Source organism: Pseudomonas sp. stari2 (assembly GCF_040760005.1).
Lineage (GTDB): Bacteria > Pseudomonadota > Gammaproteobacteria > Pseudomonadales > Pseudomonadaceae > Aquipseudomonas.
Map to the genome: position 1 here is coordinate 5013014 of NZ_CP099760.1, position 57671 is coordinate 5070684.

Here is a 57671-nt window from a genome sequence, read left to right on the forward strand (position 1 = left end):
AGGCTTTCGCAAGGCGTTGCAGAAGGCCGGCCGCTACGATCCGGATCTGGAAGTGCTGACCCCGCGTTCATCCTCCGTGGGCCTGGGCGGCGAGTTGTTCCTGCAACTGCTGGCGGCGCATCCGGACGTCGATGCGATCTTTTTCGGCAACGACGACCTGGCTCAGGGCGCCCTGCTCGAAGCCCTGCGCAACGACATCAGGATCCCCGAGCAAGTGGCGATCCTCGGCTTCAACGACCTGCCGATGTCGGAGCACATGGTGCCGCGCCTGAGCAGCATCAACACCCCGCGCGAGGCCATCGGCCGGCGTGCGGCGGAGCAGATGCTGACGCTGATGGCCGGCAACAGTGTGGCGCGCCCGGTCGAGGACATGGGCTTCGAACTGAAAATCCGCGAGAGCACCTGACTCAACCGCCCAGCAACTCCACAAGAGCCAGCGCCCCCTTCTGCAACGGCTGGCTCTTGAGCCACACCGCGTGTACCGGCAGCACCAGGCCGTTTTCGATGTTACGGAAATTCAGCCGTTTCAATCGTCCGCTATCAAGCCAAGGTTGCACCACCGACAGTGGAAAATTGCCCCAGCCCAACCCTGCCTCGACCATCTCCAGCGCCGTCTCCAGATTGTCGGTGCGCCAGTGGGATTCAGCCACCAGCGGCCGGGTTTCGCTGATCGGCAAGTCGCGGCTGCCGACCACAATCTGCCGCACGTGTACCAGATCCTCGAGAAACAGATCCTGCCCCTGCAACAGCGGACTGTCCGCTGCCAGCGTGGCGATCATCCGTTCACTGCCGACAAACTGAAAACGCTCCAGCACGTTCACGCTCAACCCGGCGAACGCCAGGCACACGCTGACCCGGCCACTGTGAAGCATCGCCAGCACATCGTCCTGCGGCGCGGTCAACACTTCGATATCGAGCAGCGGATGACGTTCGCTGATCTCCTTGATGGCCGCCAGCAACCGTCGACGATCGATATCCGCCGCCACGCCAATCGACAATTTGCTCTCCAGCCCCAGCGACAACTGCACCGCGTGCACCTGCAATTGCTTGAGCTGATCGGCGATCAATCGCGCATGGGGCACCAGCGAAAGCGCCATGGCCGTGGGTTGCGGTTCGCGATGACTGCGATCAAACAAGGGATAGCCGAGTTCGGCCTCCAGATTGCCGACGGCCATGCTTACTGCCGACGGGACTTTGCCCAACGCCCTGGCAGCGGCGGAAAACGAGCCGCGTTCGATTACGGCGAGAAACAGCTCGATGCTTTCGCTGTTGAAATTCACTTCATGTACCTATCAATAAAAATGAAAGCTTCTGACTTTTTCTGTCATTGCCATTGAAGCTATCTTTCATCGCCTTCGCCAGCCCCGTTGGCCACAAGTCGCAAGAAAGAGGCAAATCCCCATGCAAGGCGTCAAACGCAAACTGGTCTACGTGTCGCTCTATGAAGTGATCGGCATGACCTTCTCGGCCTTCGGCCTGGCCTTGTTGTCCGGCACCTCGCCCGGCAGCACCGGTCCGCTGGCGGTGATCATCACCACGATCGCCGTGACCTGGAACTTCATCTACACCTCGCTGTTCGAGCGCTGGGAAAGCCGTCAGGTCTCGCGCACCCGCACGGTCAAACGCCGCATCGCCCACGCCGTCGGCTTCCAGCTGACACTGATCGTGTTCCTGATTCCGCTGATCGCCTGGTGGATGAACATCAGCCTGGTGCAGGCGTTTCTGCTGGATCTGGCGCTGATCGTGTTCATCCCCTGCTACACCTTCGCCTTCAACTGGCTGTTCGATAAGGTGTTCGGTTTGCCGGCCTCGGCGCTGCCGGATCCGACACTCGCAGCATGAATCGCTGATTGGTAAGCGGATATTGCAAGAAATCGGCAGTTTTCCTGCTTAAGCCGCCGATATAAGCAATCCTTGATTTCCGATAGCAGGCTAAGCTTTTCCATCATAAAAAAATGGATCGGCCCATGACTGCACACGCCCCCGCCGCCGCGCAACGCGACGGCATCGACCCGATACGCGCCGCACAGATTTCCGCCCGCATCGACCGCCTGCCGGCTGTCGCCACGATCTGGCGGCTGGTGGCGCTGCTGTCGATCGGTGGTTTCTTCGAACTCTACGACCTGTTCCAGACCGCCTACATCAGTCCCGGTCTGATCCGCGACGGCATTTTCGCCACCGGCAATCAGGGCGTGTTCGGTTTCTCCGATCAGGCCGCGTTCGCCTCGGCGACGTTCCTCGGCCTGTTTCTCGGTGCCAGCCTGCTCAGCCCCATGGCGGATCGTTTCGGGCGGCGGGCGATTTTCACCTTCGCGCTGGTCTGGTACACCGTGGCCACGGTGCTGATGGGCGTGCAGAGTTCGGCGCTGGGAATCATCTGCATGCGTTTTCTGGTGGGCATCGGCCTCGGCATCGAACTGGTGACCATCGACGCCTACCTCTCGGAACTGGTGCCCAAACGCATGCGCAGTTCGGCGTTCGCCTTCGCGTTTTTCGTGCAGTTCCTGTCGGTGCCGGCGGTGGCATTGATGTCGTGGTGGCTGGTGCCGCAGACGCCGTTCGGAGTGTCCGGCTGGCGCTGGGTGGTGTTGGCGAGTGCAGTGTTTGCGCTGTTCATCTGGTGGTTGCGCAAGCGCCTGCCGGAGTCGCCGCGCTGGCTGGCTCAGCATGGCCGTTTCGATGAAGCGAACCGGATTCTCGACGGTATCGAGGCACGCTGCGAGAAGGATCATCACCAGCCACTGGACGCGCCGGAAGCAGTGGCGGTGGATGTCGAAGGCAAGGGCCGTTTCGCCGACATCTGGCAACCGCCGTATCGCCGCCGGGCGTTGATGTTGATCGTCTTCCACATCTTCCAGGCCATCGGTTTCTTCGGCTTCGGCAACTGGCTGCCGGCATTGCTTTCCGGCCAGGGCGTCAGTGTCACTCACAGCCTGATGTACGCGTTCATCATCACCCTCGCTTACCCGCTCGGGCCGTTGCTGTTCGTGAAATTCGCCAACCGCTTCGAGAACAAATGGCAGATCGTCGGCTCGGCCCTCGGCGCCATGACCTTCGGCACCTTGTTCGCGTTGCAGACCAGCGCCTTCGGCCTGATCTTCTGCGGTGTGATGATCACCTTCTGCAACGCCTGGCTGAGCTTCAGTTATCACTCCTATCAGAGCGAACTGTTCCCCACCAACATCCGCGCCCGGGCGGTAGGGTTCTGCTATTCGTTCAGCCGGTTGTCGACGGTGTTCAGCAGCCTGTTGATCGGTCTGTTTCTCGATCACTTCGGCACACCGGGCGTGTTGGCGTTCATCGTCGCCAGCATGCTGATCGTGATGTTGACCATCGGTTATTTCGGCCCCCGCACCCGCAACCTTGCGCTGGAAAACATTGCCCATCGCTGACAGACAACGGTCATCCTCTGCCGCCTAACGGCAACGGATGACCGCTTCGCTTGGTTATGTTTGAACCCAAGTCACTGAAATCAAAGAACATGTTCGCAAGGCACGGTATTTGCTCCCATCAGACCGACAGCCATTACCCACAGGTCTATCCATCATGTTGGTCAGTGCAAAACAACAGCAAATCATCCATCTGCCCAAGCACCTGAATGATGATGCAACCACCACCGCCGCTGCCGGCCTGCAAGGCGGGTTGCATGGCGCAATGCTGCAAACCCTGCAAGCGCAGACACAGGCGCAAACCGCTGAAGCCACCGCCAAGGTGCAAGAGTCGGCCACCCAGCTCACCACTCAGCAAGTCAGCGAAGCCACGCGCATCAGCGACAACGTCGACGAGGCATTCGCCAAGACCCGCGTCGCCCTGCAAACCTCTGATGCTTCGCCGACCAAGTCCTCAGGTTCATCGGCGCTGGACGAGTTCAAAGACTACATGAGCAAAACGCCGGAACAGCGTCTGCGCGACAGTATCCTGAAAGAAATGGGCCTGACCGAGGACGACATCAAAGCCATGCCGCCGGAGAAACAACTGGCCATCGGCAAAGAGATCGCCGAGCGCCTGCAAGACAAGATGAAGCTGGCCGAAGCCGAGAAGCAGAACAAGCAAGACGCCAACTCGGCGAAGATCAGCGACCAGTCGGCCGACAAGTTCCTCGCTTCGCTCTAACGAACGGCGCAATGAAAAAAGGATCCCTGCGGGGATCCTTTTTTTCAGCCGTGAAGCCGTCAGTTCAACTGCAACGTCTCGTTGAACTGGCTGATCGCATCCACCACATGCCGCGAGCCCTGCTGAATCTCGCGGATCGCGTCCCCCGCCTCGTTCGCCAGTTCCACCCCGAGCCCGGTGCGGCTCAGGCTCGACTGCATGCTCGACACTGCACTCAATGACAGCTCATGGTTCTTGCGTACCACATCGACGATCTCCAGGGTCGCCTGACTGGTCCGCGCCGCGAGGCTGCGCACTTCGTCCGCCACCACCGCAAAACCGCGCCCGTGTTCACCCGCCCGCGCCGCTTCGATGGCCGCGTTGAGCGCCAGCAGGTTGGTCTGGTCGGCGATCCCGCGAATGGTCTGAACGATGGTGCCGATGATGTCCGATTGCTTGCTCACCGCATCGATGCTCAGCGCCGCTTCGTTGAGGTCGCGGGAAATATCCTGAATGATCTGCACCGTTTGCTGCACGACCTGTGAGCCTTTTTGCGCACAGGCGTCGTTTTGTACCGAGGTGCTGTGGGCCGATTCCGCAGCGGTCTGCAACGTGGTCATCTGATGGGTGATGTCACTGGCAAACTTCACCACTTTGTACAACCGGCCCTTGGCGTCGAACAGCGGATTGTAAGAGGCTTCGAGATAAACGGTCTGTCCGGACTTGTTCTTGCGCTCGAAGCGGTGCGAGTGATATTCGCCGCGATTGAGCGAGGCCCAGAACGCCTTGTATTGCGCCGACTCGGCTTCGGCACGGTGACAGAACAGACTGTGGTGATGACCAACGATTTCGTTGAGCGAGTACTGCATGGTCTTGAGGAAGTTGTCGTTGGCCGTGATCACATTGCCTTCCGGGGTGAACTCGATCACGGCCATCGAACGACTGATAGCGGCGAGCATGCTTTCCTCTTCTTTTTCCTTGTTCACTCGCGCCGTAATGTCCGAGGCCACTTTGATCACACTGCGGACTTGTTTGTCCGGGCCATACACCGGCATGTAACTGGCTTCGAGCCAGATCTCCCGGCCGCTCTTGTTCAAGCGCAGAAAAGTACCGCTAATGGGTTCGCCCCGGGCCAGGTCACGCCACAACTTGGCGTATTCCTCGCTGCGATAGAACTCTTCTTCACAAAAGATCCGGTGATGTTTGCCACGCACCTCTTCGGCGCTGTAGCCCATGGTCTTGCAGAAGTTGTCATTGGCATCCAGAACGATGCCGTCGGGGCTGAACTCGATCATCGCCATCGAACGGCTGATCGCCGCCAACTTCGCATTGGCTTCAGTCAATGCACAGCTGAAACGCTCGATTTCCTGCAGGTCAGCCTTGTGATGTAGGTTGAACATGTCTCTATCACCTTTCGCGCGGTTCTTTGATTTGTTGAAAGTTCAGGTCTTTCAGAATCCACCACCACGTTCCACAGAACAGGCACACGCATTCCTCCACGGGAGGAAGTTGTCAGGTGATAAACGATGATTAATCAAAGAGTCCATGCAGCGACGCTCTAATCAAGACATCCTTCTCTTGATAGCCCGCAGGCGGGCCATTCCTAACGTATAGAAGAACTTCCATTTAAAAACAGCTCCTTGTCGGTCAAGTGTCGGTGCCTTGAATTGCGCACTCTGGCAGCTTTGTTCGTGGCTAACCGGTTGCCGTCGGAGCACATTGAAGGGCATTCGACATAGTTAGTTCTGAATGAGCATAGACAGCACAAGGCCTTGCGCAAGGCCACTAGTCGGCCAGCACTGAGGGAATTCGGACAGGAAACGAACGAGAAACGGTTCAGCGCAAAAAGGTTTTGTCTGGTCGAACGCCATCGCGGGCTTGCCCGCGATGGCGTCGGTGTAGCACTACAGAAATATCGGAAAAGAACTACAGACTCCCGCTCACCTTGTTTGCCACTTCACCCGGCACCCAAGGTTTCCACACTTGCGGTTGATCGCGCAGAAACGCTTCGGCCACCTGACGTGGTTGCTGACGCTTCTCGCTCATCCCGGCCAGGGTCTGGTTCAGCAGATCAATCGGCAAATCGACTTTCTCAAAGAACGTCACCAGTTCCGGGTACTGCGCCTTGAACGGTGCCGACACGCCAATCGCCAGGCTTGCCGGCATCGAGCGGGTACCTTTCGGGTTGGGGTTGTTGGCATCGGCCAGGGTTTTCCAGGCTTCGGCGTCGAACGGCGGTTCTTCCAGCTTCACCAGTTTGAAACGGCCGAGCAACGGTGTTGGCGACCAGTAGTAGAACAGCACCGGCTTGCCGCGCTTGATCGACGACGCCACCTCGGCATCCAGTGCCGCGCCGGAACCAGTGCGGAAGTTGACGAAGCTGTCGTTCAGCGCATAGGCCTTGAGCTTCTGGCTGTTGACGATTTCCGAGGTCCAGCCGGTCGGGCTGTTGAGGAAGCGACCACGGCTCGGGTCTTCCGGATCCTTGAACACATCCTTGTAGCGCGGCAGGTCGGCCACGGACTTCAGTTCCGGCGCCAGCGGTTTGATCCCGCGCTCCGGGTCGCCCTTGATCACGTATTCCGGCACCCACCAGCCTTCGGTGGCGCCCTTCACGGTGTCACCGAGGCCGAACACCTTGCCCTCGGCGGCAGCCTTGACCCACGCCGGACTGCGCCCGGCCCACTCTTCGCCGATCACTTGAATGTCGTTTTTCGCCAGCGCCGCTTCGAGGCTGACGGTGCTGCCAGGCAGCGTGTCGGTCGGGTAGCCGTAGCCTTTCTCGACGATCAGGCGCAGCACTTCGGTGATGAAACTGCCGCTTTCCCAGGTGATGTCGCCGAAGTGGATCGGCGCTTTTGTTTCCGAGGCGACAACGTGCCCGGCAGTCAAGGTCAGGGCCAGCAGCGAACTGCCGAGCAGGGTTTTGATCGATCTCATGCGGACCTCTTGTTCTGGGAGGAAATCAGGGTTTGGTTGGCGCTGTGGCGATTGCACAGGGCTTGGGAACGGGTCATGTACATGCTTACTGAACGCTGGGAGATGCCCAGTTCGGCAGCGATTTGCGGGTAGGTCAGGCCGTCGATGCGGGCCAGCAGAAAGGTCGAGCGCACCTTGCCCGGCAGGCGCTGGAGCGTCCGGTCCAGTTGCTTGAGGCTCTGCGACAGGTCGGCGAGCTCTTCGGGAGACGGCGCGTGATCGAGGTCGCGTTGTTGCAGTTGTTGCAAATGCCGACGCTCCAGATCGCCCCGCCGCCAGCGCTCGTACAGCAGGCGCTGGGCGATGGTGGTGAGCAAGGCGCGGGGTTCGCGGATGGCGGTCAGGCCCGGGGCTTCGAGCAGTTGCGCGAAGGTTTCGGCGGCGATGTCTTCGGCGCTGGCTGCATCGTTCGATTGCCGACGCAGGCGTGCACACAACCATGGGTAATGGTCGCGAAACAACGTGTTCACATGATTGCGATGGGATGCGTCGGCGCCGGACATGGGGGCTCCTTGGTCAAGGGTCGCTGAATGTCCGGTCGTCCGGTGGCGCGATCCTAGCAAGGTGCCTTATGCGTTAAAAATACTTAAAAAGAATTTTTATATTCCATTAAAGAATTATTCCAGACCGCTAGCGCAAGCGGCCGTAACCCAGTTCTTCGGCCTCACGCTGATAATCCAGCAAGACGAGGTAATCGCTATCGCTGGCAGGCAGGATTTCGGGCAAACCGAGGATACGAGCCACGTCCGGCAAGTCTTGCAGACTGCGGTTCATCGCCCGGCGCAACTGCTCGATCTGCGTGTCCGAAGCACTGGAGACGGTGATAAAGGGCAAGGTCGGGCTGAACGCACTGCGCGCTACCACCCGCAATCCGCTCACTTCTTCGGCGGCGTGCTGCTTCAGGTAGGCAAACGTCACGCTGTCGATGGCCGCCAGATCGGCGCGATCTTCACGCAACCAGCGCAGGCTCTCGCGGTGACCGCCACTGAGGCCGACAGAAGCGAAAAAACGCCCGTCCCGCTGCAACGGTGCCAGGCGCTGACGCAACAGGTTCATGCCGCTGTTGGAGTCTTCGCTGTTGATCACCCCGCGACTGTCGAAGAACTCCGCCAGACTGCGGCGCGGATCATCGGCGCGGGCAAGGATCAGGCTGCAATGATTGCCGGCCGTGGCGTCCGGCAATTCGTAGCGCGGACGGCCGACAAGCCTGACCTGGCCACGCAACGCGGTCATCAGCGGATAACCGCAGGTCTGGGTCAGCAACAATTGCGGCGACCGCCAGAGTTCGGGCAGCGACAAGCCTTCGGCCTTGAGTCGCGAGCGGCCCAAGTGATCGAGAATCCGCGCCAGCCACTGCTCGTTCGCCGCGCGGATCGGCTCGGGGGCGATGTACATCAACAGCTCTGCGTAACCTGACGTCATGGTGGCCTCAAATAAACGGATGCTGCGGGCTGTCGATCGGTTTGAAGCCGTTCCGGCGCCACAGTTGCCCATAACCTTGCACCAGAAATCCGCCACTGCGTTCGACCCATTGCTCCCGCCGCATGCGGTAGGCCTTGGGTAAGTCGTACCACGAAAGCTTCGGCAAATCGTGATGCACCAGATGGAAATTCAGGTTCAGGAACAGCCAGCGCCAAGGCCATCCGGCTTCGTTGAGCACCGTGCGCTGTTCCGGTTGTGTGTGCGGCCGGTGTTCATAGTAAGAGCGAACCATCGCAATCGACAGCGCCGGCACGCTGATCAAAAACAGGTAATGCCAGACCGGCAATGCGCTGTAGCGGGCGATGAAAAACAGCATCAGAACGGTCAGAGTTCCGTGGGTCAGCCACATCAGCCAGGCCTGGCGTTCGCCTTTTTTCAGACGTTGCAACTCTTCACCGGCCAGCGCCAGCAACGCCAACGGTGCGCCGAGGATGAATCGGCCGAGCACGGTCTTGTTCATCCAGTGCAGGCTGCGTTCGAACAACGAACTGCCCTGCCAGCGGTCGGCGCTCAGGTAGCGGCTTTCAGGGTCGAGACCGGGAATCGTCAGGTCTTCATCACGATGGTGCTGCAGATGGCTGTCGCGATAGAGCGTGTACGGATACCACACCGCGAATGGCGCATAACCGAGGACTTTGTTGATGAGGTTCCAGCGCGTCGGATGCCCATGAAGCAGTTCGTGCTGCACCGACAGCCACAGCACCAGCAACGGAATCAGCAGCAACGTGCTCCACCAGACGCCCAACCGTTCGCTGCCCAGCACAATCGCGGACCAGCCGCCGTACACGCCGATCAGCAACAGCCAGGTCGGCCAGTCGGTACGGGCGGTGAAGCGCTGGCGCAGGGTTTCGATTTGCTGACGATGCTGATCGTCAAAGTAATGGGCCATGGCGTTGCTCGGAAAAGGAGTCCATTCCTTCTGTGCAACGACAACGGAGATTCTTGCAGTTTATTTTCAAAGAGGCAGCGGGAGCCCGGATCCGGGCTCCCGAACGGCGTGATCAATGGCCAAAAATGTCGACTTTCTTCGCCCTTTTCTCATGGCGTTTCTCGATCGCGGTCTTGGCCGGTTTCTTCTTCGCAGCTTTCTTCGCATCCATACCTTTGGACATGACGCGTACTCCTCTGAAGGGGATGTGAGATCAGGTATACACCTATCCCGGCGAGTACGTTGTTTTATAATCCGCGACTTTTGCACCGGCAGTCCGATTCATGACCGACACCCGTTACAGCCAGCTCGACGACCTGTCCTGGCCTTTGATGAACAAGTTCTACCGCCAGCATCAATCGTCGATGAAAGCGGTGCGCGAGGCGCAATTGTGGGTGGCGCGGCGCGAGGAAATCGTTGCTGCGCTGTGCCTGCGGCCGGTATTCGGCGGGCATTGGCTGACCGGGTTGTTCGTTGATCCGGCCTGTCGCGAACAAGGCATTGCCGCGCAGTTGATCAGCGAAGCGGTGAAGGACGTCGAGGCGCCGGTGTGGCTGTTCTGCCACCCTGACCTGCGCGGGTTCTATGAGCGGTGCGGCTTCACCTTCGACCCCGCCTTGCCCCAGGCGATGGCCGAGCGCCTGAGCCGTTATGCGCGGAGCAAGCCTATGATTGCCATGGAACTGGCGCCGCGCACTGGCTGATCAATCGTCAGCGTTGGGATCGAGATCCGGAAACATCACTTCGGTAAAGCCGAACTTGCTGAAATCGGTGATGCGCGACGGGTACAGCCGCCCGATCAGGTGATCGCATTCATGCTGTACCACCCGCGCGTGGAACCCCGAGGCCACGCGCACAATCGGCTCGCCCTTGGGGTCGACGCCTTCGTAACGGATCTGCTGGTAACGATCCACCGCGCCACGCAGGCCGGGCACCGACAGGCAGCCTTCGAAACCCTCCTCCATCAGCGGACTGAGCGGCGTGATCAGCGGATTGATCAGGATCGTCTGCGGCACGGCTTCGGCGTCCGGGTAACGCTCGCTGTGCTCGAAGCCGAAGATCACCAGTTGCAGGTCGACGCCGATCTGCGGCGCAGCCAGACCGACACCGCCGACGCTTTCCATGGTCTGGAACATGTCGTCGATCAGTTGCCACAACTCCGGGCTGTCGAGCATCTCGGCGGGTACCGGTGGGGCAATGCGCAGCAGGCGCTCGTCGCCCATCTTCAGGATTTCACGGATCATGGTCAGGCTTCGTCAGTGTTCGGCTTGAGCGATTGATCGCGCCCCAGGCCGGAAACGTGTTGTTTGGGATGTTCATCGAGTTCGCCGGGGACTTTCTCGCCCGGGTCCTTGCCCTCGCTGGACATGTGTTCGATCACCGCATTCATCTCCGCGCCCAGCAACAGCACGGCGGCGGAAATGTAGAAATACAGCAACAGCACGATGATCGCACCGATGCTGCCATACATGGCGTTGTAGTTGGCGAACGTCTTGACGTAGAACGCGAACCCCAGGGACGCGACGATCCACACCACCACCGCCAGCACCGAGCCCGGGGTGATGAAACGGAACTCCTGTTTGACGTCGGGCATCACGTAGTAGATCAACGCGACGGCCACCATCATCAGGATCACGATCACCGGCCAGCGGGCGATGGTCCACACCGTGACGATGAAATCTTCCAGCCCGACCTGCGCGGCGATCCAACCCATCACCTGCGGGCCGAGCACCATCAGCGCTGCGGCCACCAGCAACATGCCGGCGATGCCGACGGTGTAGAAAATCGACAGCGGGAAACGCTTCCAGATCGGCCGGCCTTCGACCACGTCGTAGGCGGCGTTCATCGCGCTCATCATCAGGCGCACACCGGCGGACGCGGTGTACAGGGCGATGACGATACCCACGGAAAGCAGGCCGCCCTTGGATTGCTGCAACTGGTCGATCACCGGGTTGACCTGCTCCAGCGCCTGGGGCGGCAACACCAGCTCCGATTGCAGGCGCAGCCAGGAGAAGAAGTCCGGCAGGTGCAGGAAACCGATCAGGGCAATCAGGAACAGAATGAACGGGAACAGCGAGAACAGCATCTGGTAGGCCAGTGCCGAGGCATAGGTCGACATTTCGTCATCCATGAACTCGGTGACGGTGCGCACAATGACCCGGTGCAGGGGCAGGCCTTTCATGTCGGGGAAAATCATTCGCGTCTCCTTTCGCCGCAAAACAGGTTGAAGTCGTGGCGACTCAGGGGCCGTTTTTCTCTCATCAAAGTAGCTCACTTGGCGACTTTGAAACACTGTGATCCATGACCGCATGTGAACGGGATACAAAAACGGCCATCCTTGGATGGCCGCTTCGTTGTTTCGTTCAAGGCTCGATCAAGCCTTGTCGACGCCTTTCTTGACCGCGTCCTTGACTTTGCCCACCGCTTGCTGGGCCTCGCCTTGCTTCTCTTGCAGTTTGCCTTCGGCCTGCAGCCTGGTGTTGTCGGTGGCTTTACCGACGCCTTGCTTGATGTTGCCGACCGCTTCGTTGGCCATGCCTTTTACTTTATCGCCTGTGCTACTCATGGTGTTTCTCCTTGGTGCATTAACGAGGAAAGTCAGTACGTAAAGATTGACTGGCCCGGTTTGCGCCAAGTTTCATTTATTTTCAGGGCTTCATTTCGTCGCGGCATGCAGGTTGGGCTTTATGTTTGCGAGCGTAGCCCCGAGAATGCCCACCATAAGGGCGCCAGGCGCCACAGAACCGATCCCGCAGGAATGTTATGAAACTCGATAAAAAGCAGGCCATCGCCCGTCGCAACCAGGAACTGGGCGGTGCCGTGCTCGGCACCAACAACTGCCACTTCGCCGAACTGAACCGCAACCGCAACATCTGGTGGTTCGATCTGCCGGTGTCGCGCCTGGCCATCGGTCAGTACGAGTGGATTCACCTGTTGATGCACACCCCGGCCACCGACGAACTGCTGCACCTGAAAGTGCCGACCGTGTTTCTGCGCGAGAAGCTCGAAGGCCTGGTGATCCGCAACGAAGGCAAGCGCAAGGCAGCCCTGAGCCTGGAACTGAGCGCCGACAAGGACTCGTACCTGCAGGACATGCGCCCGGCCGGCACCAACGTTAACTTCGCGCCGTTCCGCCAGTAAGCGATTCCTGCACCAACAAAAAGCCCCGCATCTGCGGGGCTTTTTTTTACGCGGCGTTCTTCGCCTTGATCTTCTTCAGCTCTTCGTCGCGCAACTCGCGGCGCAGGATCTTGCCGACGTTGGTAGTGGGCAGCGCATCACGGAACTCCACCGAGCGCGGCACCTTGTAGCCGGTGACGTTGGCGCGCATGTGCTCCATCACCGTTTCCTTGGTCAACGTAACGCCCGGCTTGGCGACGATGAAGATCTTGATCGCCTCGCCCGACTTCTCGTCCGGAATGCCGATGGCCGCGCACTGCAACACGCCCGGCAGGGTCGCCAGCACGTCTTCCAGTTCGTTCGGATACACGTTGAAACCCGAGACCAGGATCATGTCTTTCTTGCGATCGACGATGCGCATGTAGCCGTCCGGCTGGATCACCGCGATGTCGCCGGTTTTCAGCCAGCCTTCGCTGTCGAGCATCTCGTCGGTCGCTTCCTGACGCTGCCAGTAGCCTTTCATCACTTGCGGGCCCTTGACGCACAGCTCGCCGATTTCGCCCAGCGGCTGCTCGACACCGGCGTCGTCGACGACTTTGCACAGGGTCGACGGCACCGGAATGCCAATGGTGCCGATCTGGATGTTCTGGATCGGATTGACCGTGGCCACCGGACTGGTTTCGGTCATGCCGTAGCCTTCGCAGATCGGGCAACCGGTGACCGCTTTCCAGCGCTCGGCGGCGGCCAGTTGCAACGCCATGCCACCGGACAGGGTGACTTTCAGCGCCGAGAAATCCAGCTTGCGGAAAGCTTCGTTGTTGCACAGGGCCACAAACAGCGTATTGAGGCCGACGAAACCGCTGAACTTCCACTTCGACAGTTCCTTGACCATCGCCGGCAGGTCGCGCGGGTTGCTGATCAGGATATTGTGGTTGCCGATCAGCATCATCGCCATGCAATGAAAGGTGAACGCATAGATGTGGTACAGCGGCAGCGGCGTGATCAGGATCTCGCAGCCTTCATTGAGGTTGGAGCCCATCAGCGCCTTGCACTGCAGCATGTTGGCGACGAGGTTGCGGTGGGTCAGCATCGCGCCCTTGGCCACACCGGTGGTGCCGCCAGTGTACTGCAGCACCGCGACATCGCCGCTGTCCGGGTTGGCTTCGGCCACAGGTTGACCCTGGCCCTTGCTCAGCACGTCGTTGAACTTGACGGCTTTGGGCAGGTGATAGGCCGGAACCATTTTCTTCACGTACTTGATGACGCTGTTGATCAGCAGGCGCTTGAGCGGCGGCAGCAGGTCGGCGACTTCGGTGACGATGACGTGTTTGACGCCGGTTTTCGGCACCACGGCTTCGGCCAGGTGCGCCATGTTCGCCAGGCACACCAGCGCTTTGGCACCGGAGTCATTGAACTGGTGTTCCATTTCCCGCGCGGTGTACAGCGGGTTGGTGTTGACCACGATCAGCCCGGCACGGATGGCACCGAAGACGGCGACCGGGTACTGCAACACGTTGGGCAGTTGCACGGCGATTCGATCACCGGGCTGCAAATCGGTATGCTGTTGCAGATAAGCGGCAAACGCACCGGACAATTCGTACAGTTCACCGTAGGTGATGGTCTTGCCCAGGTTGCTGAACGCCGGTTTGTCGGCGAAGCGTTGGCAGGATTGCTTCAACACTGCCTGAATATTCGGGTACTCGTCTGGATTGATGTCGGCAGCAATTCCAGCGGGGTACTTATCCTTCCAAAAGTCTTCGATCATGGAAGCCCACTCCTCAGCAACGCGAATTCAGCACCGCATTTGATGCGATTATTATTGGTGTTTGTTTATTGGTGAGTCTGGCTTTTTACAAGGCCGAGAAGTCACAAAGCGCGCCGAGAGTAGCAGCTTTGCCAAGGGTCGACTAGAGCCAAAAGCGGCCCCTACAGTCATTTTAATGACTCAAGAACCACTGGCAGTCATTTTAGAGCAAAAATCCTATAACTCTCTGAAAGCCCCGGAATTCAGGGACAAAAAGCAAAAGATCGCCGCCTTCAGCGGCTTCAAGGAAGCCACCAGAGGCTGCGATCTTCAGGCCTCAACGCGAATGCATCAGGCGCAGTCATTCAGCGATCAGGCGATATCGCGCAACTCACGCCGCAGAATTTTCCCGACAGGCGTCATCGGCAACGACTCACGCAGCACGATGTGTTTCGGCACCTTGTACGCGGTGAAATTCTCTTTGCAATAGGCCTTCAGCTCTTCCAGGCTGACCCCGGTTTCCCGCGCCACCACGAACAGCTTCACCGCTTCCCCGGAGCGTTCGTCCGGTACGCCGATCACTGCGCAGTTGGCGACTTTCGGGTGAGCCATCACCACGTCTTCGATCTCGTTCGGGTACACGTTGAAACCGGAGACGATGATCATGTCTTTCTTGCGGTCGACGATGCGCACGAACCCGTCCGGGTCGATCACCGCGATGTCGCCGGACTTGAACCAGCCCTCCGCGTCCAGCACCTCGGCGGTGGCCTCGGGTTTCTGCCAGTAGCCCTTCATGATTTGCGGGCCCTTGATGCACAGTTCGCCGCGCTCTCCCAAAGGCTGCTCGACGCCGTCGTCATTGATGACTTTCAACCGGGTGCCCGGCACCGGCAGGCCGACCGTACCGATCCGCGACAGCTCACCGTACGGGTTGGTGCAGGCCACCGGCGAGGTTTCGGTCAGGCCGTAGCCTTCGGTGATGCGGCAACCGGTGAGCTGCTCCCAGCGCTCGGCGGTAGCCTTGACCAGCGCGGTGCCGCCGGAGTTGGTGAGTTTGAGCGTGGAGAAATCCAGGGTCTTGAAGTCCGGATGATCCATCAGCGCGACGAACAGGGTGTTGAGCCCCAGCAGTGCCGAGAACTTCCAGTTCTTCAGCTCCTTGATAAAGCCGCCGATGTCCCGTGGATTGGTGATCAATACGTTGTGATTGCCCGACACCATCATGCACATGCAATTCGCGGTGAAGGCATAGATGTGGTACAGCGGCAACGGCGCGATCATCACTTCCTGACCTTCGCGCAACAACGGCTGACCGTCGCTGCCAAACTGGGCGAGACAGGCGCGAACCTGCTGCATGTTCGCCACCAGATTGCCGTGGGTCAGCATCGCGCCCTTGGCCAGACCGGTGGTGCCGCCGGTGTATTGCAGCACGGCGATGTCGTCCAGGCCGACCTTCAGCGGCTTGATGCCCAGGCCCCGGCCCATGCGCAAGGCGCTCTTGAAGGAAATCGCTTGGGGCAGCGAATACGCCGGGACCATTTTCTTCACTTTGCTGACCACGGTGTTGACCAGCCAGCCCTTGGCGGTGGGCATCAGGTCGCCCATCTTCGCTTCGATCAGATATTGAATGTCGGTGTCCGGCAGCACTTCCTGGACTTTCTGGCCGAACATGTTCAGGTACACCAGCGCCCGGGCGCCGGAGTCCTTGAACTGATGACGCATCTCGCGCGCGGTGTACAGCGGGTTGGTGTTGACCACGATCAGCCCGGCGCGCAACGCGCCGAACACGGCAATCGGATAATGCAGGACGTTGGGCATCTGCACCGCGATGCGATCCCCCGGCACCAGATCGGTGTGGGTTTGCAGATAACCGGCGAACGCGGCGCTCTGGCGCTCGAGCTCGGCGTAGGTCAGGGTCACGCCCATATTGCTGAACGCCGGGCGATCAGCGAATTTCTTGCAGGAACGCTCGAACACCTCGATCACCGACTTGAATTCATTCGCATCGATGTCCAGGGGCACGCCCGCCGGGCGTTTGTCATTCCAGAAATCAGGTTGCATTGTTCTTGTCCTCTTTACCTGAGCCGATCCGGGGCCGCGTCGCTGTCATTTTTCTCTTGTCCTTGAAAAAGCCGAAAGCAAAAAGCGGGGCTTCACGGACACTAGCAGCTATGGTCATTCAGGCAAATATGGGCAACGTCCTCATTGATCGTGTGAATCTTCCTGCCGTGGCGTGAGCTGATCGGACGCGCTATACAATGCAATCTCTGCAATCCCCTGCAACAAAAGCATGCCGCAAAAGGAATCGCCATGATCCACGACACTTTCTGGCTGGACGCGAGTGACCGCAGCCGCCTCTTCGTCAATCAGTGGCTGCCGAACGCGCCGCTGAAGGCGGTGATTCTGCTGGCCCACGGCATGGCCGAGCACAGCGCTCGGTATGCGCGACTGGCCGAATCGTTCTGCGCCGAAGGCTACGGTGTGTACGCGCCCGATCAGCGCGGCCATGGCAAAACCGCCGATCATGGGACGCTCGGGCATTTCGCCGACGACGATGGCTGGTGCAAGGTGGTCGGTGATCTGGCGAGCCTCAACCAGCACATCGGCCAGCGCCATCCCGGCGTGCCGATCGTGCTGCTCGGGCACAGCATGGGCAGCTACATCGCGCAGGCTTATCTGGTGCATCACAGCGCCAGCCTGCACGGCGCGATTCTCAGCGGCTCGAATTTCCAGCCGGTTGCGCTGTACCGCGCGGCGCGGCAGATCGCCCGGATCGAAAAACTGCGCCAGGGCGCCAAGGGTCGCAGCGCGCTGATCGAATGGCTGTCGTTCGGCTCGTTCAACAATAAATTCAAACCGGCGCGCACCGCGTTTGACTGGCTGAGTCGAGATCCGGCCGAAGTCGACAAGTACGCCACCGATCCGCTGTGCGGCTTTCGCTGCACCAACCAGCTATGGATCGACCTGCTCGGCGGGTTGCAGCAAATCAGCAAAGCGTCCAATCTCGCCCAGATCGACCCGGGCCTGCCGCTGCTGGTGATTGGTGGCGAATGTGATCCGGTGAGCGAAGGCAAGCGTCTGACTGATCTGGCCAATGCCTTGCGCTCGGCCGGCAGCCAGAACCTGCAACTCAAAATCTACCCGCAGGCCCGGCACGAATTGTTCAATGAGACCAACCGCGACGAAGTGACTGCCGATGTGCTGGCCTGGATCGACCAGGCGCTGAGCCATCCCCGTCCGCACCGCAGCGAATAATTTTTTGTGGATTCATTTAATCCGTCACAGGAACCGATACCGATGACCCAGGTTACCAACATCCCTTACGAAGCCCTCGAAGTCGGCCAGACCGCCAGCTACAGCAAGACCGTCGAGGAGCGCGACATTCAGCTGTTCGCTGCGATGTCCGGCGATCACAACCCGGTGCACCTGGACGCCGAGTTCGCCGCCGCCAGCATGTTCAAGGAGCGTATTGCCCACGGCATGTTCAGCGGTGCGCTGATCAGTGCGGCCGTGGCGTGCGAGCTGCCTGGGCCGGGCACCATTTATATCGGTCAGCAAATGAGCTTCCAGAAACCGGTGAAGATCGGCGACACCCTGACCGTGCGCCTGGAAATCCTCGAGAAACTGCCGAAATTCCGTGTGCGCATTGCCACTCGCGTATTCAACCAGCGCGATGAATTGGTGGTGGACGGTGAAGCCGAGATTCTGGCTCCACGTAAACAACAGACCGTTACCCTGCCGACCTTGCCGGCCATCAGCATCGGCTGATTGTCCTCGACATAAAAAACGCCAGACTAGCTGGCGTTTTTTATTGGCCTCGAACGCTTACGAGCGTGCGCGAGCCTGGTTACGCAGCGCTTTCACCTGATCATGATTGCGTTGCACGCCGTGGTACTGGCGCTCGACCAGATCACGGATGCCGACCAGGTTGTGCTTGTTGATCTTCTCGATCGCTTCGCGATAGGCCTTCAGGGCGTGGTCTTCACCGCGCTCGGCTTCGTTGAGCACCGCCTCTTCATCCTTGCCGGTGAACATCGCTTTGACGTCGACCCAACGACGGTGCAAATCACCGCTGACGCTGGTGGAGGTTTCCGGATCGCCGCCCATCGAACGCACGGTCGCCTGCAATTCGGCGGCAGCGGTAGCGCAGTCGGCGGAGCGTTTCACGAACAGAGCTTTCAGTTCAGGGTGCTTGATGTCTTCAGCGCAGGTCTTGAACCCTTCCTGACCGTCCTTGCTGGTTTCGATCAGGTCGTTGAGGACGGAGATGGCTTCTTTATTCATGTCAGTCATTTTTCAATTCCTTGCGTGGGTGAAAGATGCAAGGAGTGTTGCAGTGGTCGTGCCAGTTTTTTATTTTGAATTTAGTTGTTTAATTTCAATAAGTTAGAGATACAAAAGAAATCTGTATGCCTGTTATTTGCATGATCTGTCATTTGGCCTGCATGCAGAATGCCTGTATTTTCCAGACTGTTACGAACTCAGACGATCCCCGCGATGAACCCCGAAAAACTCGAACTGCTGATCACCCGCGAAATGCCCTTCGGCAAATACAAGGGACGGATCATTGCCGACCTTCCCGGCCCGTACCTGAACTGGTTCGCCCGGGAAGGTTTCCCCCATGGCGAACTCGGCGGCTTGCTGGCGCTGATGCAGGAGATCGATCACAACGGCCTGTCGGAGCTGCTTGAACCGCTGCGCGCCAAACATGGCAAACCCGCCCCGCGCCACTGAGGCGCTTTACTGATCCGAGTCGACCATGCCCGATAACACCCGCCGCGCCCGAGACGAAGCCTTCTGGCAAACCTTCGCCGACCGTTACGACCGCCACCCCGGCCCCGTAAACCTGGAAAACGGCTACTTCGGGCGCATGTCGCGCACCGTGGTCGAGGACTATCAGCGCCACATAGAGCTGATCAACAACAGCAACTCGGTGTACGTGCGCCAACGCTTCGAACAGCACGACAGCCTCGACATCCGCGCGCAACTGGCCGAGATGATCGGTGTGCGCGCGCAAAGCATCGCCTTCACCCAGAACGCCACCGCCGGCCTGCAATCGCTGATCCGCAACTACAACCGTCTCGAGCCTGGCGATCAGGTGCTGATCTGCGATCTGGAATACGACACGGTCAAGGGCGCCATGCGCTGGCTGGGCCGTCATCGCGGGGTCGAGGTCATCGAGATCAAGCACACGCACCCGGCCAGCTTCGACAGCCTGTTGGCGACTTACCGCGAAGCCTTCATTCGCTATCCGAAGCTCAAGCTGATGGCGCTGACCCACATCACCCATCGCACCGGGCTGGTGATGCCGGTGCAGGCGATCGCCTCACTGGCAAAGGAACATGGGGTCGACATCATCCTCGATGGCGCCCACGCTCTCGGCCAGATCGAGTTCGATCTGGAAGCGCTGGGCATCGCCTTTGCCGGGTACAACCTGCACAAGTGGATCGGTTCGCCGCTGACCCTGGGCTTTCTGTATATCGCCCCGCAACGCCTGGCCGATATCGACCCGGACATGGGCGAGATGCATTTTCCGCTCAACGACATTCGCTCGCGCACGCCTTACAGCACGCCGAACATTCCGGCGTTGATGACCCTGCCGCTGGTGTTCGAGGAACACCGTGCGCTCGGTGGCGCAGCGGCCAAGGGTGCAAGGGTGAACTACCTGCGCAACCTGTGGGTCAGCGCCGTGCGCAACCTGCCGGGCATCGAGGTCACCACCCCGGACGATCCGCGTCTGTATTGCGGCATCACCTCGATGCGTTTTACCCGGCATGCCGACCAGCAGACGATGGTCGAACGCCTGCTCAACGACTACAACCTGTTCACCGTGGTACGCAACGGCGCAGCCTGCGGGCCGTGCATCCGCATCACGCCGTCGTTGACCACTACGGCAGCGGAGATTCAGTCGCTGGTTCTGGCGCTGAATGAACTGCGTTAAACCGTGTATTTGTCGAAGTCTTCGGGCTTGATCTGCGACGACACCGCGAAGGTGTCGATGCCGATCGTCAGGTGGCCGAAGTAGCCGTCCTCGTGGGATTCACGGCCGATCGGCCAGACCGTCAGCGTCGAGGCCTCCCCGCACATCCGGGTGTAGTAGTGGTCCTGGCAGTTGTTCAGCGGTGAGGACGCCCGCCCACGATAAGCCTTGGCGTTGAGCACACCGCGAGAAACCACTTCCGGAAAGTACAGCTGCCCGACCCAGGCCACATTGCGCTCATCGAGGTATTCGTTGCCGGCGACGATGCGCACCGCCACGTGAATGTGCAGGGCACGCCCGGCATAAAACCCCGGATAGATCGTGGTGAAACGCACCCTGCCCTTGTGATCGCTGAACTGGCCGCCACGCAGGTAGGTGTCGTCGTCGGTTCTCGGGATTGAACCGATGTCTTCAACGTCGACTTCCAGATCCGGGTTGACCCGACTCCAACCGGAATACGCACCGCGCGCATTGCAATGCCAGATATCCACCAGCGCACCGCTGACCGGTTCGGCGGTCATGGCATCGACGATAGTCAGACGCAGCAGCAGCGGCAGGCCCTCGGCGCCTTCGCTGATGTTGCGGCGCAGCAGTTTTGGATTGCGAAAATACGGCCCGGCGACTTGCTCGGGGGCCAGTTGATAAACCGGTGGGGCTGAAGGATGGTTATCCATGAGGCGTTCTCTCTTCCATAAGATGAACGCAGGTTAACGCCACATGCCAAGCCAGGTGCGGTAACTGTGTATCGCGAGATAACCAAGGTTTTGGCGGGCAAAAAAAAACGGTGCACCGACCAAGCGCACCGTTAAAGCCGTAGAACACACAACGAAGTGTCAGGTGAAGCGATCAGTCCAGCAGCGCCAGCGCCTCGGCGGTGCATTCCTGAATGCGCGCCCAGTCGCCGTTCTTGATCCACTCCGGATCAAGCATCCAGCTACCGCCCACGCACATGACGTTTTTCAGCGCCATGTAGCTCTTGATGTTGGCCGGGCCGACGCCGCCGGTCGGGCAGAATTTCACTTCGCCGAACGGGCCGCCGAGAGCCTTGATAGCTGCCACGCCGCCGCTGACTTCAGCCGGGAACAGCTTGAAGCGGCGATAACCCAGGCCATAGCCTTCCATGATGCCGGAGGCGTTGCTGATGCCCGGCAGCAGCGGGATCGGGCTTTCGACGCTGGCTTCCAGCAGGTCACGGGTGATGCCCGGGGTGACGATGAATTGCGAACCGGCCGCTTCGGCCGCAGCCAGCATGTTGCGGTCGAGTACGGTTCCGGCACCGGTCACCAGCTCCGGACGCTGTTCGCGCAGGATCTGAATTGCTTTTAGGCCGAACTGTGAACGCAGGGTCACTTCCAGCGCGGTCAGACCACCGGCGGCCAGGGCGTCGGCCAGCGGCAGCACGTCCTGTTCACGGGCGATGGTGATCACCGGCAGGATCCGCGCCTTGGCGCAGAGGCTGTCGATCAGGGCAACTTTGTCCGCCATGGAAACGGTCGGGGATGGGGTTGTCATAGCGGCTGTTCCTTGGCTCATGGGCACCAGTAAATCTCTAACGTAGGTTGCAGAAACGCGCGAACCGGCATGGCGGCGACGTCGTTGGATGCCAGTGCGGCATTCAGGGTGGTCAGTTTCGACTGACCGGAAATCGACAGAATCTTGTGCTTCGCCGAAGCCAGCAGAGCCCGGCTCATGGTCAGGCGTTGACGCGGTACGCTCGGCGCCAGCATCGGCCAGCACCGACGAGTGCCATCGACTTGCAGGGCTTCAGCCAGGTTCGGACTGTCCGGGAACAACGAGGCGGTGTGGCCGTCATCGCCCATGCCCAGCACCAGCACGTCGATGGGCGGCAACTCGGCGAGCAACCGATCGGCCTGTTCCGCAGCCTGCTCGACGTTGGCCGCCGCGCTGTAAAGGCTGAGGAACTGCGCCTTGGCTGCCGGGCCCTTGAGCAGATACTGCTTGAGCAGACCAGCGTTGCTGTCGGCGTGTTCAACCGGCACCCAGCGTTCGTCGGCCAGGGTCACGACGACCTTCGACCAGTCCAGTTCCTGCTTGGCCAGGTGCTGGAAGAACGCCACCGGGCTACGGCCGCCGGACACCACCAACACAGCGTTGCCGCGCGCCGCCAGTGCTTCGCTCAACTGCTGGGCGACATTCAGCGCCAGGCCTTCGGCGAGCAACACTGGGCTCTTGAATTCGTGGGCATTTACGCCCGCGGGCAGTTTCACATCAGATATCGCCATACCACGACCTCCCGTCCCGCGTGATCAATGCAATGGAGCTCATCGGCCCCCACGACCCGGCCGCATACGGCTTGGGCGCGTCACCGGATTTTTTCCACCCGGCGATCAACTGGTCACACCATTTCCACGCGGCTTCGATTTCATCTTTACGGACAAACAGGTTCTGATTGCCGTTCATCACTTCCAGCAGCAACCGCTCGTAGGCGTCGGGGATCCGCGCGCTGCGCCAAGTGTCGGAGAAATTCAGCTGCAACGGGCCGCTGCGCAGCTGCATGCCCTTGTCCAGGCCTTGATCCTTGGTCATCACCCGCAGGGAAATCCCTTCGTCCGGTTGCAGGCGGATGATCAGTTTGTTGCTGATCTGCAGGCGCTGCTCCGGGGCGAAGATGTAGTGCGATGGTTCCTTGAAGTGGATGACGATCTGCGACAGCTTCTGCGGCATGCGCTTGCCGGTGCGCAGGTAAAACGGCACGCCAGCCCAGCGCCAGTTACGGATGTCGGCACGCAGGGCGACGAAGGTTTCGGTGTCGCTCTGGGTGTTGGAATTCGGTTCTTCCAGATAGCCCGGTACGGATTTGCCTTCGCTGTGGCCGGCAATATATTGGCCGCGCACCACTTGAGTGGTCAGGCCTTCCGGACTGATCGGCGCCAGGGCCTTGAGCACTTTCACTTTTTCGTCACGGATGCTGTCGGCGGACAGGTCGGCCGGCGGGTCCATGGCGATCAGGCAAAGCAGTTGCAGCAAGTGGTTCTGGATCATGTCGCGCAGCTGGCCGGCCTTGTCGAAATAGCCCCAGCGACCTTCGATACCGACCTTCTCGGCCACGGTGATTTCCACGTGGGAGATGTAATGCTGGTTCCACTGGGTTTCGAACAGGCTGTTGGCGAAACGCAGGGCGATCAGGTTCTGGACGGTCTCTTTGCCCAGGTAGTGGTCGATGCGGTAGGTGCGGTTCTCCGGGAAGAACTGCGCTACGGCGTCGTTGACCTTACGCGAGGATTCAAGGTCCGAGCCGATCGGTTTTTCCAGCACCACGCGGGTGTTTTCGGCCAGACCGACGTTCGCCAGGTTCTCGCAGATCGCGCCGTACACCGCCGCCGGAGTGGCGAAGTAGGCAATCATGCGTTGTGTGTTGCCGGCCAGTTCGGCCAGCGCCACGTAATCTTCAGCCTTGAGGAAGTCGACGTGCAGGTAAGTCAGGCGCGCCAGAAAGCGCTCGGCCACGGCCTCGTCCAGTTCCTTGCCCACATAGCGGCGCAGTTCGGCGGCAATGAATGCCATGTGCTGCTGCTCGGTGCCTTCTTCACGGGCCAGCGCGATAATACGCGTGTCCTCGTGCAGCAGGCCGGCACCATCCAGGTGGTATAGGGCAGGAAACAGCTTGCGCAGGGCCAGATCGCCCAGGGCGCCGAACAAGGCGAAGGTGCACGGTTCAACCGTAATCGAAGGCATGATGTTTGTTCTTTTATCAAGTTAAGCTACAAATACCTTTTTTCAAGGCATCACTCAAGGGAAAATGTAGTAATAACCACAACATTTTCGCAAAATACAGATTCCGAGTGGTGGTCGGTCGGAGCCATCAGTAGGATAGGCCACCGTCACGGGCCACATCAAAGGCCCAATTTGCATAGCCGCGCGCTTATCGGCGCCGGTGAATCTAGGAAATCCATATGGACCGCGTGCGAAATTTACTGGAACAGATCCAGAGTCGCCTTGAAGAGCTGAACAAGGCCGAACGCAAAGTCGCCGAAGTGATCCTGCTCAACCCACAGCAGGCCACCCGCTTCAGCATCGCCGCCCTCGCCCAGGCCGCTTCGGTCAGTGAACCGACGGTCAACCGTTTCTGCCGTTCATTCGGCGTCAGCGGCTACCCCGAACTCAAGCTGCAACTAGCCCAGAGCCTGGCCAGCGGCGCAGCGTATGTCAGCCGTGCAGTGGAAGCTGACGACAATCCCGAAGCCTACACACAGAAAATTTTCGGCAGCGCCATCGCCTCCCTGGACAGCGCTTGCCAGGCACTGGACCCGAATCTGATCAGCCGCGCCGTCGACCTGTTGATCCAGGCCCGGCAGATTCACTTCTTCGGCCTCGGCGCCTCGGCCCCCGTGGCTTTGGACGCACAGCACAAGTTCTTCCGTTTCAACCTGGCCGTCACCGCCCACGCCGATGTGCTGATGCAACGAATGATTGCTTCGGTGGCGCACACCGGCGAGTTGTTCGTGATCATTTCCTACACCGGTCGCACCCGCGAGCTGGTGGAAGTGGCGCGCATCGCCCGGGAAAACGGCGCTTCGGTACTCGGCCTGACCGCCGAGAACTCGCCACTGGCCAAGGCCAGCACCCTGAGCTTGAATATTCCGTTGCCGGAAGACACCGACATCTACATGCCAATGACTTCACGGATCATTCAGTTGACGGTGCTGGATGTGTTGGCGACTGGCATGACGCTGCGTCGCGGGGTGGATTTCCAGCCGCATCTGCGCAAGATCAAAGAAAGCTTGAATGCTAGCCGGTATCCGGTGGGTGACGAGTTCAACTAGTTCGTGCTGATCGCTCCCACGCTTGCGCGTGGGAGCGATGACTAAGCAGCAGCCCAAGCCTGCAAACTCAAATGCGCCTTTTCCCCCGGCGCCAGATGCAAGCTGTCGGTCCCCCCCGCCGCTGCTTCAACGCAGACAAATTCCGAGATCTCATCCCAGCTCACGCCCAGCAGCGGCCGCGCCCCCGGATGCCAGACCACCGTGTCCGCACTCTCGCCGGTATCGATGCACAGTTCGCGCTGCCAGGCGTGATCCTTGAGCTGTAATTCACCGTCGTGCTGGAACACGCGCTGACAGCCGCCATCGACCCGCAACTCGCCTTCCTGCTGACAGACTTCACGGTTCAGCTGGTCGTAACCCTGCGCCCCTTCGAGCCCAGACAGCGCTATCTCACTTACATCGCCAATACGCCAGTAAGCGTGCAAAGCCTGGCTCAACTGGCACGGCATGTCGTCCTGATGCTCGGTGCTCAGGCGCAATTCCATGCGTTCACCCAGGTGCGCGTGCAGGTCCACCTGCCAATCGCACAGCTGCAATTGCCAGTGCAGGCGCACGCCGTCATCGGCGGTACTGCTGTCGAGCAGTTTCCAGTCCAGCAATCGCGCCCAGCCATGGGACGGCCATGCGTTTTCACTCGGATGGCGGCCATACCACGGCCAGCAAACCGGTACACCGCCACGGATCGCGCCGACATGCGGCCACTTCGCCGCGCACCACAACCACGGCTTTTGTCCGCGCGGCTGAAAGTGCAGCAATTGCGCACCCTGACGACTGAACACCGCCTGACACAGCGGATGGTCGATCACCAGCACATCGCGCATCTGATAGCGCTCCCAGGCGAACACCGGTCGTTCGCGCAAGGATTTGAAGAAGCGTTGCAGCGGATGCTCATGCATGGGCCACGGTTCCAGATTCAACTTTCATGGGCTGCGACACCCCCTTCCAAAAAAAAGCGGACAGCCTGGGCTGTCCGCAAATATGCGCACATAGAGAGGAGCTTATCGCAGACGCGTTAGAACGTAGACTGAATTTTCAGACCAGCGACCAACGCGTTGTCCACTTGATCCACGCCACCCGGGTGAGTGATGTATTGCAGGTTCGGACGCACGGTCAGCCAGTTGGTAACGTGGAAGCCGTAGTTGATCTCGTAGTTGTATTCGGTCTCGCGAATCGGCGAGAACACCGGATTGTCGTAGTCCGAAACACCGTTGGAAGCGTTCAGCAGCTCGGCGTTTTTCTTCACGTCGTCGTTGACATGGATACGCGCCGCGCCGATACCGACGTCATCCTTCGGACGGGCGTCGAACGGGCCTTTGTAGACAAACATCACCGACTGGTAGTTGTCGATGAAGTTGGTGTCCTTGTCATGGAACGTGGCGTTGGCCGCGATGTTCAGACCACGGGAAGCGTCGCCGTTGTGGCTGGTGAGTTGCTGTTGCGCAACGAACCAGTAGCCGTGCTTGCTGCTGTGGGTGCGGTAGGCATTGCCGGTGGTTGCTGCGTCGTTGCCGTTGATGTCTTCGCGGACGTCTGCGGCATCAGCCGTGCTCTTGTAGTAACCGACGCGGTATTCGCCCGGCAGGCTGTTGACCTTCGGCGACCAGACCAGTTCGACCGGCAGCACAGTACCGGCGGTGCCGCTGCCGCTGAGCTTGAAGCCGTTGCCGTGTTCCAGCTGCGACGGGTTCTGGTTGTACGCGCCGATCTGCGCGTAGAGCTCGTCGTTGATGTTGTACTTCACGCGGATCGCGGCCTGGCTGACGGGCCAGTTGTACCAGATGTTGGTCGCCCAGTTACCGACCTGCGAGCCGCAGAACGCCAGGTTCTGGAAGTCGCACGGGAAGGTGTTGAAGTCTTCGCCTTCACCGAAGTAACCAGCCTTGACGTCGAGCTTGTTGTCAAAGAACTGGTGCTGAATCCACAGCTGGGTCAGACGCACCATGTGGCCACGACCGTAGACTTCCTGCGAGGAAGACAGGGTGCCGGCACGCGGGTCGCCAACGCGGTCGTTGGAGATGTTCTGACCGTTACGGTTGGTCAGCTGGATCTTGGCCTGAGTGTTGTCCCAGCCCCAGAGTTTTTGCAGGTCCAGAGCCACGCCCAGACCGAACTGGTCGCTGTAGCGGCCGGTCTTGTCGTCGTTGTAGCCGCCGTGCAGGTTGGCGCCCATTTCCCCAACGTAGTCAGCCTTGATATCGATGCCTTGCTCGATCAGCTTGGTCCGCTCACCACCCCAGTCGCCCGTCATCCATTTGGAATCGGAGCTGAATGCATCGGCGGCCATGGCATTGCCGGCCAGGACCAATGCGGCCGCGGCTGACACTTGGCAGATCAACCGGGCATTGACGTGTTTCTTTTTCATCCCTACATCCTCGTCTTTATTGTTATTAACTGTTTTTTTCCAACGCGGTTTACATCCCCTGCGCAAATGAGCCTGTTGCAGGCTCACTCCCGCATTGATTTCTTACCGACCCTTGAACTGAGCAACATTGGCGCTGTGCGCTTCGGTCTTCGGCAGACCGGCAACCCCCAGGCGCTCGCCGCTCTTGGCATCGAACAGCAGCACTTTCGACGGATCGAATTGCAGGGTCAGGGTCTCGCCCACCTGCGGCGCCACGTCCGGCGCCAGTCGGCAGCAGACCTTGGTGTCGTTGAGGTTGACGAACACGAGGGTGTCCGGACCGGTCGGCTCGGTGACCTGCACTTCAGCCTTGATACTCGGCAGGCCGTTGCCCTCGCCGTTGGCCAGCGCGATCTGCTCCGGGCGCAGGCCGAGGATCACTTCGCGGTCTTCGAGACCGGCGTCCTGCATCGCCATCGGCAACTCGCAACGGGCCTGGCCGCTGTCCAGCAGCGCCACCAGACGACCGTCCTTGCGTTGCAGACGCAGCGGAATGAAGTTCATCGGCGGCGAACCGATGAAGCTCGCCACGAACAGGTTGGCCGGGTCGTTGTAGATCTCTTTCGGCGTACCGAACTGCTGGATGATGCCGTCCTTCATCACCGCCACTTTGTCGCCCAGAGTCATCGCTTCGATCTGGTCGTGGGTCACGTAGACCGTGGTGGTTTTCAGGCGCTGGTGCATCAGTTTCATTTCGGTGCGCATCTCGACGCGCAGCTTGGCGTCGAGGTTGGACAGCGGTTCGTCGAACAGATAGATCTTTGGTCGACGTGCCAGTGCACGGCCCATCGCCACGCGCTGTTGCTGACCACCGGAGAGCTGGCCCGGCTTGCGGTTGAGCAGGTGCTCGATCTGCAGCAGCTTGGCCACGCGGGCGACTTCTTCGTCGATGGCCGACTGGCTCATCTTGCGGATCTTCAGACCGAACTCGATGTTCTCGCGCACACTCATGGTCGGGTACAGCGCGTAGGACTGGAACACCATGGCGATGTCGCGATCTTTCGGGCTCATGCCGCTGACGTCCTGATCACCGATCATGATCGCGCCGCCGGTGATGGTTTCCAGGCCGGCGATGCAGTTCATCAGTGTCGACTTGCCGCAGCCCGAAGGCCCGACAAGGATCAGGAACTCACCGTCCTTGATCGACAGTTCGATGTTCTTCAGGGTGTCCGGCAGGCCGGCACCGTAGGTCTTGTTTACATTGCGAAGTTCGAGCGTAGCCATGATTACCCCTTGACTGCGCCGGCCGTCAGCCCGCGCACGAAATACTTGCCTGCGACCACATAGACCAGCAGGGTCGGCAGCCCGGCGATCATCGCCGCCGCCATGTCCACGTTGTATTCCTTGGCCCCGGTACTGGTGTTGACCAGGTTGTTCAGCGCCACCGTGATCGGTTGCGAATCACCACTGGAGAACACCACGCCGAACAGGAAGTCGTTCCAGATCTGGGTGAACTGCCAGATCAGGCAGACCATGATGATCGGGGTGGACATCGGCAGGATGATCTGGCGGAAGATCGTGAAGAACCCCGCGCCATCGAGACGTGCCGCCTTGATCAGAGCATCCGGAATGCTCACGTAGTAGTTACGGAAAAACAGTGTGGTGAACGCCAGACCGTAGACCACGTGAATGAACACAAGGCCGGTGGTGGTGCTTGCCAGGCCCATCTTGCCGAGGGTGAACGACGCCGGCAGCAGCACGGTCTGGAACGGCAGGAAGCAGCCGAACAACAGCAGACCGAAGAACAGCTGCGAACCCCTGAAGCGCCAGAACGACAGCACATAACCGTTCAACGCACCGATGGCGGTGGAGATGATTACGGCCGGAACGGTGATCTTGATCGAGTTCCAGAAGTAGCCGTCAACGGTCGCCCAGGCTTTCACCCAGCCGATGCCGCTGACCACGGTCGGCCAGCTCAGCAGGTTGCCGGTGGAGATGTCTTCCGGGGTCTTGAAACTGGTCAACAGCATGACCACCAGCGGTACCAGATACAGCAGGACCGCGAGGATCAGCACCGCGTAGATCGCGATGCGACTCAGGCTGATAGAAGGTTTGGCAGCGAGACTAGTCATGACGCTTGGTCCTCAGCTCGGAGTACAGGTAAGGCACGATGATCGAGAGGATCGCACCGAGCATAAGAATCGCACTGGCCGAGCCCATGCCCATCTGCCCACGGCTGAACGTGAACGAGTACATGAACATCGCTGGCAGGTCGGAGGAATAACCCGGGCCGCCGGCCGTCATGGCCGCCACCAGGTCGAAACTCTTGATCGCGATGTGCGCCAGGATCATCACCGCACTGAAGAACACCGGACGCAGGCTTGGCAGCACCACTTTCCAGTAGATGCGCGGCATGCTCGCGCCGTCGATCTGGGCGGCACGGATGATCGATTGATCGACGCCACGCAGACCGGCGAGGAACATCGCCATGATGAAGCCCGAAGCTTGCCAGACCGCCGCGATCACCAGGCAATACACCACGCGATCCGGGTCGATCAGCCAGTCGAGACGGAAGCCTTCCCAGCCCCAGTCCCGCAGCAATTTGTCCAGGCCCATGCCCGGGTTGAGCAGCCATTTCCATGCGGTACCGGTGACGATCATCGAGAGCGCCATCGGGTACAGGTAAATGGTGCGGATGAAGCCTTCGCGACGGATTTTCTGGTCGAGGAAAATCGCCAGTGTCACGCCGATTACCAGGGTGACGCCGATGAACATGCCGCCGAACACGGCCAGGTTCTTGCTCGCCACCCACCAGCGGTCGTTGTCGAACAGCCGCGCGTATTGCGCCAGGCCTGCCCACTTGTAGTTAGGCAGGAAGGTCGACGTGGTGAACGACAGGACAAACGTCCAGAGGATATAGCCATAGAAGCCCACCAGAACAATGAACATGCTCGGCGCCAGCACCAGTTTCGGTAGCCAGCGCTGCAATGCGTCGAACGGCGAGGCCTTGCTGAACACAGCAACAGAACTCATGGGAAGATCCAGTAAAGAAAATGAAGGACCGCTGCAAGCTCCCAGCCCCAAGCCGATGCGCGACTTGAAGCTGGCAGCTGCTCTACGCCGGTGTTACTTGGCAGCCTTGATGGCGGTGCCGAGTTTCTTCGCAGCGTCGGCCGGGTCGGCTTTCGGGTCGTTGATGAAGTTGGTCACGACATCGAAGAACGCACCCTGTACGGCCAGCGTGGTCGCCATGTTGTGCGCCATGCTCGGCTGCAGGCCGCCGGTCTTGGCGTCTGCCAGGAAGTCCTTGGCAGCGGTCTGGGCGCAGGAGTCGAAACCGTACTTGCCCATGTCGGCGAGCATGTCGTTGCGCACCGGGATCGAGCCCTTGTTGATGCTGAAGACTTTCTGGAAGTTTTCACCCAGCACGACTTTGGCGATGTCCTGCTGACCGGCCGCAGTGCCCGCGTCCTTCTGCTTGAACACGGCCAGCGAGTCGATGTTGTAGGTGAACGCCTTGTCGGTGCCCGGGAAGGCTACGCACTCGTAATCCTTGCCGGCGACTTTCTTGGCGGCGGTCCATTCGGACTTGGCCCAGTCACCCATGATCTGCATGCCGGCCTTGCCGTTGATGACCTTGGCCGCTTCGAGGTTCCAGTCTTGGCCTTTGCCGTCGACGTCCATGTAGGTCGCGACTTTCTTCAGCTCGGTCAGGGCCTTGACCATTTCCGGACCAGTCAGGGCAGCGTTGTCCAGGTCGACCAGGGCTTTCTTGTAACCATCAACGCCCATCACCGACAGCACGACCGCTTCGAAAACGGTGCTGTCCTGCCAAGGCTGACCGCCGTGGGCCAGCGGGATGAAGCCCGCAGCCTTCAGCTTGTCGCCGGCGGCGTAGAACTCTTCGAGGGTGGTCGGGGCTTTGGCGATACCGGCTTTCTTGAAGACTTCCGGATTGATCCACAGCCAGTTCACCCGGTGAATGTTCACCGGCACGGCCACGTAATCACCTTCGAACTTCACGGTGTCGGAGACTTTCTTGTCGAGCAGGCTGTCCCACTTCTCGGACTTGGAAACGTCCTTCAGGACGTCAGTGTCGAGCAGACCGGTCGACGCCCATTCTTGGATGTCCGGGCCTTTGATCTGGGCCACACCCGGCGGGTTGCCGGCGACGGCGCGGCTTTTCAGCACAGTCATGGCAGTCGCACCGCCACCACCGGCGACAGCGCCGTCTTTCCAGGTGAAACCGTCTTTTTCCACTTGTGCCTTGAGCACATCGACGGCGGCTTTTTCGCCACCGGACGTCCACCAATGCACGACTTCCACCGAACCTTTGGATTCGGCAGCGGAAACACTCAGGGGCAGCACAGCGAGCGGGAACAGGGAGGCGACAGAAATGACAGTAGCGAGGCGAGAAATCGCATTCATCTGAGATGTACCTTTCTTGTTGTTATGCATGCAAGTCTGGTGCTTGCGCTGCACACGAGTTTAAACAGAGCGTTTCCCCTCGCAGGTAACGAAGGGATGCGCAAATGTCACTGCATGGTTACACAGGAACGGGGCGGGACAACTGTGCCAGCGCAGTCGCCATGCTCGGTGCCTGCGGCAGGCGCGGGATCAGCACCGCCTGCCAGGCGTGATACAGATCCGGTTTGCCCGCCCAGATATCGGCACTTGGACGGTTCTGCGGATCGAGTTCGTGATGCCAGCTGCCGTCGCAGCGATCGATGAAATTCGCTTCGCAGAATTCCCAGAATAGCCGGTACCAGGTTTCGTACTGCGCATCGCCGGTGCGTTTGAGCAAGGCACTGGCGGCGGCGCTGGCTTCGGCATGGGTCCAGTGCAGGCGGTGGCGCACCACGGCTTTGTTGTCCCAGTCGAGGGTATAGACGATGCCCGGAGCGCCATCGACGTCCCAGCCATAACGGCAGTTGCTCTCGAACAGCTTTTGCGCATCGGTGGCCAGCCAGCCGGGTGTGAGCATGCCGGCCTGGACCCGCGCCGCTTCGAGGTGCAGGAGCAGGCGCGCCCACTCGAAACCGTGGCCCGGCGTGGTGCCGTAGGGGCGGAAGCCGTCAGCGGGATTGTCATGGTTGTATTCGCGCAGTGGCTGCCAGTGGCGGTCGAAATGCTCGATCACCAGATAGTCATTGGCGGCGGCGTGACCGTGAATCACCCGTTCAACGATGCGCTGCGCACGCACCAGCCAGCGCGGATCTTCGTTGACATCGGCCAGCGCGAGGAACGCTTCGGTGGCGTGCATGTTGCTGTTGGCGCCGCGATAGGCTTCTTCTTCGCTCCAGTCGCGGTTGAAGAATTCGCGCATGGCGCCCTCTTCTTCGCTCCAGAAATAGGTGTCGATTATATCGATGGCGTCATCCAGCAACGCCTGGGCGCCGGGACGTTGGGCGACCACAGCGGAGCTGGCAGCAAGGGCCACGAAAGCATGTAGATAAGCGTTCTTGCCGGTGTTGCCGTCACGGTGTTCGGCAACCGCAAACCAGCCGCCATGCAGTGCATCGCGCAACGGGCCGCGCAACGCCTGGACGCCGTGATCGACCAGTTCGGCAAACCCCGGCAGGCCCTGAATATGGGCCATGGCGAAGCTATGGGTCATGCGCGCGGTGTTCATGGTTTCGGCTTGCGCGCCAACCTGGAGCTGGCCGCGCTCATCAAGATTGCCGAAGCCTTCGGGCAATCGTGAAGCCTTGGCAAATGCCAGCAGGCGCAGGCCTTCGTCGGCGAGCCATTGCTGGTGGGCAGGGGCATTCAGCCAACTGCTGAAGCCCGGATTGAAGTGATCCATGGAAGGCCTTTTTTGTTGTTATGACTGCGGGCAGTCTAAACAACGGGCCGAGGTGGACTTGTAACGAAGGGGGCGGGTTTTGTCACCGATCGGTGACATTCAGATCAATCCGCCGAACGCGGCAATTGCAGGGTCACACGCAATCCGCCTTCGCGAAGATTCTGCAACGTCACTTCCCCCCCATGGCTATGGGCAATGTTGCGGGCGATCCCCAATCCAAGCCCATAACCCTGCTGCTGCCCAGCCAACCGAAAGTGCGGCTCGAACACCTGCTCCAGCCGCTGCTCCGGCACCCCCGGACCTTCATCGTCGACATGCAGCACGAACGCACTCTCATCGTCATCGATATGCAGATGAGCTTTCTGCCCGTACTTCAGTGCATTGTCGATCAGGTTGCCGATACAGCGCTTGAGCGCCAATGGCTTGCCCGGATACGCCGCTAACGCCCGTCCCTGCTGGGTTACACGGCCATTGCCGTTGGGCGCCAGATACGGCTCCACCAGGCAGTCGAGCACATGATTGAGATCCACCGGCTCAATGTTTTCGTGGATGTCGGTGTCTTTGACGCATTGCAGCGCACCCTTGACCAGCAGCTCCAGCTCATCCAGGTCACGGCCAAACTTGGTTTGCAGTTGTTCGTCTTCGAGCAGTTCGACCCGCAGACGCAGGCGGGTGATCGGGGTACGCAGATCATGGGAAATCGCGCTGAACAACTGGCTGCGCTCGGTGAGGTAACGGCTGATGCGCTCGCGCATGGTGTTGAAGGCACGGCCCACTTCCACCACTTCGCTGCCGCCGCCCTCGGCCACCGGCTCGACGTCGGCGCCGAGCGACAAGTCCCGAGCCGCCCGCGCCAGGCGCTTGAGCGGCCGGCTCTGCCAGTGCACCAACAGACCGATGAACAGCAACAGAAATCCGCTGGTGAACACGATGAACCAAACTTGCTGGGTCGGCAGGCCCTGCTCTTCAAGACTGGTGTAGGGCTCGGGCAACAGCGAGGCGATGTACAGCCATTCACCGGGCGCCAACTGGATCTGGGTCACCAGCACCGGCGGATTCACCGGTTCCAGCGTCAACGCGTAATGCGCCCAGGAGCGTGGCAACTCATCGAGTTTCAACCCCGCATTGAAGATCCGCAGGTCATCGGGGCTGACGAAGGTCACCAGAATGTCGGTGTCCTGACCCAACGACTGACGCAGCACTTCATCCACCGCTTGCAACACGGCAGCCTTGCGCGGCGTAGCCGGCAACACTTCCATGCCCAGCGGTTTGTCGTTCAGCGTCACCACAAATCGGGTGCCGCCCATGCTGCGCAACTGATCGAGCACCAACGGCCGATAGGCCACCGGCAACGAGCGGAAATAGCTGACGCTGGCGGTCATCGAATGGGCCAGGCTACGGGCGCTGGTGACCAGGCCTTCGAGCTGCGTCGCACGCAATTGGGACACCCAGATCACGCTGGACAGCGTCTGGGCGAACAACACCGCGAGCAACGTCAGCAGCAGCATCCGCCCAAGCAGCGAACGCGGCATCGGCAATTTGCGTGCGGTGCTGCGCAGGAACTCAGTGACCATTGCCGGCAACCACGTTGGCTGCCAGTTGGTAGCCGCTGCCACGCACGGTGCGGATCAGCCGTGGCGGCTTTTCGGTGTCGCGCAGACGCTGGCGCAGACGGCTGACGGCCATGTCGACGATGCGGTCGAGGGGCATCAGGTCGCGGCCACGGGTGGCGTTGCCGATGGTGTCGCGGTCGAGGATTTCCTGAGGGTGATCGAGGAACAGTTTCAGCAGGGCGAAGTCGGCGCCGGACAGAATCACTTCCTCGCCGTCGGTGTGAAACAGTCGATGGCTGACCATGTCCAGCCGCCATTCATCGAACGCCAGCACTTCACTGCCACCGCGTTCCTGACCGAACTGGGCGCGACGCAGCAGGGCCTTGATCCGGGCTTGCAGTTCGCGGGGGCTGAAAGGTTTGCCGAGGTAATCGTCGGCGCCGAGTTCCAGACCAATGACCCGGTCGGCTTCGTCGGAACTGGCGGTGAGCATGATGATCGGCACCTGGGCCTGACGCGGATGCTGGCGCACCCAGCGGCACAGGCTGAAGCCGTCTTCATCGGGCAGCATCACATCGAGGATCACCAGATCGCTCGGCGCCTCGTTCAGCGCCTGACGAAAACCGGCGCCATCCGCCGTGGCCCGTACCTGAAAACCCGCGCGGGTCAGGTAGGTCTCCAGCAACTCGCGTATCTCCTGGTCGTCATCGACCAACAAAATCGACTTGTTGACTGAGCTCACTTCGAAGGCATCCTTGTTGTTGGAATTGGGCGGATTATGCCTGATGTGTTGATTGTTCCCACGCTCGGCGTGGGAATGATCATTTACCGGATTGTTCGAGCGCCACTCCTGCACCGACGAGCCCCGAGTACGGCGCCGTCACCAGCCACACCGGAATCCCCTTGAAGTAATCGCTCATGCAGCCCTTGTCGGCGAAGCTGCGGGCGAAACCGCTTTCGAGGAAGAAATCGGCGAAACGCGGAATCACGCCGCCCACGATGTACACCCCGCCACGGCCGCCAACGGTCAGCACGTTGTTGCCGGCCACGCGACCGAGCCAGCAGCAGAATTGCTCCAGCACTTCCAGGGCAATCGGGTCGCCCGCAAGCCCCGCCGCAGTGATGGCTTCCGGCGTGTCGAGTTTCGGTTCATGCCCGTCCACCGCGCAGATCGCCCGGTACACCCGCGGCAAGCCGCCGCCGCTCAACGCGGTTTCCGCACTGACGTGGCCGATTTCGTTGTAGATGTGCTGCCAGAGCTGGGTTTCGCGCGGGCTGCTCAGCGGCAGATCAACGTGACCGCCCTCTCCCGGCAACGCGGCGAACCGCCCTTCACCGAGATCAAGCAACGTGCCGACGCCCAGGCCGGTGCCCGGGCCGATGACCACTGCAGGGCGCAATGGCTCCGGCTCGCCTTCGCAGACCACGCGGAATTCGCCGGGCTGCAAACGGGTCATGCCCAGTGCCATGGCCGAGAAGTCATTGACCAGCAGCAATTGCTCGACCTGCAGCGTCTGGCAGAACGCCTTGCGGCTCAGACGCCAGTGGTTGTTGGTGAACTTGAAATCATCGCCGCTCACCGGACCTGCCACCGACAGGCACACCGAACCGATGGCGCCAGGCGCCAGGCCGAGCCCGCTCAGATAGAGGCTGATCGCCTCTTCCGGGCTGGCATGGTCGGCGGTGGCCAGCACCTGCACCGATTCGAGCTGCTGATCTTTCCACAACGCGAACCGCGCGTTGGTACCTCCGATGTCACCGACCAAAGCCAGTTTCAATTAAGCGTCTCCAGGGCAGAAGTGAAGGCGCTGGCGCCCTGCTCTGCCGAGCTGAAGGCCAAACGCATGAAGCCAAACAGTTCGCGACCGCTGCCGATGTTGTTGCCCAACAGGCCTTTGGCGGGTTCGCGCGCTGCGAATTCGGCGGCGTCCACCTTGAGTTCCAAAATGCCTTTGACGCCATCGACGCGGATGATATCGCCCTCTTGCACGCGCGCCAAAGCGCCGCCCACATAAGCTTCCGGACTGACGTGGATCGCCGCCGGGATTTTCCCCGACGCGCCGGACATCCGCCCGTCAGTCACCAGCGCAACCTTGAAGCCGCGATCCTGCAGCACGCCAAGGAACGGCGTCATCTTGTGCAGCTCCGGCATGCCGTTGGAACGCGGGCCCTGGAAGCGCATCACCGCGACGAAATCCTTCTCCAGAAGACCGGCCTTGAAGGCGTCGGCCAGATCCTGTTGATCCTGGAACACCATGGCCGGTGCTTCGACGATCTGGTTTTCCAGCGCGACGGCGGACACTTTCATCACGCCACGACCGAGGTTGCCTTCCATCACCCGCAAGCCGCCCTCTGCCGAGAACGCACGGGCCACCGGACGCAGGATGTTTTCGTCGAGGCTTTCGGTCGGGCCTTCGCGCCACACCAGTTTGCCGTTATCGAGGAACGGCTCCTTGGTGTACTGGCTCAAACCATGGCCGAGCACGGTGTTGACGTCTTCGTGCAACAAACCGGCTTCGAGCAGTTCGCGGATCAGGAACGACATGCCGCCGGCGGCCTGGAAGTGGTTGATGTCAGCCTTGCCGTTCGGGTAGACGTGGCTCAGGGTCGGTACGACTTCGGAGAGGTCGGCCATGTCCTGCCAGGTCAGTTGAATGCCCGCCGCCATGGCGATGGCCGGCATGTGCAGGGTGTGGTTGGTCGAGCCGCCGGTGGCGTGCAGCGCGACGATCGAGTTGACCAGCGCCTTCTCGTCGACGATTTCGCCGATCGGCAGGAAGTTGCCGTTCTGTTTGGTCAGGCGGGTGACCTGATGCGCGGCTTCGCGGGTCAGGGCTTCACGCAGCGGCGTGTTCGGGTTGACGAAAGAGGCGCCCGGCAAGTGCAGGCCCATGACTTCCATCAGCAACTGGTTGGTGTTGGCGGTGCCGTAGAACGTGCAGGTGCCCGGGCTGTGGTAGGACTTCATTTCCGATTCCAGCAGCTCTTCGCGGGTCGCCTTGCCTTCGGCGTACTTCTGCCGCACGTCGGCTTTTTCCTTGTTGGAAATCCCCGAGACCATCGGCCCGCCCGGAACGAAAATCGTCGGCAGGTGACCGAAACGCAGCGAGCCCATCATCAGGCCCGGCACGATCTTGTCGCAGATGCCGAGCATCAACGCGCCGTCGAACATGTTGTGGGACAGCGCCACCGCCGTCGACATGGCGATCACTTCGCGGCTCGGCAGGCTCAGTTCCATGCCCGGCTCGCCTTGGGTCACGCCGTCGCACATCGCAGGTGTGCCGCCGGCGAACTGACCAACCGAGCCGATTTCGCGCAGGGCGTTCTTGATCTGTTCCGGGAAGACTTCGTACGGCTGGTGCGCCGAGAGCATGTCGTTATACGACGAAACAATGGCGATGTTCGCCGAGTTCATCATCCGCAGGCTGTGCTTGTCTTCGCTGCCACACCCGGCCACGCCGTGGGCGAAGTTGGCGCATTGCAGCTTGCCGCGCATCGGCCCGTCAGTTGCAGCGCCGCGAATCAGCGCAAGGTAAGCCTGACGCGTGGCGCGGCTGCGGGCGATAAGCCGTTCGGTGACCTCAAGAACGCGGGGATGCATGTTTAGAACTCCAGGCTAACGGATGTGGCGACCTGATTGTCTATGCTGATCAAAAGCCCGTTCGCGTGGGATGACGAGCGGTTTTCTTGATCATTCGGACCAGTTGATTCAGGTCACTCGTTGTAGATAAAACAAAATATTGCCACTAAAAAGGCTTGTTTTCTATTTTTATGCGAATAATCTTGTAATTCCAACAACAAAACGACGGCGGCGCTGTTCAATGACTCTTCGAATCGCAATCAATGGTTTTGGCCGCATCGGCCGTAATGTCCTGCGCGCACTGTATACCCAAGGCTATCGACAGGATTTGCAGATCGTCGCCATCAACGATCTGGGCGACAGCGCAATCAATGCGCATCTGCTCAAGTACGACACCGTTCATGGCACATTCGACGCCGAAGTTGTTCATGACAACGAGAGCCTTACCGTCAACGGCGACCGCATTTCGGTCAGCGCCATCCGCAACCCGGCCGACCTGCCATGGGCCGCGGAAAAGATTGATGTGGTGTTCGAATGCACCGGTCTGTTCACCGACCGGGCCAAAGCCGCCGCGCATATTACCGCCGGCGCACGCAAAGTGATTATCTCGGCCCCGGCCAAAGGCGCCGATGCCACCGTCGTTTATGGTGTGAACCACGACATTCTGCGCCAGTCGCACCAGATCATTTCCAACGCATCGTGCACCACTAACTGCCTGGCGCCGGTGGCCCAGGTGCTGCACCGCGAACTGGGCATCGAAAGCGGTCTGATGACCACGATTCACGCCTACACCAACGACCAGAACCTGACCGACGTCTATCACACCGACCCGTACCGCGCCCGCTCCGCCACGCAGAATATGATCCCGAGCAAGACCGGCGCCGCCGAAGCCGTGGGCCTGGTGCTGCCGGAACTGGCGGGCAAGTTGACCGGCATGGCCGTGCGCGTGCCGGTGATCAATGTGTCGCTGGTTGACCTGACCGTGCAGTTGAAGCGCGAAGCCTCGGCCGATGAAGTCAACGCGCTGATGAAAGCCGCGAGCCAGCACTCGAAAATCCTCGGTTACAACACCCTGCCGCTGGTATCGAGCGACTTCAACCACAACCCGCTGTCGTCGATTTTCGACGCCAACCACACCAAATCCAGCGGCAAACTGTTGAAGGTGCTGGCCTGGTACGACAACGAGTGGGGCTTCTCCAACCGCATGCTCGATAACTGCCTGGCGCTGTGCAACGCGGAATAAAACCGCTGCCGCCGATTTGTCAGCGGGTAATAGCTTTACCAACCTTTGACAAATCAACACTTGACCACTTGGGCGGATGATAAGCATTATCATTCGCTCGAAATGGATCAGGTCCTCCCGTGAGTCAGTCGCAGTTCAATCACGTTTTCCTCGCCCAGCGCACTTCATTGCTGCGAACGCTGGAACGCATGGTCAACAACCACAGCACCGCCGAAGACCTGCTGCAGGAAACCTACCTGCGCGTCACGCGGGCGCTGGGCGAACGGGCCATCGATCACCTCGAACCCTTTGTCTTCCAGACCGCACGCAACCTGGCGCTGGACCACTTGCGTGCGCGCAAGATCCACTCACGCACCATGGTCGACGACGTGCCGCAGGACGTGGTGCACAGCGTCGCCGCCCCCGCCAGCAGCGCCGAAGACGCCGCCCACGCCGAACAATTGCTGGAGCGCTTGAACGTGAGCCTCGGTGAACTCAGCCCCCGTCAGCAGCAGATCTTCATCCTCAGCCGCCTGCACGGGCACAGCTATCAGGACATCGCCGAAGAGCTGAGCGTTTCTCTCAGCACGGTGCAGAAAGAACTCAAATTGATCATGACCATTTGCATCGGTGTCGCCGAACGCTTGAATGGGGACTGATGCTGTAGGTTTTTTCTCTAAGTGCCAGGATCGACTGCACTGATCATCGGGCTTTGTTACCCTTGCTCGACTTTTACGCTTCACTAAAAAAACAGCCGTGCACAGACACTGCCGAGGAAACACCGTGACGGACACCCACCGCCCTCCTTCGCCCGACACGGCGCAGGACGCTGCCAACGCAATGGATCAGGCTCTGGACTGGCTCATCGTGCTCGACAGCCCGGACGATGAACAGACCCGGCAATTTCACGCCTGGTTGGCGGCCGATCCGTTGAACGCCCAGGCGTTTGCCAAGGCCCAGGCGATCTGGGACGGCCCGCAGATCGCTCAGTGCGCGCAGGACCTCGCGGCCAGACCGAAGAAAGTCACCGTCCTCACACGCCTGCGCCCGCACTGGAAACCGCTGGCCACCGCCGCGGTGCTGATTCTCGGACTGTTCAGCTTCAGCAACCTGCCGATGCGTCTGCAGGCCGATCACCTGACGGTGGTCGGCGAGCGTCAGCGCCTGCAGCTTGAGGACGGTTCGAAAGTCCTGCTCAACACCAATTCGGCCTTCTCCAGCACGATCAACGATCGTCAGCGTGTGGCGCGCCTGTATCAGGGCGAAGCGTTTTTCGAGATCCCGGCCAGCCGCAGCCAGCCGCTGGAAATCGACGCCGGGCCGGTGAAGGCCAGCGTGCGCGACACCGCGTTCGCCGTGCGTTACCTGGACGGTGTGGCGCAGGTGCGGGTGCAGCGTGGCGATGTCGATCTGCGTGCCACCCGTGACGATGCCCGTGTGCGGCTGTCCGCCGGGGAAAGCATCCGCATCGGCCCCAATGGTTTCGACCGCCCGGCCAAGGTCGATGCCGCCACCGATCTGGCGTGGGTGCAGGGTCGTCTGATCTTCGAGAACTGTCCTCTGAGCCAGGTGCTGGCGGAACTGCGCCGCTACTACCCGGGCTTCATCATCAACACCAACGAACACCTGGCCGACGTCGCCGTCACCGGCAATTACCGCCTCGACCAACCGCTGGACGTAGTGCGTTCGCTCGCTCACATCACCTCGGCCAAGCTTCAGGAATTCCCGGCGCTGGTCATTCTTAACTAAATGAGAATTATTTTTACTCGATAGCCGAAGCTCGTTCGTCTCGTTATAGCCAATGCAATTGATTCGCATCTCGCGATACCAATCAGCACCTATAAAGATTCGTGCGACACGGAGCGCTATCGATGTCCTCACGCCTTACCCGCCAGACTTCTTCTCCTTCCCGCGTGCTGTCGCTGCTGACCGCCGCCATCCTGATGGCCGGCACTGCGCCACTGATGGCCGCCACCGAGCAACCGGCACGCAACATGGGCAATTACTCGTTCGCCATCGGCCAGCAACCACTGGTGTCGGCGCTCAACGCGTTCACCGCCGTCACCGGCTGGCAGGTCGGCTTGCCGGCGGAACTGGGTAAAGGCGTGTCGTCGCCGGGCGTGCGCGGTTCGCTGCCACCGGAAAAAGCCCTGGAGCGCCTGTTGGTGGGGACCAACCTGAGCTTCCGAAAAATCAGCAACAACAACGTCGTGCTGGAAAAGCGCAACAACGGCGGCGCGCTCAACCTCGATCAGGTGACCATCAGCGCCACCCGTCAGGAACAGTCGGTGAGCAGCGTGCCGGCCACCGTCACCGTGCAGACCCGTCAGGATCTGGACCGCAACAACGTCAACACCATCAAGGATCTGGTGCGTTACGAGCCGGGTGTGTCCGTGGGCGGCGCCGGCCAGCGCGGCGGGATCAGCGGCTACAACATTCGCGGTATCGACGGTGACCGCATCCTGACCCAGGTCGACGGCGTCGAAGTGCCAGACGGCTTCTTCAACGGCCCGTACGCCAAGACCCAGCGCAACTACGTTGACCCGGAAATCGTCAAACGCGTTGAAATCCTTCGCGGTCCGGCCTCAGTGCTGTACGGCAGCAACGCCATCGGCGGCGCGGTCAGCTACTACACCCTCGACCCGGATGACATCATCAAGCCCGGCAAAGACGTCGGCGCCCGCCTGAAGACCGGCTACAGCTCCGCCGACGACAGCTGGCTGAAATCCGCCACCGTTGCCGGACGCGCCGAGCAGTTCGACGGCCTGCTGCACTACAGCCAGCGCGACGGGCATGAAACCGACTCCTACGGCAGCAACAACGGCACCGGTCTTGAGCGCACTGCCGCCAACCCGGAGGACGTGAAAGCCTCCAACGTGCTGGCCAAGATCGGCTGGAACTACAACGAAGGTTCGCGTCTGGGCCTGACCTACGAAAAATACAAGGATGATCGCGACACCGATCAGAAAAGTGCTTACGGCGGCCCGTACTTCAATGGCGCCCCGACCATTCCAAACAGCGTACTGCCCGGCGGCATGTACCAGTGGCGTACCGGCAACGACACCGTCACCCGCGAGCGTTTCGGCCTGGAACACAGCTTCGAGTTGAACAGCCTGCTGGCCGACAACGTGAAGTGGAGCCTCAACAACCAGACCGCCAAGACCGACCAGAGCACCGAAGAGTTCTATTACCCGATGACCCGTAAAGTGCTGCGTACCCGCGACACGATCTACGAGGAAAAACAATGGGTGTTCGATGCGCAACTGGACAAGGCATTCGCCATCGGTGACACCGATCACGTCCTGACTTACGGCACTACGATCAAACAGCAGAAAGTCACCGGTTCACGCAGCGGCGACGGCAAGTGCCTGGCAGTCGGTCGCGGCTGCACCGCCATCGGCGCCACCAGTGCAGCCGACGTGCTGAAGAAGTCCAGCGACTTCCCGGACCCGACCATCAATACCTACAGCCTGTTCGCCCAGGATCAGATCAGCTGGAACAAATGGACCTTCCTGCCGGGCCTGCGCTACGACTACACCCAGCTCAAGCCGCACATCACCCAGGAATTCCTCAACACCGTGGCCGCTGATGGCAAAGGCACGGTCAGCGACGAAAACAAGACCTGGCATAAAGTCTCGCCGAAATTCGGCCTGACCTACGCCCTGACCGATAACTACACCTGGTACGGCCAATACGCCGAAGGCTTCCGCACCCCGACCGCGAAAGCGCTGTACGGTCGCTTCGAGAACAGCACCACCGGCTACAACGTGGCGCCGAACCCGAACCTGGAACCGGAAAAGAGCAAAAGCTATGAAACCGGTCTGCGCGGCAACTTCGAGCAAGGCTCGTTCGACGTGGCGGTGTTCTATAACAAGTATCGCGACTTCATCAACGAAGACGCCGTTACCCCGGGCTATAACGAGCTGACGTTCCAGACCAACAACATCAAGCACGCCACCATCAAGGGTGCCGAAGTCAAAGGTCGCCTCAACCTCGATTCGTTCGGCGCACCGCAAGGTCTGTACACCCAGGGTTCGATCTCCTACGCCTACGGACGCAACAACGACAACGGCGAGCCGTTGAACAGCGTCAATCCGCTGACCGGTGTATTCGGTCTGGGTTATGACCAGGACAACTACGGCGGCCTGCTGAGCTGGACCGTGGTCAAGAAGAAGGATCGCGTCGACGACAGCAACTTCAAGTCGCCGGACGGCGTCAGCAGCCAGTTCAAGTCGCCGGGCTTCGGCATTCTCGATCTGGCCGGCTATTACAAGGTCACCGACGACGTCACCGTCAGCGGCGGCATCTACAACCTGACGGACAAGAAGTACTGGTTGTGGGATGACGTGCGCGGTTACGACAGCGTCGGCGAAGCTTCGGTGACACAACCGGCCAACCTCGATCGCCTGACCCAACCGGGTCGCAACTTCGCGATCAACCTGGTCTGGGATATCTGATCCGGATGACCTCACGGCGCGTGCATTGCCGCGCCGTGAGGTTTTTTTACTGTCCGGCGCTTGCCCGTTCGTCTCGTTATCAAGCGCCTCTTCTTTTCAAGGACATCTCATGAGCACCCCGGAAAAAGCCCTGCGTTCGCAACGTTTGAACCAGATCACCCACGAGCCGCACAGCAAGCTCGATGCGCTGGTCAAGGCCCACGCGCCGTTCGAGACCCGCGCCAATTTCGCCCGTTTCGTGGTCGCGCAGTACCTGTTCCAGTCGGAACTGGTCTCGCTGTACAACGATGCCGAACTGACCGCCATCGTCCCGGATCTGCCGGCCCGCTGCCGCGCAGAAGCCGCCAAGGCCGACCTTGCGGATCTGGACACAGAAGTGCCTGCACCCGTCGCCGGCGCGGTGAAAAACCCGAACAAGGCCCGCGCCCTGGGCTGGATCTTCGTGTCCGAAGGCTCCAAGCTCGGCGCTGCGTTTCTGATCAAACGCGCCGTCGCGCTGGACCTGAGCGAAACCTTCGGCGCCCGTCACTTGGGCGAGCCTGAAGGCGGTCGCGCCGAAGGCTGGAAAAGTTTCGTGCGCACCCTGGACTCGCTGCAATTCAGTGCCGAAGAAGAAGCCGAAGTGGAGCAAGGCGCGATCGACGCGTTCAACCGCTTCACCGTGCTGCTGGAACAGGCTTACGCCACGGAAGCCGAACCGGCCTGAAGCGACACCGACTCCCCATTGTGGGAGCTAGCCTGCTAGCGATTCTGATGTCGACTGATATACCGCCATCGCGAGCAGGCTCGCTCACACATGGGAACCGAGCAAGCCTGTAGAATCCCCGTTTCGCCTCACGCACCTCGAGCCCATGCCCCAACCCGCCTCTTCCAGACTCGCCCGCCTGCTGTTCGGCCTGCTGGCCTATGTCAGCCTCGGTATCGGCCTGATCGCCATTGTCGTGCCCGGCCTGCCGACCACCGAGTTCATCCTGCTCGCCGCCTGGGCCGCGACCCGCAGTTCGCCGCGCCTGAGTGCCTGGCTGGAAAACCATCGACTGTTCGGCCCGATCCTGAACAACTGGCGCAACGGCAAGATCATCGCCCGCAAGGCCAAGGTCAGCGCCACCGTCAGCATGCTGCTGTGCGCGACCCTGATGCTGGTGATGCTCGATCACGGCTGGCCGGTCTATCTGGCGATTGCCGGCATGACGATGGGCAACCTGTGGATCTGGTCACGACCGGAAGCGTTGCCGAAGACTTCCTGATTTTTCCATTCTTTTCAGGGCATTTGCCCGCGCAAACGTTTACCGGCGACCGTTCGTCGGCTTGCGCCTCATGCACCCTCGCCCCGCGCCGATGACCATTGAATGGCGCTGAATGGATTTGGCGAACCGGGCAATTCCGTGTCCCGTAGCCAACAGTTCATTCATTCGCGAGAACACCCCATGTTCGACTCCCTGTCCATTCGCCTGAAAATCGTCCTGCTGTCCGGGCTCTGCCTGCTCGGTGTGGTTGCGCTGATTGTCGGCATCAACATTTACCAGACCAACCAGAACGACAAACTGGTCAGCGAGTCGAGCAGCAAGATGCTCACCGCCAGCGTGCAGAACCTGCTGCAGGCCAAGGCGGCCGAACAGGCGGTGCAGGTGCAGAAAACCTTCGGCGAGAGCCTGCTGGTGATCACCGCACTGGCCGACCAGATCAAGGACATGCGCGTCATGGCCGCCAAGCGTTCGCTGGACGCCGGGGCCTTGCGTGAAGAGTTGAACCTGAGCCTGAAAACCGCGTTCGAGCGCAACAGCAAGGTGCTGGGCATCTGGCTGGCCTTCGAACCCAACGGCCTGGACGGCAAGGACAGTGAGTTCATCAACGATGCCGCGCGCCAGTCCAACGAAGCCGGGCGCTTCGCCACTTACTGGAGCCGCGCCGCCGGTTCTGCGCTGAACACGATCATGGTCGAAGAAGACATGACCAAGACCACCCTCAGCGTCAGCGGCACGCCTTACAACAGCTGGTACACCTGCCCTCGCGACAACAAGCGCACCTGCCTGCTCGACCCTTACGCCGACACCGTGGGCGGCAAGGAAATGCTCATGACCACCATTGCCGTGCCGCTGCTGGTGGATGGCAAGGCTATCGGCGTGGTCGGCGTCGACATCGCCCTTGATGCACTGCAAGCGGCGGCCGTGGGTTCCCAGCGCGAACTGTTCAACGGTGCCGGGCACATGCTGATCGTCTCCGGCAGCGGCGTTCTCGGTGCCTACAGCACCGACGCGACCAAGGTCGGCAAAGGCATCGCCGAAACCCTTGGCGTCGAAGGCAAGGACATCCTGCAATTGCTGAGCGCCGGCACACCGAAGATTCTCGAACAGGGCGACCTGATCCGCGCCGTATACCCGGTCGATCCGATTGGCAATTCCCGGGCCTGGGGCGTGGTCATCGATCTGCCGAAACAAGTGCTGCTGGCCGACTCGGTCAAGCTGCAAGCGGTGCTCGACGACGCTCAGCAAACCGGCGTGATGACCGCGTTGGCGGTGGCCGTGATCGCCGGCCTGATCGGCCTGGTGCTGATCTGGCTCACCGCCTCCGGTGTGACCCGTCCGATCAACAGCGTCGCCGAAATGCTGAAGAACATCGCCAGTGGTGAAGGCGATCTGACTCAGCGCCTGAACTACACCAAGAAAGATGAACTGGGCGAACTGGTGAACTGGTTCAACCGCTTCCTTGACAAGCTGCAACCGACCATCGCCCAGATCAAACAGAGCATCTCCGAGGCCCGTGGCACCGCCGATCAATCATCGGAAATCGCCCGCCAGACCAGCGAAGGCATGCAGGTGCAGTTCCGCGAGATCGATCAGGTGGCCACCGCCTCCAACGAAATGAGCGCCACCGCCCACGACGTGGCCAACAGCGCTTCGAATGCTGCCAACGCCGCGAAAGGCGCCGACCAGTCGGCCAAGGACGGGATGTCGATCATCGAGCGCAGCACCCGCGACATCAATCAACTGGCCGATGAAGTCAGCAAAGCGGTGACTGAGGTTGAAGAACTGGCGGTCAACAGCGAACAGATCGGTTCGGTGCTGGAAGTGATCCGCAGCATTGCCGAACAGACCAACCTGCTGGCGCTGAACGCCGCGATCGAAGCGGCCCGTGCCGGTGAAAGCGGTCGCGGTTTCGCGGTGGTTGCCGACGAAGTCCGCAACCTGGCCAAGCGCACTCAGGATTCTGTGGAAGAAATCCGCGTGGTGATCGAACGCATCCAGACCGGAACCCGTGGCGTGGTCGCGACCATGCATTCGAGCCAGACCCAGGCCCACAACAACGCCGGGCAGATCCGCCAGGCCGTGGACGCCCTCGGCAAGATCAGCGATGCAGTCACTGTGATCAGCGACATGAACCTGCAGATCGCCAGCGCCGCCGAACAGCAGAGCGCCGTGGCCGAAGAGGTCAACCGCAACGTCTCGGCGATCCGCACTGTCACCGAAACCCTGACCGAACAGGCCACCGAATCGGCGGCGATCAGCAGCCAGTTGAATGCCCTGGCCAGTCAACAGATGAAATTGATGGATCAGTTCCGCGTCTGATTTGATCTATGATCAGGCCCTCTGCCGGAGGGCCTTCGATGACTGATCTGCTCACGTCCATTCAAGCCGCGCTTGGCTTGCCCAGCACACCGATTCCGTTTACCGGCGAGGGCGCCCTGCCCTCGGCGTTTGCCGTCACCGACCTGGCCTGCGCGAGCATTGCTGCGGCCGGGCAAGCGGTCGGCGAATTGCTCCGGCAGCAGACCGGCCAGCCACCCGACATGGCAGTCGACCGCCGCCTCGCCTCGTTCTGGTTCGCCACTTCGCTGCGACCGATCGGCTGGGAGGTGCCGCCGCTGTGGGATCCGGTGGCCGGCGACTACGCGACCAAGGACGGCTGGATTCGCCTGCACACCAACGCCCCGCATCACCGCGCCGCTGCCGAAAGCGTGCTGGGTGCCTGTGCCGACCGCGCGGCGATGGCGGCGAAAGTCGTGCAATGGGCCAGTACCGATCTGGAACAAGCGGTAGTCGAGGCCAATGGCTGCGCCGCCGAAATGCGCAGTTGGGCGCAGTGGCAGAAACACCCGCAAGGACTGGCGGTGAATGCCGAGCCCTTAGTGCATTTCGGTGATGGAGAAGAAAGTCATAAAACCTGGAAAGGCTCGGTGGAACAACCGCTGGCGGGGCTCAAGGTGCTCGATTTGACCCGCGTCCTCGCCGGCCCGACTGCCAGCCGCTTTCTCGCGGGGCTGGGTGCCAATGTCCTGCGCATCGACCCTCCGACCTGGAACGAGCCCGGCGTGGTGCCGGAAGTAACCCTCGGTAAACGCTGTGCGCGGCTGGATCTGCATCAAGCGGCAGATCGTGCGGTGTTCGAAAGTCTGCTCAAAGACGCTGACATTCTGCTGCACGGCTATCGCGCCGATGCGCTGGAACACTTGGGTTTTGGTGCCGAGCATCGCCGGCAACTGGCACCCGGACTGATCGACGTCTGCCTCAATGCCTACGGCTGGAGCGGCCCGTGGCAGAACCGCCGAGGCTTCGACAGCCTGGTGCAGATGAGCAGCGGCATTGCCGAGGCCGGACAGCACTGGAAGCAGGCTGACAAACCGACCCCGCTGCCGGTGCAGGCGCTGGATCATGCGACGGGATATTTGATGGCGGCGAGTGCGATCCGGTTGCTGGCTGAAAGGCTGCGCAGTGGTCGAGGTGGATCAGCGCGATTGTCGCTGGCACGGACGGCGAAATTGTTGATCGAGCAGGAGCCGGGCACGAACGAAGTGCTGCGTCCGGAAGATGCAAAGGATCGGAGTTTGCAGATGGAGCAGACGCCTTGGGGGCTGGCGCATCGGCTGCAAGCGCCATTGAAGATCTGCGGGACGCCATTGCAGTGGGCATTGCCGGCCACTGAGTTGGGTTCACATCAACCGCGATGGATTTGAATGTGTGCGGGTATCAATCCGCACGACTCGACGATGTCCACAACACCTGCGCCGCATACCCGCGATACGGCCGCCAAATCTCGGCGCGGGCAGACAATTCCCGCGCCGTCATCCGCGTTCCCTCCAGCACCTCGAGCGCCCGCAGCAATCCCACATCCCCAGTCGGAAACCCGTCCATATCCCGCAACTGCCGCAGGCCAATGTATTGCGCCGTCCAGTCGCCGATCCCGTGCAGCGCCAGCAACCGCGCGGTCCCGGATTCAAACAGCAGCGGATCATCCAGCAACGCCTGCGACACCCCGGACAAGGTCCGTCCTCGACTTTTCGGCATGCCCAGCGCCGCCAGATCGGCCTTCGCCAGAACCGCCGCGTCGGGAAATGCATGAGTCAATCCCGGCACTGTTGAGCGCAATGGCTCGCCATACTGCGCCACCAGTTTCCCCGCCAGCCGGATCGCCCCGACCACCGTAATCTGCTGCCCCAGCACTGCCCGAAACGCCAGCTCCAGTCCGTCCCACGCGCCCGGCACCCGCAACCCCGGGCGTTCGGCAATCAATGGCGCAAGCAGCGGATCCATCGCCAGATGGCGCTGCATCGTCGGCAGATCCGCGTCCAGATCGAACAGCCGACGCAAGCGCACAACTATCTCGGGCACCGCCGTCGCATCCGGAAAATCCAGCTCAACCTCCAGCGCATCATCGTCACCGGACCAGACCGAAACTGTGCCATGCATACCGTTCAAACCGATGCTGCGCGAATACACACCATCGACGACGGTCTCCATCCCTGCCACCGCCCGCACCGCGAGAAATCCGAGCATCGCCGGCCAGTCGTAGGGCGCCCGGTATTCGAGTCGCAGCCTCACAACGACAGCACGCCGCTGTACAACCCGTAGGCCGCGAGCCCCGCCCCGGCGATGACACAGGTGAAGATCCCCTTCTCGATCGTAGTGAACAGCGGCTCATTCTGCTCATGCTTGGCCTTGGCGAACAGAATCACCCCCGGCGCATACAGCAGCGCCGACAACAGCAGGTATTTCACCCCGCCGGCGTACAGCAACCACACCGCGTAGCACAGGGCAATGCCGCCGATCAGCAGGTCCTTGGTGCGTTCGGCCGAGGCATGTTCATAGGTTTCTCCGCGTCCGCTCAACAGCACCGCGTAGGCTGCCGACCACAGGTACGGCACCAGGATCATCGACGACGCGAGGTAGATGAGGCTGGTGTAGGTGCCGGCGGAAAACAGCGTGATCAGCAGGAAAATCTGGATCATCACGTTGGTCAGCCACAGCGCGTTGACCGGAACATGGTTGGCGTTTTCCTTGCGCAGGAACGCCGGCATGGTCTTGTCCTTGGCGGTGGCGAAAAGGATTTCGGCGCACAGCAGCGCCCACGACAACAGCGCACCGAGCAACGAAATGGCCAGACCGACACTGATCAGCAACGCGCCCCATGGTCCGACGATGTGTTCCAGCACGGCGGCCAGCGACGGGTTCTGCAAGATCGCCAGTTCCGGCTGACTCATGATCCCCAGCGACAACACATTGACCAGCACCAGCAGCGCCAGCACACCGAGGAAACCGATCACCGTGGCGCGACCCACGTCCGTGCGTTTCTCCGCCCGCGCCGAGTAAACGCTCGCGCCTTCGATACCGATAAATACAAACACGGTAACCAGCATCATGTTGCGCACCTGGTCCATCACACCGCCGAAGTTCGGATTGCTGCGGCCCCAGATGTCACGGGTAAACACGTCAGCCTTGAACGCCACGGCGGCGATGATCACAAACATGATCAACGGAATGATCTTGGCCACGGTGGTCAACTGGTTGATCAGCGCCGCCTCCTTGATCCCGCGCATCACCAGAAAATGCACGGCCCACAGCAGCACCGAGGCGCAACCGATGGCGATCGGCGTGTTGCCCTGGCCGAACACCGGAAAGAAGTAGCCGAGGGTGCTGAACAGCAACACGAAATACCCGACGTTGCCCAGCCAGGCACTGATCCAGTAACCCCAGGCCGAGGAAAACCCCATGTAGTCGCCGAACCCGGCCTTGGCGTAGGCGTAGACGCCGGAATCGAGTTCCGGCTTGCGATTGGCCAAGGTCTGGAATACGAACGCCAGGGTCAGCATCCCGATGGCGGTGATTCCCCAGCCGATCAGGATGGCGCCGGCATCGGCGCGAGCCGCCATGTTCTGCGGCAAAGAGAAAATCCCCCCACCGATCATCGAACCCACCACCAGGGCGATCAGTGCGCCAAGGCGCAGTTTTTGCGTCGGTTGCGACATTCAAATCTCCTTGAAAGATGGGCTGAGGTTTTTTATTTGTAACAACTATTAACTAAACAGATAAAGCTAACTGACGTTTATCAGGTAACACCAAAAGCGCCTATTTATATATAGCGGATAACGCTAACGCCTAGCACGTTAAGTCAGTTTTGTGCGCCGATCCTAATAAATCAATTCTGTACTGAAAACAGATGTGAAAAATTTGCCAAAACCCGAAAAGCAACTAGCGTCATAACTCGAAAGTAATAGGATCCATTCCCAACCACATCGACCAAAGGCCTCTGGGACGGGCCTTTCAGCCAATAGCCTTATGCCTGCATCCGCTTCATAAGTCATTCATTAACAATGGAATGTGACTATGCACTGATCTAAGTCAGCTGTTTGAAAAGCCAACAGAACTACGCTGTGAACTCTTCTCTCCTGCAATGGAGTCATGCAATGTCTGAAGCTCCCGGAAAACTACGACTAGGTGCACTGGTCGCATTGGTAGTCGGCTCAATGATCGGTGGCGGGATATTTTCTTTGCCACAAAACATGGCCGCCAGCGCCGACGTGGGTGCGGTGCTGATCGGGTGGGCTATCACCGCCGTCGGCATGCTCACCCTCGCTTTCGTCTTTCAAACCCTCGCCAATCGCAAACCTGACCTGGACGGCGGCGTGTACGCCTACGCCAAGGCCGGTTTCGGCGACTACATGGGTTTTTCCTCGGCCTGGGGTTACTGGATCAGCGCCTGGCTGGGCAACGTCGGTTACTTCGTTCTGCTGTTCAGCACTCTTGGCTATTTCTTTCCGATTTTCGGTGAAGGCAACACCGTTGCCGCCGTGATCGGCGCCTCGGTGCTGCTGTGGGCCGTGCACTTTCTGGTGCTGCGCGGGATCAAGGAAGCGGCGTTCATCAACCTCGTGACCACCGTCGCCAAGGTCGTGCCGTTGCTGCTGTTCGTCCTGATCGCGATTTTCGCCTTCAAACTGGACATCTTCACCGCCGACATCTGGGGTGTGAAAAACCCGGACCTGGGCAGCGTGATGAACCAGGTGCGCAACATGATGCTGGTCACCGTGTGGGTGTTCATCGGCATCGAAGGCGCGAGCATCTTCTCGGCCCGGGCGGAAAAACGTTCAGACGTCGGCAAGGCCACCGTGATCGGTTTCATCACCGTGCTGCTGTTCCTGGTGCTGGTGAATGTGCTGTCGCTGGGGATCATGACCCAACCGGAACTGGCCAAACTGCAGAACCCGTCGATGGCCGCCGTGCTGGAGCACGTGGTCGGTCACTGGGGCGCGGTGCTGATCAGCGTGGGCCTGATCATCTCGCTGCTGGGAGCGCTGCTGTCGTGGGTGCTGCTGTGTGCGGAGATCATGTTCGCCGCCGCCAAGGACCACACCATGCCGGAGTTCCTGCGCCGCGAAAACGCCAATCAGGTCCCCGCCAATGCCCTGTGGCTGACCAACGCGATGGTGCAGCTGTTTCTGGTCATCACCCTGTTCTCGGCCAGCACCTACCTGTCACTGATCTACCTCGCCACCTCGATGATTCTGGTGCCCTACCTGTGGTCGGCAGCCTACGCCCTGCTGCTGGCGATCCGTGGCGAGACCTATGAAGGTTTTGCCGCCGAACGGCGCAAGGACCTGATCATCGGCGCCATCGCCCTCGTCTACGCGATCTGGCTGCTGTATGCCGGCGGCGTCAAGTACCTGCTGCTGTCGGCCCTGCTCTATGCACCCGGCGCGATCCTGTTCGCCAAGGCCAAGCTCGAACTCAAACAACCGGTTTTCACCAACGTCGAGAAGCTGATTTTCGCCGCGGTGGTCGTAGGTGCCCTCGTGGCAGCCTACGGTCTCTACGACGGCTTCCTGACTCTGTAATTGCCAAACGTTTTATCTCTGGAGGATCACTGAAATGACCACGGAAAAAGTTAAGTACGGCGTCCACTCCGAAGCCGGCAAACTGCGCAAAGTCATGGTTTGCTCCCCAGGTCTGGCCCATCAGCGGCTGACCCCGAGCAATTGCGACGAACTGCTGTTCGACGACGTGATCTGGGTCAACCAGGCCAAGCGCGATCACTTCGATTTCGTCACCAAGATGCGCGAGCGCGGCGTCGAAGTGCTGGAAATGCATAACCTGCTGACCGACATCGTTGGCAATCCCGAAGCGCTGAAATGGATTCTGGACCGCAAGATCACCCCCGACACCGTCGGCGTCGGCCTGACCAACGAAGTGCGCAGCTGGCTCGAAGGCCTGGAACCACGCAAGCTCGCCGAATTCCTGATCGGCGGCGTGGCCGGTGAAGATTTGCCCGACAGCGAAGGCGCCAGCGTGATCAAGATGTACCGCGATTACCTGGGCCACTCCAGCTTCCTGCTCGACCCACTGCCCAACACCCAGTTCACCCGCGACACCACTTGCTGGATCTACGGCGGCGTGACGCTCAACCCTATGTACTGGCCGGCCCGTCGCCAGGAAACCCTGTTGACCACCGCCATCTACAAGTTCCACCCCGACTTCACCGGTGCCGACTTCGAAGTCTGGTACGGCGATCCGGACAAGGACCACGGCAAAGCCACTCTCGAGGGCGGCGACGTGATGCCGATCGGCAACGGCGTGGTGTTGATCGGCATGGGCGAGCGTTCCTCGCGCCAGGCCATCGGTCAACTGGCCCAATCGCTGTTCGCCAAAGGCGCGGCGGACAAAGTCGTGGTCGCCGGCCTGCCGAAATCTCGCGCGGCAATGCACCTGGATACCGTGTTCAGCTTCTGCGACCGCGACCTGGTCACGGTCTTCCCGGAAGTGGTCAAGGAAATCGTGCCGTTCATCATCCGTCCTGACGAAAGCAAACCTTACGGTCTGGACGTACGACGGGAGAACAAAACGTTCCTCGAAGTCGTGGCCAACTCGCTGAACCTGCCGAACCTGCGCGTCGTGGAAACCGGTGGCAACAGCTTCGCCGCCGAGCGCGAGCAATGGGACGACGGCAACAACGTGGTGGCTCTGGAACCTGGGGTCGTTATCGGTTACGACCGCAACACCTACACCAACACCCTGCTGCGCAAGGCCGGTGTGGAGGTCATCACCATCAGCGCCGGCGAACTGGGCCGTGGCCGTGGCGGCGGCCACTGCATGACCTGCCCGATCGTGCGCGACCCAATCGACTACTAAACCTCTGAGCCCTGGCCGCAACTCACCTTCTTTCAACAGAAAGTCGCGGCCAGGGGGACAACCGAGTACGCAAGGAGATCCATCATGGCTTTCAACATTCACAACCGTAACCTGCTCAGCCTGGAACACCACACCCCACGTGAGCTGCGCTACCTGCTCGACCTGTCCCGCGACCTCAAGCGCGCCAAGTACACCGGCACCGAGCAGCAACACCTGAAGGGCAACAACATCGCCCTGATCTTCGAAAAAACCTCGACCCGCACCCGCTGCGCGTTCGAAGTCGCCGCGTATGACCAGGGCGCCAACGTCACCTACATCGACCCGAATTCCTCGCAGATCGGCCACAAGGAAAGCATGAAGGACACCGCCCGCGTGCTGGGTCGCATGTACGACGCCATCGAGTACCGTGGCTTCAAGCAGGAAATCGTCGAAGAGCTGGCCAAGTTCGCCGGCGTACCGGTGTTCAACGGCCTGACCGATGAATATCACCCGACCCAGATGATCGCCGACGTGCTGACCATGCGTGAGCACGCCGACAAGCCGATCCATGAAATCAGCTACGCCTACCTGGGTGACGCCCGTAACAACATGGGTAATTCGCTGCTGCTGGTCGGCTCCAAACTGGGCATGGACGTGCGCATCTGTGCACCGAAGGCGCTGTGGCCCCACGACGACCTTGTGCAGCGTTGCAAGAAATACGCTGAAGAAAGCGGGGCCCGCATCACCCTGACCGAAGACCCGAAAGCGGCGGTCAAGGGCGTGGACTTCATCCACACCGACGTCTGGGTATCGATGGGCGAACCGGTTGAAGCCTGGGCCGAGCGCATCGAGCAACTGCTGCCGTATCAGGTCAACGCACAATTGATGAAAGCCACCGGCAACCCACGTACCAAGTTCATGCACTGCCTGCCGGCGTTCCACAACAGCGATACCAAGGTCGGCAAACAGATCGCCGAACAGTATCCGCACCTGGCCAACGGCATCGAAGTGACCGACGACGTGTTCGAGTCGCCTGCCTGCATCGCCTTCGAGCAAGCGGAAAACCGCATGCACACCATCAAGGCGATTCTGGTGTCGACTCTGGCTGATCTGTAACCCGGCTTTGGCACTGATCGTTCCCACGCAGGAGCGTGGGCACGATCAGTGATCAACACGAAAAAAGGACATGCACCATGCGTATCGTCGTAGCTCTGGGCGGTAACGCCCTGCTCCGCCGTGGTGAGCCGATGACCGCTGACAACCAGCGCGCCAACATCCGCATCGCGACCGAGCAAATCGCCAAGATCCATCCCGGCAACCAACTGGTCATCGCCCACGGCAATGGCCCGCAAGTCGGGCTGCTGTCGTTGCAGGGCCTCTCCTATAAACCCGATGAAGCCTACCCTCTGGACGTGCTCGGTGCCGAAACCGAAGGCATGATCGGTTACATCATCGAACAGGAACTGGGCAACCTGCTGGACTTCGAAGTCCCGTTCGCCACCCTGCTCACCCAGGTCGAAGTCGATCCCAAAGATCCGGCTTTCAAAGACCCGACCAAATTCATCGGCCCGGTCTATGCCAAAGAAGAAGCCGAGCGCCTGGCCAAAGAGAAAGGCTGGGTGGTCAAGGCCGACGGTGACAAATACCGTCGCGTGGTTGCCAGCCCGAAACCCAAGCGCATCTTCGAAATCCGCCCGATCAAGTGGCTGCTGGACAAGGGCAGCATCGTGATCTGCGCCGGCGGTGGCGGCATCCCGACCATGTATGACGAGAAGCGCAACCTCAAAGGTATTGAGGCGGTGATCGACAAAGACCTGTGCTCGTCGCTGCTCGCCGAACAGCTGGAAGCGGACTTGCTGGTGATCGCCACCGACGTCAACGCGGCGTACATCGACTTCAAAAAACCAACCGAGAAAGCCATCGCCCAGGCTCATCCGGACGAACTCGAACGCCTGGGCTTCGCCGCCGGCTCCATGGGGCCGAAGGTGCAGGCAGCCTGTGAATTTGCGCGCCATACTGGCAAAGTCGCGGTGATCGGTTCTCTGGCGGACATCGAAGCCATCGTCCAGGGCACCGCCGGTACGCGGGTCAGCACCGCCGCACCAGGCATCACCTACCGATAACCAGAAATGCCGGGGGCAGACCCAGGGTCTGCCCTTCTCCCATGCCTTGAAAGGAGAGAACATCATGGCCCAGTTCGAACCCGGTCACTTGCACATCGAACGGCACGCGTTGACCCAGGATGACGTCAACTACAATATCCGCCTCGAGTACGAAGTCTCGCAGGATCCGCAAAAAGGCAAAGGGATACAGTTCCGGCTGCATGGAACCATCCAGGGCAAAGAGGTCAACGAGCCCTTCTTCCTGCCAAAAGAAGAGGCTTACAACTTCGCTCGCAACGTGACGCAGATTGCCGAAAAGTACGGCATCCCCAAGAGCCACAGCCAGATCGGCTCGGTGCACAAGCATTACGATTTGATGTTTGAAGACATCCGTGTGCAGTTGAATATGAAATCCGGGGATCCGGTTAATCCCGAGCATTTCGAGTAACCCCACACACCTCAGATCCATTGTGGGAGCGAACTCGCTCCCACAGGAGATGCATACCCGCCGCAAGTTCACGTCGGATTTCACCTGAAGCCCCGCCCCAAGGCATACTTGCCCCCCTCCGTACTCCAGAATCCAGAACCACCCCATGCGTATCCACGTCAGTTTCATCGACCGCGTCGGCATCACCCAGGAAGTCCTGGCGATTCTCGGTGGACGCAACCTCAATCTGGATGCGGTGGAAATGGTCCCGCCGAACGTCTACATCGACGCCCCGACCCTCAGCCCGCAAGTGCTCGAAGAACTGAAAGATGCGCTGTTCCGGGTGCGCGGCGTGGAGGCCGTGGTGGTGGTCGACATCCTCCCCGGCCAGCGGCGGCACTTGCAGCTTGACGCGTTGCTCGCAGCGATGACCGACCCGGTGCTGGCGCTGGACAGCGCCGGCAAGGTGCTGCTGGCCAACCCGGCGCTGATCGCCCTGTACGGTCGCGAACCGGCGGGGGAAAGCGTCTCGGAGCTGTTCAACGACCCGGGGCTGCTCGAAACATTGCTTGAACAAGGCTTCCGCCTGCCGCTGCGGGAAATCACCGTCAACGGCCAGACCCTGTTGCTGGATGCCACGCCGATCACTGACGCTGGTGCCCTGCTGACCCTGTATCAACCTAATCGCATCGGCGAAC

At 60.4% G+C, this 57671-nt stretch carries 54 protein-coding genes (2 of these 54 running past the window's edge); 25 read left to right on the top strand and 29 right to left on the bottom strand.

Annotated elements, in window-relative coordinates; genetic code table 11:
- A protein-coding gene (locus NH234_RS22940) for a LacI family DNA-binding transcriptional regulator (RefSeq protein WP_085730315.1) crosses the window boundary here: on the top strand, nt 1-406 show its final stretch. 626 nt of this gene lie to the left of the window's left edge; only the last 406 of its 1032 coding nucleotides appear in the window; its start codon lies off the left edge, out of view; the stop codon is at nt 404-406.
- A 1-nt stretch (nt 407) separates the two neighbouring features.
- Here NH234_RS22940 and NH234_RS22945 read toward each other — a convergent pair whose 3' ends face one another.
- Nucleotides 408-1280 (bottom strand): LysR family transcriptional regulator, encoded by an 873-nt coding sequence (locus tag NH234_RS22945; RefSeq protein WP_085730314.1) that lies wholly within the window; start codon nt 1278-1280, stop codon nt 408-410.
- 121 nt (nt 1281-1401) lie between these two features.
- Between NH234_RS22945 and NH234_RS22950 the strand changes: the two genes are divergently transcribed.
- From NH234_RS22950 to NH234_RS22960, 3 genes are all read left to right on the top strand, one after another.
- Nucleotides 1402-1842, top strand: a complete 441-nt coding sequence (locus NH234_RS22950; RefSeq protein WP_367254388.1) for a PACE efflux transporter — start codon at nt 1402-1404, stop codon at nt 1840-1842.
- Between the two features lie 125 nt (nt 1843-1967).
- On the top strand, nt 1968-3392 hold the full coding sequence (locus NH234_RS22955; protein ID WP_367254389.1) for an MFS transporter: 1425 nt from the start codon (nt 1968-1970) through the stop codon (nt 3390-3392).
- A 154-nt stretch (nt 3393-3546) separates the two neighbouring features.
- Nucleotides 3547-4113: a hypothetical protein gene (locus NH234_RS22960; protein WP_367254390.1), complete on the top strand. Its 567-nt coding sequence runs from the start codon at nt 3547-3549 to the stop codon at nt 4111-4113.
- Nucleotides 4114-4172: 59 nt separating this feature from the next.
- On the opposite strand, the gene NH234_RS22965 is transcribed toward NH234_RS22960, so the two are convergent.
- From NH234_RS22965 to NH234_RS22985, 5 genes are all read right to left on the bottom strand, one after another.
- Nucleotides 4173-5492: a methyl-accepting chemotaxis protein gene (locus NH234_RS22965; RefSeq protein WP_367254391.1), complete on the bottom strand. Its 1320-nt coding sequence runs from the start codon at nt 5490-5492 to the stop codon at nt 4173-4175.
- A gap of 526 nt (nt 5493-6018) precedes the next feature.
- Nucleotides 6019-7032, bottom strand: coding sequence for an ABC transporter substrate-binding protein (locus NH234_RS22970; RefSeq protein WP_085730309.1), 1014 nt, complete (start codon nt 7030-7032; stop codon nt 6019-6021).
- Nucleotides 7029-7574 (bottom strand): sigma-70 family RNA polymerase sigma factor, encoded by a 546-nt coding sequence (locus NH234_RS22975; RefSeq protein ID WP_367254392.1) that lies wholly within the window; start codon nt 7572-7574, stop codon nt 7029-7031. Before NH234_RS22975 ends, NH234_RS22970 begins: the two co-directional genes overlap by 4 nt.
- Nucleotides 7575-7701: 127 nt before the next feature.
- The gene (locus NH234_RS22980; protein ID WP_085730307.1) at nt 7702-8493 is read right to left on the bottom strand and encodes a PhnD/SsuA/transferrin family substrate-binding protein; all 792 of its coding nucleotides are present in this window, start codon (nt 8491-8493) and stop codon (nt 7702-7704) included.
- Nucleotides 8494-8500: 7 nt separating this feature from the next.
- Complete coding sequence (locus NH234_RS22985) at nt 8501-9442, bottom strand: fatty acid desaturase (RefSeq protein WP_085730306.1); 942 nt, start codon at nt 9440-9442, stop codon at nt 8501-8503.
- 323 nt (nt 9443-9765) lie between these two features.
- On the opposite strand from NH234_RS22985, the gene NH234_RS22990 reads away from it, so the two are divergent.
- The gene (locus NH234_RS22990) at nt 9766-10185 is read left to right on the top strand and encodes a GNAT family N-acetyltransferase (protein WP_085730305.1); all 420 of its coding nucleotides are present in this window, start codon (nt 9766-9768) and stop codon (nt 10183-10185) included.
- On the opposite strand, the gene def is transcribed toward NH234_RS22990, so the two are convergent.
- From def to NH234_RS23005, 3 genes are all read right to left on the bottom strand, one after another.
- A complete protein-coding gene (gene def / locus NH234_RS22995; protein ID WP_007951144.1) occupies nt 10186-10725 on the bottom strand; it encodes a peptide deformylase in 540 nt (179 codons plus the stop codon).
- Between the two features lie 2 nt (nt 10726-10727).
- Nucleotides 10728-11678 carry a YihY/virulence factor BrkB family protein gene (locus NH234_RS23000; protein ID WP_085730304.1) on the bottom strand — a complete coding sequence of 317 codons (951 nt, stop codon included), beginning with the start codon at nt 11676-11678 and terminating at the stop codon, nt 10728-10730.
- A gap of 177 nt (nt 11679-11855) precedes the next feature.
- On the bottom strand, nt 11856-12047 hold the full coding sequence (locus NH234_RS23005; RefSeq protein ID WP_367254393.1) for a CsbD family protein: 192 nt from the start codon (nt 12045-12047) through the stop codon (nt 11856-11858).
- A gap of 197 nt (nt 12048-12244) precedes the next feature.
- Here NH234_RS23005 and NH234_RS23010 point away from each other — a divergent pair, with 197 nt between their 5' ends.
- The gene (locus NH234_RS23010) at nt 12245-12622 is read left to right on the top strand and encodes a hypothetical protein (RefSeq protein ID WP_007951149.1); all 378 of its coding nucleotides are present in this window, start codon (nt 12245-12247) and stop codon (nt 12620-12622) included.
- Nucleotides 12623-12668: 46 nt separating this feature from the next.
- On the opposite strand, the gene fadD1 is transcribed toward NH234_RS23010, so the two are convergent.
- On the bottom strand, nt 12669-14366 hold the full coding sequence (gene fadD1, locus NH234_RS23015; RefSeq protein WP_085730302.1) for a long-chain-fatty-acid--CoA ligase FadD1: 1698 nt from the start codon (nt 14364-14366) through the stop codon (nt 12669-12671).
- 351 nt (nt 14367-14717) lie between these two features.
- Entirely contained in the window at nt 14718-16406 is a 1689-nt protein-coding gene (fadD2, locus tag NH234_RS23020) for a long-chain-fatty-acid--CoA ligase FadD2 (protein WP_085730301.1), read from the bottom strand.
- A gap of 249 nt (nt 16407-16655) precedes the next feature.
- On the opposite strand from fadD2, the gene NH234_RS23025 reads away from it, so the two are divergent.
- Nucleotides 16656-17600 carry a lysophospholipase gene (locus NH234_RS23025; protein WP_367254394.1) on the top strand — a complete coding sequence of 315 codons (945 nt, stop codon included), beginning with the start codon at nt 16656-16658 and terminating at the stop codon, nt 17598-17600.
- Nucleotides 17601-17642: 42 nt separating this feature from the next.
- Entirely contained in the window at nt 17643-18113 is a 471-nt protein-coding gene (locus NH234_RS23030) for a MaoC family dehydratase (protein WP_003227420.1), read from the top strand.
- 57 nt (nt 18114-18170) lie between these two features.
- Here NH234_RS23030 and NH234_RS23035 read toward each other — a convergent pair whose 3' ends face one another.
- A complete protein-coding gene (locus NH234_RS23035) occupies nt 18171-18638 on the bottom strand; it encodes a PA2169 family four-helix-bundle protein (protein ID WP_367254395.1) in 468 nt (155 codons plus the stop codon).
- 204 nt (nt 18639-18842) lie between these two features.
- Between NH234_RS23035 and NH234_RS23040 the strand changes: the two genes are divergently transcribed.
- Both NH234_RS23040 and NH234_RS23045 read left to right on the top strand, forming a co-directional pair.
- The gene (locus tag NH234_RS23040) at nt 18843-19079 is read left to right on the top strand and encodes a DUF3820 family protein (RefSeq protein WP_003213031.1); all 237 of its coding nucleotides are present in this window, start codon (nt 18843-18845) and stop codon (nt 19077-19079) included.
- 25 nt (nt 19080-19104) lie between these two features.
- Nucleotides 19105-20286 (top strand): aminotransferase class V-fold PLP-dependent enzyme, encoded by a 1182-nt coding sequence (locus NH234_RS23045; protein ID WP_085730298.1) that lies wholly within the window; start codon nt 19105-19107, stop codon nt 20284-20286.
- Here the strand turns inward: NH234_RS23045 and NH234_RS23050 are convergent.
- The 4 genes from NH234_RS23050 to zwf form a co-directional block, all read right to left on the bottom strand.
- Nucleotides 20283-20999: an intradiol ring-cleavage dioxygenase gene (locus NH234_RS23050; protein WP_367254396.1), complete on the bottom strand. Its 717-nt coding sequence runs from the start codon at nt 20997-20999 to the stop codon at nt 20283-20285. The two genes, NH234_RS23045 and NH234_RS23050, sit on opposite strands and share 4 nt — an antisense overlap.
- Before the next feature lie 172 nt (nt 21000-21171).
- Nucleotides 21172-21837 (bottom strand): bifunctional 4-hydroxy-2-oxoglutarate aldolase/2-dehydro-3-deoxy-phosphogluconate aldolase, encoded by a 666-nt coding sequence (locus tag NH234_RS23055; RefSeq protein ID WP_011335602.1) that lies wholly within the window; start codon nt 21835-21837, stop codon nt 21172-21174.
- A 17-nt stretch (nt 21838-21854) separates the two neighbouring features.
- Nucleotides 21855-22568, bottom strand: a complete 714-nt coding sequence (gene pgl / locus NH234_RS23060) for a 6-phosphogluconolactonase (protein ID WP_367254397.1) — start codon at nt 22566-22568, stop codon at nt 21855-21857.
- A complete protein-coding gene (gene zwf, locus NH234_RS23065; protein ID WP_085730295.1) occupies nt 22555-24021 on the bottom strand; it encodes a glucose-6-phosphate dehydrogenase in 1467 nt (488 codons plus the stop codon). The genes pgl and zwf overlap by 14 nt, the downstream gene beginning before the upstream one ends.
- A gap of 227 nt (nt 24022-24248) precedes the next feature.
- Here zwf and NH234_RS23070 point away from each other — a divergent pair, with 227 nt between their 5' ends.
- Nucleotides 24249-25109: a MurR/RpiR family transcriptional regulator gene (locus NH234_RS23070; protein ID WP_169842436.1), complete on the top strand. Its 861-nt coding sequence runs from the start codon at nt 24249-24251 to the stop codon at nt 25107-25109.
- 41 nt (nt 25110-25150) lie between these two features.
- On the opposite strand, the gene NH234_RS23075 is transcribed toward NH234_RS23070, so the two are convergent.
- The 11 genes from NH234_RS23075 to edd all read right to left on the bottom strand — a co-directional run bounded on the left by NH234_RS23075 (nt 25151) and on the right by edd (nt 38410).
- A complete protein-coding gene (locus NH234_RS23075; protein WP_085730294.1) occupies nt 25151-26005 on the bottom strand; it encodes a D-hexose-6-phosphate mutarotase in 855 nt (284 codons plus the stop codon).
- Nucleotides 26006-26121: 116 nt separating this feature from the next.
- On the bottom strand, nt 26122-27471 hold the full coding sequence (locus NH234_RS23080; protein WP_085730293.1) for a carbohydrate porin: 1350 nt from the start codon (nt 27469-27471) through the stop codon (nt 26122-26124).
- A 102-nt stretch (nt 27472-27573) separates the two neighbouring features.
- Entirely contained in the window at nt 27574-28734 is a 1161-nt protein-coding gene (locus tag NH234_RS23085; protein WP_085709655.1) for an ABC transporter ATP-binding protein, read from the bottom strand.
- Nucleotides 28735-28736: 2 nt separating this feature from the next.
- Complete coding sequence (locus NH234_RS23090; protein ID WP_085730292.1) at nt 28737-29582, bottom strand: carbohydrate ABC transporter permease; 846 nt, start codon at nt 29580-29582, stop codon at nt 28737-28739.
- Nucleotides 29575-30483, bottom strand: coding sequence for a carbohydrate ABC transporter permease (locus NH234_RS23095; protein ID WP_367254398.1), 909 nt, complete (start codon nt 30481-30483; stop codon nt 29575-29577). The genes NH234_RS23090 and NH234_RS23095 overlap by 8 nt, the downstream gene beginning before the upstream one ends.
- 93 nt (nt 30484-30576) lie before the next feature.
- Nucleotides 30577-31878 carry an ABC transporter substrate-binding protein gene (locus tag NH234_RS23100; protein ID WP_367254400.1) on the bottom strand — a complete coding sequence of 434 codons (1302 nt, stop codon included), beginning with the start codon at nt 31876-31878 and terminating at the stop codon, nt 30577-30579.
- A gap of 118 nt (nt 31879-31996) precedes the next feature.
- Nucleotides 31997-33256: an AGE family epimerase/isomerase gene (locus NH234_RS23105; protein WP_085730290.1), complete on the bottom strand. Its 1260-nt coding sequence runs from the start codon at nt 33254-33256 to the stop codon at nt 31997-31999.
- Between the two features lie 104 nt (nt 33257-33360).
- Nucleotides 33361-34788 (bottom strand): ATP-binding protein, encoded by a 1428-nt coding sequence (locus tag NH234_RS23110; RefSeq protein ID WP_367257234.1) that lies wholly within the window; start codon nt 34786-34788, stop codon nt 33361-33363.
- A gap of 31 nt (nt 34789-34819) precedes the next feature.
- A complete protein-coding gene (locus NH234_RS23115) occupies nt 34820-35551 on the bottom strand; it encodes a response regulator (RefSeq protein ID WP_085697149.1) in 732 nt (243 codons plus the stop codon).
- A 79-nt stretch (nt 35552-35630) separates the two neighbouring features.
- A complete protein-coding gene (locus NH234_RS23120) occupies nt 35631-36587 on the bottom strand; it encodes a glucokinase (protein ID WP_085730288.1) in 957 nt (318 codons plus the stop codon).
- Nucleotides 36584-38410, bottom strand: a complete 1827-nt coding sequence (gene edd / locus NH234_RS23125; protein WP_085730287.1) for a phosphogluconate dehydratase — start codon at nt 38408-38410, stop codon at nt 36584-36586. Before edd ends, NH234_RS23120 begins: the two co-directional genes overlap by 4 nt.
- A 220-nt stretch (nt 38411-38630) precedes the next feature.
- On the opposite strand from edd, the gene gap reads away from it, so the two are divergent.
- The 8 genes from gap (at nt 38631) to NH234_RS23165 (ending at nt 49019) form a co-directional block, all read left to right on the top strand.
- A complete protein-coding gene (gap, locus tag NH234_RS23130; protein WP_085730286.1) occupies nt 38631-39632 on the top strand; it encodes a type I glyceraldehyde-3-phosphate dehydrogenase in 1002 nt (333 codons plus the stop codon).
- Between the two features lie 119 nt (nt 39633-39751).
- Nucleotides 39752-40270: an RNA polymerase sigma factor gene (locus NH234_RS23135; protein WP_367254401.1), complete on the top strand. Its 519-nt coding sequence runs from the start codon at nt 39752-39754 to the stop codon at nt 40268-40270.
- A gap of 124 nt (nt 40271-40394) precedes the next feature.
- Entirely contained in the window at nt 40395-41360 is a 966-nt protein-coding gene (locus NH234_RS23140) for a FecR domain-containing protein (RefSeq protein WP_085730284.1), read from the top strand.
- A gap of 122 nt (nt 41361-41482) precedes the next feature.
- A complete protein-coding gene (locus NH234_RS23145; RefSeq protein ID WP_367254402.1) occupies nt 41483-44068 on the top strand; it encodes a TonB-dependent receptor in 2586 nt (861 codons plus the stop codon).
- Nucleotides 44069-44177: 109 nt separating this feature from the next.
- On the top strand, nt 44178-44774 hold the full coding sequence (locus tag NH234_RS23150; protein WP_085730282.1) for a biliverdin-producing heme oxygenase: 597 nt from the start codon (nt 44178-44180) through the stop codon (nt 44772-44774).
- 145 nt (nt 44775-44919) lie between these two features.
- On the top strand, nt 44920-45315 hold the full coding sequence (locus NH234_RS23155) for a YbaN family protein (protein WP_367254403.1): 396 nt from the start codon (nt 44920-44922) through the stop codon (nt 45313-45315).
- Between the two features lie 180 nt (nt 45316-45495).
- Nucleotides 45496-47634: a methyl-accepting chemotaxis protein gene (locus NH234_RS23160; RefSeq protein ID WP_367254405.1), complete on the top strand. Its 2139-nt coding sequence runs from the start codon at nt 45496-45498 to the stop codon at nt 47632-47634.
- 38 nt (nt 47635-47672) lie between these two features.
- Nucleotides 47673-49019: a CoA transferase gene (locus NH234_RS23165; protein ID WP_367254406.1), complete on the top strand. Its 1347-nt coding sequence runs from the start codon at nt 47673-47675 to the stop codon at nt 49017-49019.
- A 13-nt stretch (nt 49020-49032) separates the two neighbouring features.
- Here the strand turns inward: NH234_RS23165 and NH234_RS23170 are convergent, their stop codons facing one another.
- On the bottom strand, nt 49033-49884 hold the full coding sequence (locus NH234_RS23170) for a DNA-3-methyladenine glycosylase (protein ID WP_367254407.1): 852 nt from the start codon (nt 49882-49884) through the stop codon (nt 49033-49035).
- Nucleotides 49881-51308, bottom strand: coding sequence for an arginine-ornithine antiporter (gene arcD, locus NH234_RS23175; RefSeq protein ID WP_085730278.1), 1428 nt, complete (start codon nt 51306-51308; stop codon nt 49881-49883). The genes NH234_RS23170 and arcD (NH234_RS23175) overlap by 4 nt, the downstream gene beginning before the upstream one ends.
- Nucleotides 51309-51746: 438 nt before the next feature.
- Here arcD (NH234_RS23175) and arcD (NH234_RS23180) point away from each other — a divergent pair, with 438 nt between their 5' ends.
- The 6 genes from arcD (NH234_RS23180) to NH234_RS23205 all read left to right on the top strand — a co-directional run.
- On the top strand, nt 51747-53174 hold the full coding sequence (gene arcD / locus NH234_RS23180; protein ID WP_085730277.1) for an arginine-ornithine antiporter: 1428 nt from the start codon (nt 51747-51749) through the stop codon (nt 53172-53174).
- A gap of 34 nt (nt 53175-53208) precedes the next feature.
- Nucleotides 53209-54465, top strand: coding sequence for an arginine deiminase (gene arcA, locus NH234_RS23185; protein WP_367254408.1), 1257 nt, complete (start codon nt 53209-53211; stop codon nt 54463-54465).
- A gap of 84 nt (nt 54466-54549) precedes the next feature.
- On the top strand, nt 54550-55560 hold the full coding sequence (locus NH234_RS23190; RefSeq protein WP_085730276.1) for an ornithine carbamoyltransferase: 1011 nt from the start codon (nt 54550-54552) through the stop codon (nt 55558-55560).
- A gap of 77 nt (nt 55561-55637) precedes the next feature.
- The gene (gene arcC / locus NH234_RS23195; protein ID WP_367254409.1) at nt 55638-56567 is read left to right on the top strand and encodes a carbamate kinase; all 930 of its coding nucleotides are present in this window, start codon (nt 55638-55640) and stop codon (nt 56565-56567) included.
- Nucleotides 56568-56631: 64 nt separating this feature from the next.
- Entirely contained in the window at nt 56632-56994 is a 363-nt protein-coding gene (locus tag NH234_RS23200; RefSeq protein WP_085730274.1) for a DUF5064 family protein, read from the top strand.
- Nucleotides 56995-57139: 145 nt separating this feature from the next.
- Nucleotides 57140-57671 carry the beginning of a sigma-54-dependent transcriptional regulator gene (locus NH234_RS23205; protein ID WP_367254410.1) on the top strand. Its footprint extends 977 nt past the window's final position, so only the first 532 of its 1509 coding nucleotides appear in the window; it begins with the start codon at nt 57140-57142; its stop codon lies beyond the right edge, outside the window.

Excerpts from the sequence above, each read along its gene's own strand:
- NH234_RS22950 (WP_367254388.1), top strand. The coding sequence starts at position 1,402 with ATGCAAGGCGTCAAACGCAAACTGGTCTACGTGTCGCTCTATGAAGTG.
- NH234_RS22955 (WP_367254389.1), top strand. The coding sequence starts at position 1,968 with ATGACTGCACACGCCCCCGCCGCCGCGCAACGCGACGGCATCGACCCG.
- NH234_RS22960 (WP_367254390.1), top strand. The coding sequence starts at position 3,547 with ATGTTGGTCAGTGCAAAACAACAGCAAATCATCCATCTGCCCAAGCAC.
- NH234_RS22965 (WP_367254391.1), bottom strand. The coding sequence starts at position 5,492 with ATGTTCAACCTACATCACAAGGCTGACCTGCAGGAAATCGAGCGTTTC.
- NH234_RS22970 (WP_085730309.1), bottom strand. The coding sequence starts at position 7,032 with ATGAGATCGATCAAAACCCTGCTCGGCAGTTCGCTGCTGGCCCTGACC.
- NH234_RS22975 (WP_367254392.1), bottom strand. The coding sequence starts at position 7,574 with ATGTCCGGCGCCGACGCATCCCATCGCAATCATGTGAACACGTTGTTT.
- NH234_RS22980 (WP_085730307.1), bottom strand. The coding sequence starts at position 8,493 with ATGACGTCAGGTTACGCAGAGCTGTTGATGTACATCGCCCCCGAGCCG.
- NH234_RS22985 (WP_085730306.1), bottom strand. The coding sequence starts at position 9,442 with ATGGCCCATTACTTTGACGATCAGCATCGTCAGCAAATCGAAACCCTG.
- NH234_RS22990 (WP_085730305.1), top strand. The coding sequence starts at position 9,766 with ATGACCGACACCCGTTACAGCCAGCTCGACGACCTGTCCTGGCCTTTG.
- def (WP_007951144.1), bottom strand. The coding sequence starts at position 10,725 with ATGATCCGTGAAATCCTGAAGATGGGCGACGAGCGCCTGCTGCGCATT.
- NH234_RS23000 (WP_085730304.1), bottom strand. The coding sequence starts at position 11,678 with ATGATTTTCCCCGACATGAAAGGCCTGCCCCTGCACCGGGTCATTGTG.
- NH234_RS23005 (WP_367254393.1), bottom strand. The coding sequence starts at position 12,047 with ATGAGTAGCACAGGCGATAAAGTAAAAGGCATGGCCAACGAAGCGGTC.
- NH234_RS23010 (WP_007951149.1), top strand. The coding sequence starts at position 12,245 with ATGAAACTCGATAAAAAGCAGGCCATCGCCCGTCGCAACCAGGAACTG.
- fadD1 (WP_085730302.1), bottom strand. The coding sequence starts at position 14,366 with ATGATCGAAGACTTTTGGAAGGATAAGTACCCCGCTGGAATTGCTGCC.
- fadD2 (WP_085730301.1), bottom strand. The coding sequence starts at position 16,406 with ATGCAACCTGATTTCTGGAATGACAAACGCCCGGCGGGCGTGCCCCTG.
- NH234_RS23025 (WP_367254394.1), top strand. The coding sequence starts at position 16,656 with ATGATCCACGACACTTTCTGGCTGGACGCGAGTGACCGCAGCCGCCTC.
- NH234_RS23030 (WP_003227420.1), top strand. The coding sequence starts at position 17,643 with ATGACCCAGGTTACCAACATCCCTTACGAAGCCCTCGAAGTCGGCCAG.
- NH234_RS23035 (WP_367254395.1), bottom strand. The coding sequence starts at position 18,638 with ATGACTGACATGAATAAAGAAGCCATCTCCGTCCTCAACGACCTGATC.
- NH234_RS23040 (WP_003213031.1), top strand. The coding sequence starts at position 18,843 with ATGAACCCCGAAAAACTCGAACTGCTGATCACCCGCGAAATGCCCTTC.
- NH234_RS23045 (WP_085730298.1), top strand. The coding sequence starts at position 19,105 with ATGCCCGATAACACCCGCCGCGCCCGAGACGAAGCCTTCTGGCAAACC.
- NH234_RS23050 (WP_367254396.1), bottom strand. The coding sequence starts at position 20,999 with ATGGATAACCATCCTTCAGCCCCACCGGTTTATCAACTGGCCCCCGAG.
- NH234_RS23055 (WP_011335602.1), bottom strand. The coding sequence starts at position 21,837 with ATGACAACCCCATCCCCGACCGTTTCCATGGCGGACAAAGTTGCCCTG.
- pgl (WP_367254397.1), bottom strand. The coding sequence starts at position 22,568 with ATGGCGATATCTGATGTGAAACTGCCCGCGGGCGTAAATGCCCACGAA.
- zwf (WP_085730295.1), bottom strand. The coding sequence starts at position 24,021 with ATGCCTTCGATTACGGTTGAACCGTGCACCTTCGCCTTGTTCGGCGCC.
- NH234_RS23075 (WP_085730294.1), bottom strand. The coding sequence starts at position 26,005 with ATGCATGAGCATCCGCTGCAACGCTTCTTCAAATCCTTGCGCGAACGA.
- NH234_RS23080 (WP_085730293.1), bottom strand. The coding sequence starts at position 27,471 with ATGAAAAAGAAACACGTCAATGCCCGGTTGATCTGCCAAGTGTCAGCC.
- NH234_RS23085 (WP_085709655.1), bottom strand. The coding sequence starts at position 28,734 with ATGGCTACGCTCGAACTTCGCAATGTAAACAAGACCTACGGTGCCGGC.
- NH234_RS23090 (WP_085730292.1), bottom strand. The coding sequence starts at position 29,582 with ATGACTAGTCTCGCTGCCAAACCTTCTATCAGCCTGAGTCGCATCGCG.
- NH234_RS23095 (WP_367254398.1), bottom strand. The coding sequence starts at position 30,483 with ATGAGTTCTGTTGCTGTGTTCAGCAAGGCCTCGCCGTTCGACGCATTG.
- NH234_RS23100 (WP_367254400.1), bottom strand. The coding sequence starts at position 31,878 with ATGAATGCGATTTCTCGCCTCGCTACTGTCATTTCTGTCGCCTCCCTG.
- NH234_RS23105 (WP_085730290.1), bottom strand. The coding sequence starts at position 33,256 with ATGGATCACTTCAATCCGGGCTTCAGCAGTTGGCTGAATGCCCCTGCC.
- NH234_RS23110 (WP_367257234.1), bottom strand. The coding sequence starts at position 34,788 with ATGCCGCGTTCGCTGCTTGGGCGGATGCTGCTGCTGACGTTGCTCGCG.
- edd (WP_085730287.1), bottom strand. The coding sequence starts at position 38,410 with ATGCATCCCCGCGTTCTTGAGGTCACCGAACGGCTTATCGCCCGCAGC.
- gap (WP_085730286.1), top strand. The coding sequence starts at position 38,631 with ATGACTCTTCGAATCGCAATCAATGGTTTTGGCCGCATCGGCCGTAAT.
- NH234_RS23145 (WP_367254402.1), top strand. The coding sequence starts at position 41,483 with ATGTCCTCACGCCTTACCCGCCAGACTTCTTCTCCTTCCCGCGTGCTG.
- NH234_RS23150 (WP_085730282.1), top strand. The coding sequence starts at position 44,178 with ATGAGCACCCCGGAAAAAGCCCTGCGTTCGCAACGTTTGAACCAGATC.
- NH234_RS23155 (WP_367254403.1), top strand. The coding sequence starts at position 44,920 with ATGCCCCAACCCGCCTCTTCCAGACTCGCCCGCCTGCTGTTCGGCCTG.
- NH234_RS23160 (WP_367254405.1), top strand. The coding sequence starts at position 45,496 with ATGTTCGACTCCCTGTCCATTCGCCTGAAAATCGTCCTGCTGTCCGGG.
- NH234_RS23165 (WP_367254406.1), top strand. The coding sequence starts at position 47,673 with ATGACTGATCTGCTCACGTCCATTCAAGCCGCGCTTGGCTTGCCCAGC.
- arcD (WP_085730278.1), bottom strand. The coding sequence starts at position 51,308 with ATGTCGCAACCGACGCAAAAACTGCGCCTTGGCGCACTGATCGCCCTG.
- arcD (WP_085730277.1), top strand. The coding sequence starts at position 51,747 with ATGTCTGAAGCTCCCGGAAAACTACGACTAGGTGCACTGGTCGCATTG.
- arcA (WP_367254408.1), top strand. The coding sequence starts at position 53,209 with ATGACCACGGAAAAAGTTAAGTACGGCGTCCACTCCGAAGCCGGCAAA.
- NH234_RS23190 (WP_085730276.1), top strand. The coding sequence starts at position 54,550 with ATGGCTTTCAACATTCACAACCGTAACCTGCTCAGCCTGGAACACCAC.
- arcC (WP_367254409.1), top strand. The coding sequence starts at position 55,638 with ATGCGTATCGTCGTAGCTCTGGGCGGTAACGCCCTGCTCCGCCGTGGT.
- NH234_RS23200 (WP_085730274.1), top strand. The coding sequence starts at position 56,632 with ATGGCCCAGTTCGAACCCGGTCACTTGCACATCGAACGGCACGCGTTG.